Here is a 57,671-nt window from a genome sequence, read left to right as displayed (position 1 = left end):
GGTGCTTTTTATTGATCGGCACGAGGGTGTCGCGAAGTGAGTCGATGGCCGAGTGCAGCGAGATGGCCAGGTTAACATTGAAGGCTTCGCCAAGACGGTTGATCTGGGGAACAAGGCCTGAGGTTGATACTGTGATCCTGCGGCGCGAGAGTTTCAATCCGTCATCCGAGAGTAGCGCTATCAGGCTGTCGTGAAGCCCTGTCTCATTGGCCAGCGGTTCTCCCATGCCCATGTAAACAATATGCGTGACCTCATTGTGCAGGTCCCCGGCCAGTGGTTCATTGTGCAGGTCTGCCTTGATCATCAGCACCTGGGCAACGATTTCACCAGCGGTCAGGTTGGCTTCAAAGCCCTGTGTGCCGGTATGACAGAAGGGGCAGTCGAGTACGCAGCCCACCTGTGATGAGATGCATACGGTGCCTCGGCTCTGTTCAGGGATCAGTACGCTCTCAACCATCTTGCCGGAGAAACGTGGCCGATTCAGCGCAAAAACATACTTGCGTGTTCCGTCAACAGAGCATTCGCGGCGCACAAGACGCAACGGTTCACAGATCAGCTCTGCATTGAGAATATGGCGCAGTTCGCCCGGAATATTTTTCATCGCATCAGGGTTGAGTACCCCCTTATTGCGCCAATCGATCACCTGTTTGGCACGAAAGGCGGGTTGTCCGTGTTTCTTCATCAGATCCTGCAGTTCACTCTGGGAGATGACAGGCAGTTGTGGTTTGTCGTTGTTGTTGGGTGTCGATGATGAGTTTGGCATGCGCCGCATTGTGACAGAGTGCGTGTTTCTGAGATAGTCTTGCGCCATGACAACCTCACTGGCAAGCGAAACCCCTGTATCTATTCCACGGCATGATTTCAGAACCATGCTCGACTTTTCACGTAGTGTCTTTGCATTGAAGGATAATCCGGCTTATCTCAGGTTGCTGGAGGCCTGTCTGCCTGAGACGGCAAAGATAAAGACGCAGTGGCCAAGTGTGTTGATGGGTTTTGATTTCCATCTTACCGCGGATGGCCCGAAGCTGATAGAGATTAATAACAATGCCGGTGGCCTCTATATTGGTGATGAGCGCTGGCTGCCGCAGCCCGCTATGACTGAGCTGTCCGGATCACTGGAAATGCGATTGACTAAAATGTTTCATGGCGACTGGGCGACCATCGCCATTATGGATGAGGATGTAACGAATCAGTTTATGTATCCGGAGATGCAGGCCTACGCCGGACTTTTTGAGCAGGATGGTCGACATGTGGTGGTGGTAAGCCCTGAAGATATTCAGCTGCACAGTGACGGGCTCTATGTTAAAGATGTGAAGATTGATGCGATCTACAATCGCCATACCGATTTCTACCTTGAAACGGCGGATGTCGCACATGTGCGCACGGCTTATGAGAGAGGGCAGGTGGTGCTGAATCCACATCCGCGCAGTTATGCACTGATCGGTGATAAATCGCGTATGGTGGACTGGTGGCGCGAAGGATTGCTGGAGCAGTGTACTGCTGCGGATACTGTTGAGAGGATTCGTGCGGTAACCCCGCAAACCGTGCAGCTGGCCGAGATCGATCCGGAGCAGGTTTGGCGTGATCGCAAACATTGGGTGTTTAAGCCTTCAGCACGCCATGGTGGTAAGGGTGTGGTGCTCGGTAAGGGTATAAGTCGTGTTCGATTTGAAGCGCTGGATCGTGAAGAGACAATCGTACAACAGCTGGTTCCTGCATCCATGGTCGAGGTGGAGGGGAAGCAGATGAAGCTTGATATCCGCCTCTATATGCACGGTGAGAAGCTGATTGCCCTGGCCGGGCGTGTCTGGAACGGCCAGGTGACCAATTTTCGTGAGCCGGGAAGTGGCTGGGTAGCACTGAATATTGAAGGTTGATCTCACTGTCGCGGTCATTGTTCCGCTCTTCAATGAATATCGGATTCTGCCGCAGATGATCAAACAGTTGCAGCAGCTTGGCGCCGATGAGTTGATTGTTGTCGATGGAGGTTCAGACGATGGTACGCTTGAGTTGCTGCAGCAATCAGGGTTGCGCTGGATCTCTTCAGAGGCTGGGCGGGCCCGGCAGATGAATGCCGGTGCCGAACAGTGTGAAAGTGATATTCTCTTTTTTATGCACGCAGATACGATTATCTCTTCAACTCATGTGTTAGCCGTAAAAGAGGTTATGGTTTCTCCAGAATATGTAGGAGGACGTTTTGATGTCAGGCTCTCTGGCACGCATCCCGCCTTTGCCCTGATCGGCTGGATGATCAATCTGCGCTCCCGTTTGAGTCGCATCAGTACAGGTGATCAGTGTCAGTTTGTACGCCGCAAGTCGTTTGAGAAGATCGGCGGTTTTGCTGATCTGCCGTTGATGGAGGATGTCGCGCTCTCCAGGGTACTTAAACGAGAAGGGAAGATCGCCTGTCTGAGGCAGAAGGTGATCACCAGCTCCCGGCGCTGGGAGCGCTCAGGCATTCTCAGGACTGTTCTGCTGATGTGGAAACTCCGGCTGCTCTTCTGGCTGGGTTGGCCAGCTGATCAGCTTGCGCTGATCTACAGGCAGGCACGCTGATGAAAATTTCAAACATGACAGTTATCATTATGTGTAAGGCACCTGTGGTGGGGCGGGTTAAGACTCGGCTGATGCCTGAATTCTCTGCCGACCGGGCTGCAGCATTGCATGCGGCTATGGCAACAACGGTGATTAAGCGGGCAAAGCGGTTGTTTGCATCTGTCGTGATCGCAGCAGATGACCCGAAGCACCCGTTTTTCACTCCATTCGCATTGCCTGTAATTGCTCAGGGAGAGGGAAGTCTCGGAGATCGTATGCAGCGGCAGGTGAATCGTCTCTTTGACGATGGCGCTGGCAGTGTGATGCTGTTGGGGACGGACTCACCACACATGAGTGAGCAGCGACTGCTTGAAGCTGCCAGAGCAGTACTTGATCACGATGTGGTGATTGGCCCTGTTGAAGATGGCGGATATGACCTTCTGGCGATAAATGCTGCCTATCCACTGTTTGATGAGATATCGTGGTCAACAGCGCAGGTGCTGGCTCAATCGCTGCAGAAGGCTGAAGCATTGCACTGTTCAATAAGGCTGTTAGATGTCAGTTTTGATGTTGATCTTGCAGCTGATCTTGTGCGCGCTGAAGCATCGGGCTGGCATAGGGTTTCATGATAGAGTAATTTAGGCAGAGAACTTGCTCCAGGGGAGTGATATGACCGATAGCGATAATACAGTGGCTCTTTATGATCGCCTGACGGGGCTGGCTAACCGCACGCTTCTGGAAGAGCGCATCGCGCATGAAATCGATCTGGCAAAGCGCCATACCACCTCCCTTGCTCTGATCCATATCGATCCGTTTCCATTCTCTGAAATTAATTCGGCGCTCGGTTTTGCCGTGGGTGATGCCCTGCTGGTGCAGTTTGCCGAGCGCTTAAAATCGGTGGTGCGTAAGGTGGATACCCCTGCACGCCTGACGGGTGACGAGTTTGCACTGCTGCTTCCCGAGGCGGAGCATGAGGGTGTGCTCAACGTCTGCCACAAGCTCAGCAGGTGGTTTGAAGAGCCGTTTGATATTGGCGGTGAGTCGCTGTTTCTGGGGCTGAATATGGGCATATCGATCTTTCCTATGCACTGTGCATCTGCCAGTGATCTGATGCGGGGCGCGATGGTGGCCGCCAATGAGGCAAAAAAGAGAAAAGAGACCACCTTTATCTTTCAGGGCAGCATGGCCAGGCAGGCAGGTGAGAATCTGAAACTTTTCGGTGAACTGCGCCGGGCTATTCGAAAGGGAACATTGAATCTCAATTATCAGCCGCAGGTAAATATTGAGAGTGGTAAACTGGTGGGGCTGGAGGTGCTCTCACGCTGGCAAGAGATGCATATCTCGCCAGGCCGCTTTATCCCTGTTGCTGAAGCGACCGGCTTGATCCGTGATCTTACCCGCTGGATGTTGGAGAAGAGCCTGGCTCAGGCGGCTGAGTGGAAGGCGGCAGGGCATATTTTTCCGCTCTCGATGAATGTCTCGGTCAGGGATCTGTTGAGTCCGAATCTGATCAGCGATATTGAGCGGTGGGTGGATGCCTATGAACTAGAGGGTTATCCACTGGTGATTGAGGTGACTGAAAGCTCTGTAATGGAACATGCCCGGCTGGCTATTAAAGCGCTGGGTCGATTACGCCAGCGAGGTTTTGGTATCTCGATTGATGATTTCGGCACAGGTTATTCATCCCTGGCCTATCTGAAGGATCTGCCTGCCAGTGAGTTAAAGATCGATCAGAGCTTTGTTACCGGCCTGGCAGGGCAACCTGGCAACCAGAAGCTGGTCAAGGCTGTGGTTGCGCTTGCCCATGAATTCGGCATGAAAGTAGTGGCCGAAGGCGTTGAAAGGGTTGAGGAACTTGAGCTGCTGCATCAATTCGGCTGCGATATTGCACAGGGTTATTATATCTGTGAGCCGCTGGCTGGTGATGAGCTGCTTGGCTGGCATCAGACAACAGTGTCTGATTAGCAGGCGCAAAGCCGAGCCATTGCCACGGGCAATCATCTGAAATAATTCACCTTGCACCTTTTCCCGATAGCCCAGTCACGCTAGGGTTGGCGAATTGGCGGGTGAGTCATGAACTTGCCCGTTTTCTGTGTCTGGAACTCAAGGTTCCGATCAAGGAGAAGCCACGCCGATGCCACGCTGTAAAGATATTCAATCCATTATGATTCTGGGAGCAGGTCCGATTGTTATCGGTCAGGCCTGTGAGTTCGACTATTCAGGTGTTCAGGCCTGTAAGGCGCTGAAAGAGGAGGGGTTCCGGGTTATTCTGGTTAACTCCAATCCCGCCACGATTATGACCGACCCCGAGTTTGCCGACGCTACCTATATTGAGCCGGTAACCTGGGAGGTTGTTGCCAAGATTATTGAGAAGGAGCGCCCTGACGCAATTCTGCCCACGATGGGCGGTCAGACGGCGCTCAACTGTGCACTCTCGCTGAACAAGCACGGCATCCTTGAAAAATTCAATGTGAAACTGATCGGTGCCCAGCCCGATGCGATCGATAAAGCTGAGGATCGCGAACGCTTTAAGCATGCGATGGACCATATCGGTCTGGAGATGGCACGTGGCGGTTTTGCCCACTCGATGGAAGAGACGCGAGTTCTGGCCGCCGAGATCGGTTACCCGATCATTATCCGTCCATCTTTTACCCTCGGTGGTTCCGGCGGTGGTATCGCTTATAACCCGGAAGAGCTGGAACAGATTGCAGCCTCCGGTCTTGATGCTTCACCAACCGATGAGATTCTTGTTGAAGAGTCGATTATCGGCTGGAAAGAGTATGAGATGGAGGTGATGCGCGATCATGCTGATAACTGCGTGATTATCTGCTCAATCGAGAATTTCGATGCTATGGGTGTGCATACCGGTGACTCGATTACCGTGGCACCTGCCCAGACACTGACCGATAAAGAGTATCAGAAGATGCGTGACGCTTCGATCGCCATTCTGCGCGAGATCGGTGTGGAGACAGGCGGTTCCAATGTTCAGTTCGCCGTCAATCCGAAAGATGGCCGTCTGATTGTTATCGAGATGAATCCGCGTGTATCGCGCTCCTCAGCGCTGGCTTCAAAAGCGACGGGCTTCCCGATCGCCAAGATCGCAGCCAAGCTCGCTGTCGGTTACACCCTTGATGAGATCCGCAATGATATTACCGGCGAAACCTGGGCTGCCTTTGAACCGACCATCGATTATGTGGTCACCAAGCTGCCTCGCTTTGCCTTTGAGAAATTTCAGGGTGCCGATACGCGTCTGACCACACAGATGAAGTCTGTGGGTGAGGTGATGGCCATTGGTCGCAGCTTTACTGAGAGTCTTGGTAAAGCGATGCGTGGCCTTGAGACCGGCTCCTGTGGTTTTGATTTCACCATCCCCGATGATGTTGATGAGGATCGTTTCCTGCAGGATAAACTGGCTGTACCAAGGGCAGAGCGTCTCTGGTGGATCGGCGAAGCACTGCGCGCCGGCTGGAGTGAAGCGCGGGTGTTTGATGTCACCCATATCGATCCGTGGTTTATCCGTGAGATTGCGGCAGTGATTCAGCTTGAGATTAGCCTTGCAGGCCGCGATGTGGCCTCACTGAGTCTGGATGAGTGGCGTCAGGCCAAACGCGAAGGTATCTCTGATATGCGTCTGGCTCAGCTGTTTGGCAGTGATGAGTTGACTGTACGCAAAACACGTCAGGCAGCAGGTATGAATCCGGTGTTTAAACGTGTGGATACCTGTGCTGCAGAGTTTGAAGCGCATACGCCATACCTCTACTCAGCCTATGAAGATGAGTGTGAAGCACGCCCGACCGACGCCAGAAAGATCATGGTGCTTGGTGGTGGCCCCAACCGTATCGGTCAGGGTATTGAGTTTGACTACTGCTGCGTACATGCCGCCTTTGCACTCTCGGAAGATGGTTATGAGACGATCATGGTCAACTGTAACCCCGAAACCGTATCGACCGATTATGACACCTCTGATCGCCTTTACTTTGAGCCGCTGACCTATGAAGATGTGATGGCTATTGTTGATGTGGAGAAGCCGTATGGCGTGATCGTGCAGTTCGGTGGTCAGACACCACTGAAGCTGGCCGAATCACTGGAGGCAGCCGGTGTGCCGATTATCGGCACCTCGCCTGATATGATCGATCTGGCAGAGGATCGTGAACGTTTCCAGCAGTTGCTGCATGAACTGAAGCTGAAGCAGCCAGAGAATGGTACTGCCCGCTCCACTGAAGAGGCGGTTGCTGTGGCCAATGAGATCGGTTATCCGGTTGTGGTGCGTCCATCCTATGTGCTTGGTGGCCGCGCGATGCAGATCGTACATAATGAGAAGGGTCTGCTGCGTTATATGCGTGAGGCTGTACAGGCATCACCTGATCATCCGGTTCTGCTCGATCGCTTCCTGAATCAGGCAATTGAGCTTGATGTCGATGCGCTGGCTGATGGCAAGCGGGTTGTGATCGGTGGCATTATGGAGCATATCGAAGAGGCCGGAGTACACTCGGGCGATTCAGCCTGCTGCCTGCCGCCGCACTCGATCTCTGACGAGATTATCAGTGAGGTGATTCGTCAGACTGAGGCGCTGGGGCTGGCACTCAACGTCAAGGGTCTGCTCAATATCCAGTTCGCCATTCAGGGCGAGACGATCTATGTGCTGGAGGTTAATCCTCGTGCCTCACGTACGGTTCCGTTTGTCTCCAAGGCAACCGGCAAACCGCTGGCCAAGATTGCCGCGCGAATTATGGCCGGTCAGTCACTTGATGAGCAGGGTATTACTGAGATTCCGCAGCCGAAAGATTTCAAGGCAGTGAAAGAGGCGGTCTTCCCGTTTGTGAAGTTCCGTGGTGTTGATCCGCTGCTCTCGCCAGAGATGAAGTCGACAGGTGAGGTGATGGGTATTGCCACCACCTTTACTGCTGCCTTCTCCAAGGCACAGCTTGGCGGTGGTGTGCGACTGCCTGAATCCGGACGTGCATTTATCTCGGTACGTGAGTGTGATAAGGCGCATGCCGTTGAGATTGGCAGGGTATTAACCGGTGCCGGATTTGAGCTGCTGGCTACCAGCGGTACCCATCAGGCACTGGCTGCTGCCGGTGTGGCTTCCGAGATGGTTGCCAAGGTGACCGATGGTGTGCGTCCGCATGTTGTTGACCGCCTGCTTAACGATGAGGTGAATCTGATTATCAATACCACTGAGGGTGAACAGGCGATCAGGGACTCCAAATCAATTCGTGAGGCAACACTGGATCGTGGCATCGCCTACTACACAACCATGGCTGGCGGCCTTGCAGCTGCCCAGGCCATTGCCGGTCACTCGGATGTAACCGTAGTAAAAAGTATTCAGGAATATCATCGTCAGTAAGGCGTAAATCGTTAGGGATCAGGAGAAGTATTTGGAACGTGTACCGATGACCAAACAGGGTGCTGAAGCACTGCGTGAAACCCTCGCATATCTGAAGGGGGAGAATCGCCACAGGATCGTGAGAACGATTGAAGAGGCGCGAGCGCACGGTGATCTCTCCGAGAATGCCGAATACCATGCTGCCAAAGAGGAGCAGGGTATGAATGAGGGACGCATCTCTCAGATTGAGGATACGCTGGCCCGCGCCCACGTTATTGACCCGGCCACCATCACAGCCGAGAAGATTGTTTTCGGAGCTACTGTAGAGTTGATCGATCTTGATGAGGGCACAGAGGTGACCTATCAGGTGGTTGGTGTTGATGAGGCCAATATCGAGGCGGGTAAAGTTTCCATCACCTCTCCGATTGCACGCGCCATGATCGGTAAAGAGCAGGGCGATGTGATTGTCGTGCAGGCGCCAAGTGGTGAGCGCGAGTATGAGGTTCAGGAGATCAGCTACGTGTAGTTTGATTGATTCGCAAAACTCGTCCATGAGTTTTGCTTGGCCACTCAGCAAAAACGTGGTTTTGCTGAGCTTACGGGCTTCGCCCGCCGCACATCCATGTGCGGGTAGATGCAGGTTGATCGTTACAGGAGTCCATGTTGAGAGTTGAGTGTATTCGCATCGGTTCGGTTCGACTCACTCTGGCACTGATGCTGGGGCTGCTTGTGGTGCCCGGCTTTGTTGTGGCTCCGGTTCTCTTTGATAAAGCCGGTTCACTATCTCTGGCCGGAGCACTGGCCGGAGAGATCTTCCATATTGCCAATTTGGGACTGATGCTGCTCTCTGCTGCGGTGATTGTCTTCTGGCTGCGCATGCGCAGTGCTGGCATGCAGATCGGCCGCCTGCGTTGGGGTTTTCTGGCACTGCTTGTGCTGCTGATAGTGACCAATGAGTATACTATTTCACCGATTCTGGCGGAGTTGAAAGTGCAGATCGGTTCGATGGATGTTGTGGCTGCTGAGCATCCGCTTCGCAAGCAGTTTGGCATGTGGCACGGGGTAAGCGCCACAGTTCACCTGATTGCAGCCATCGCGGCTGCTGCACTGGTGGCTTTAGGGCCGACCAAACCCGGAGCGGCATGTTCGTCCTGACTGACTGGCTGAAGAAGCGTATGGCAGACACCGAACTGGTGATGCTGCTCTCCTCGCTGCTGGTTATATTCCTTCTGCTCTTCCTGCTGGGGCCGATTCTGGCACCGGTTCTTCTGGCTATTGCCCTGGCCTATGTGCTTGATGGTGTCATTGATCTTCTGCAACACTGCAAGGTGCCGCGCCTTTTGGCTATCGCGGTTGCCGGTGGTGGTGCGCTGCTGTTGATCATGTTTGCGCTGCTGGCAGTGCTGCCACTGTTAACCGAGCAGGTGGGACGGTTGGTGATGAATGCACCGCAATATGTGCAGTCGATCAGGGAGATGCTGCTACAGCTGCAGGCCAACCATGCCGAGTGGATGAATCCGGCCTTCCTGCAGAAGGTGGTTGCCGCGATCGCCCTGAAATTGCAGGAGTGGGGCGGAGCACTGCTCACCTTCTCGATCGCCTCAATTCCGGGCATGATCACGCTACTGGTCTATGCCGTACTGGTGCCGGTGATGGTCTTCTTCTTCCTCAAGGATAAAAACCTGATTATCAGCTGGACACAGCAGTTTCTGCCTACCGAACGCTCACTGCTGCAGCGCGTATGGGCTGAGCTGGATATTCAGATTGGCAACTATATCCGGGGTAAATTCTGGGAGGCATTTATTGTCGGCTTGGCGATGTGGCTGGTGTTCTGGTGGATGGGGCATGAATATGCACTGCTGCTGGGTGTGCTTACCGGTATCTCGGTGTGGATTCCCTTTGTTGGTGCTGCCGTGGTTACTGTGCCGGTGATCCTGCTCTCCTTCTTCCAGTGGGGCTGGACCGATACCATGGCCTACAGTGTCCTTGCATATGCGGTGGTACAGGCGATCGATGCCAATGTGATTGTGCCCTGGCTCTTCTCTGAGATTGTTAATCTGCATCCTATTGCGATTATTGTGGCCATACTGGTGTTTGGCAGCTTGTGGGGTATTGTCGGTGTGGTCATTGCCATACCGATGGCAGCGCTGGTGAAAAGTGTGGTATCCATTGTGCTGGAGCGTCGCCATGAATTCGCTGCGGATGAAAACTGACATTGACACTGGATGGGTGCCTTTTAGGGTGCAGCAGCTTTATATAATCGGTTTTTTACCTGCAATGCCGGTTGTTCATGAATATGAACGAGGATGAATGAGATGAGTGACGATATACCAGTAAAAGATTCCGACATTGAGGAACTTAAACGCGAAATGCGTTCTGCCCAATGGACGAATTGGGTAGAGGCCAATCAGAAGCTGCTGATGGGTGCGGCTGCCGCGCTGCTGGTTGTACTGCTGGCGGCCGGATTCTGGATTGAACAGGATCGTGCTCACAGTGCTACCGCTGCAACTGTTTACCAGCAGGCTGTTAGTGAAGCCGATGTCAGCAAGAAGCAGTTGCTGCTGCAGAATGTCAGCAGGGATTTCTCATCCAGCAGTTATGGTGCACTGGCGCTGATGCAGCTGGCAGGCGTTGATACGGCCAATGCTGAGGTGCATCTGAATGCTCTGATTGCGCATGCGAAAGCGATGCCGGAGTGGGTATGGCAGGCCAGAATTGATCTGGCTGAGATGAAGATTGCTGCCGGAGATCATGCCGCAGCGCAGGCACTGCTTGATCAGAAGGTGGGCAACCAGTACCAGCAGATTCGCTACTTCCTGCTGGCTCAGATCGCTACAGATGAGACGCAGAAGCAGGCGTATCTGCAGAAGGCTCTTGATGCAGCCGGTGTTGATGCCGGGCTTAAAGAGAAGATTGAGTCTCAGATGAACAAGAAAACCTCATGATGAGACCTGTAATGATAGCGCAGTTGAGACTACCGCTGTTTGCCGCTTTGCTGGCACTGTTGTGTGGCTGTTCGATGAACCCTTTCGCTTCTCAGGAGGGCGAGCAGAAGCCGGTGGTTGAGACTACTTCAGATATATCAATTGTCTGGCGCAGTGATCTCGATCAGCGCCAGCCAGCCTCCAGTGCAGGCATGAGTAATCCGGCTATTGCCACGAGTGAAGCGGGTGAAGTGATTGTTGCCGGTGCCCAGGACAAACGTGTCAGGATACTCAACAGTTCAGGTCGTGAAATTCATCGCGTAGCACTGAGTGCTGCCGGTGAGTCCGGTGGCCTGCAGCTGGCCAATGGTCTTGTCGTTGTTGGTGATGTGGGCGGTAAAGTGTTCGGCATTGATATCAACGAAGGTCGTGTGGCCTGGTCCATTCAACTCTCTTCGTCACTGTTAAGCAGACCTGTTCTTATTGGTAGTGATTTTATTATTCAAACTGAAACCAATCAGGTGTTCCGTTTCTCCCAGCGTGGCGAAAAGGTCTGGAGTTACTCCGGCCCACCGGCTGGTCTGGGTATGCAGCTGTTGCCTTCTCCTGTGGTCTTCCGGGATCAGGTTTATGTCGCCATGCGCAATGGTGATGTTGTGGCGTTGAAAGCTGAAAGTGGCAGCTTTTTGTGGCAGCGCCAGCTGTTGATTAACAGTGATGCTGCTGTGTTGAGAGATCTGAAGGTGCCTGTGGCAACGCCGCTGCTTATCCCGGCTGAGCAGTCTGGTAAACATGAGGATATGCTGGCTGTGCCGGTATTTCAGGGCGAGCTGTTTTTCCTCTCACTACAGGATGGCAGTACATTGATGAGTCGTGCGATCTCCTCAAAAGGGTCACCTCTGCTGATCGGTAATAGGGTCTATGTGGCCGATGCTCAGGGAGCGCTGAGTATGCTTGATGCAGCCGGTGGAGAGACGCTCTGGAAACAGAAACTCTCCGATGTTGAGCTGACCGGACCGATATTCTGGAATCAGATGCTATGGCTGGCAGATGAGTCCGGTAAAGTTTTCCGCCTCAATCTTGATGGAAAGCTACTTGCAACGGTGGAACTGGGTGGACGTATTGACCTGACTCCTGTTGCCTCTTCTGACGGGGTGCTGGTTAGAAATAACCTTGGAACTCTGTTTAAACTGCGCTGAGTGCGCCAAAACAGGTTACCCCTTTGAATCAGAAACCCCATTATCAGAAGTTATCCGCTCGCTTGCCGGTTATCGCTATTGTTGGCCGCCCCAACGTCGGTAAATCTACCCTGTTCAACCGGCTGCTTGGTAAGCGCAAGGCCATTGTTGGCGACCGACCGGGTGTAACCGTAGATCGCCTTGAGAGTGAATGCCTGATCGGCGCACGTGAATGTGTTCTGGTTGATACCGGTGGCATTGGTGAGGGCACACATGATGTGATGCAGCCTGCTATTGATGCGCAGGTTGAGGCGGCGCTGGAAATTGCCGATGTTGTTCTGTTTATCGGTGATGGTCAGGTTGGTGTGACACCTGTAGATGCTGCTATTGCCCATAAGCTGCGTCGCCATCACATTCCTGTGGCGATTGTGGTGAACAAAGCCGAAAAGCCCAATAGTGAACTGGAATTTTTCAAGCTCGGCATGGGTGACCCTATTGCTGTTTCTGCGGCGCATGGTGACGGTATCCGTGATTTTGTCGTTCATCTGGAAAAGATGCTGCCGGAACTGGTTGCCTCAACAGAGGATGAGCAGCCGCCGCTGGCCAGTATTGCTGTCATTGGCCGTCCCAATGTCGGCAAATCAACCCTGATCAACGCCTGGCTTGGCAAGCAGCGGATGGTGGTCAGTGATGTGGCCGGCACCACCAGAGATGCGATTGATAGTGATCTTCCATATCGCGATGGTGTTGTGCGTCTGGTGGATACGGCAGGCCAGCGTAAGCATGGTAGAATCAGTGATATCATCGAGTTTGTGGCGCGTGTGAAGGCTGTACAGGCATTTGCGCGTGCTGATACGGCTGTCATGGTACTTGATGGCTCAGAAGGTGTTGTAGAGCAGGATATGCGGCTGATGCAGCTGGCTCAGGATGAAGGGTGTGCGCTGCTGGTGGCAGTGAACAAGCTTGACCTGCTGAGTGAGGATGAGTGGAACTATTTCGCTGAGCGCCTCAACTTCCGCATGCGTGGTCTGGCGGACATTCAGATTTTCCGCATTACTGCCAAGAGCAGCAAAGGTGTGAAAAAGCTTCTTGATGAGGCGGTCAGGGCAGCCAAGCGTAACCGCTTTGAGATCGGAACCGGTGAGCTGAATCGCTGGATGCAGGCGGCTCAGGAGGCGCAGCATCCACCCAGTGATCGCGGTGCCGCTGTAAAGCTGAAATATGCATCGCAGATCGGTACCTCTCCGCCAAGTATCAAAGTATTCTGTAATCGTCCGCAGGCGCTGAAGACCAGTTATCGCCGCTATCTGGAGCAGTCATTCCGTAAGACATTTAATCTTACCGGTGTCACTGTCCGCTTTACCTTCACAGGGGGCGGTGACAACCCCTATGCCCCGGAGAAAAGACGCTGATCCATGCGTAGTTTCGAAGAGACCAGGGTGATCGCCAGTTCTGCAGGCAGAATGTTTGATGTTGTGATGGATATTGAAGCCTACCCGCAGTTTCTGCCCTGGGTTGCTGATGCAACGATATTAACAGAGCAGCAGGGAGAGCTGACTGCAGAGCTTGTTGCCGATCTGGCTGGCTCCAGGCACAGCTTTAAAACTATTGATCGCTATGTTTCAGACAAGTTGATCGAGATCAGGCTGCTCGACGGGCCGTTCCGCTTTCTCGAGAGTATCTGGACCTTTGAGGCTGTGGATGATGAGACCTGCAGGGTACATTTTTCGATTGAGTTTGAATTTCGCAGCATGATGCTGGACATGGTGGCTTCTCCAATCTTCGCAACAGCATGCAAATCGATGGTCCAGGCCTTTGAACAGCGGGCTCTGACCCTGAAGGGGAGCTGAATGCACGTTACTGTCGTCTATGCACTGGCACATGAACAGTTTATCGAAGAGCTGGATGTGGCTGCGGGGACAACGGCTGAAGAGGCGGTTCGTACCAGCGGTCTGATGGAGAGGTGCCCTGAAATCGACCTTGCTGTGCATCAGCTCGGTATCTATGCGAAACTGATCAAGGGGAGTCAGGAGCTTTGTGAGGGGGATCGTGTGGAGATCTACCGTTCACTGCCGCGCAAGCCGCGCAGTGCTCATGGTGCTGATGACAAAAAAGAGCGTATCCGTGCCAAAAAGGCGCGTGTAGAAGGTGCAGACGCAGAGAGCTGATCGTCCGGCGATTGTCTTGCCCGGTTATGCCTGATCTGTCAGCGGGTAGCTGCTTCTAACCTCTTGCGGGTCTAGACCTGTCTCCTTCGAGTAGCATGAAAGGGTCGTGTTGAGCTCGGATTTATCTCTGAACAGGGTAAGATCCTCTTCCTCTATGGCTTGCAGCAGGCGCTGTTGTATACCTGTCGCGTCAGCAAGCTTCGCAAGGGATATGCCTCTGCTTTTGCGGATACGCTTCAGTTGATCACCGGTAAATTTAATGCCGGTTGCTGCCGGGATCTCAGCCGGCTGTTTAAGATAAAAGACATTTTTTTCACGCTCATCTATAGCGTTTCGGCTTGTTGTACCAGCTTGTTGCTGTGCCAGCATCGTGTCGTAGAGCTTACGCCTTTCAGTATGGCTTAATGTATTATAGGCCTCTTCAATGTCACGGCGAATCTCCACTAGCTGATCCTCATCAAACATGGAGTAGGTGGCCTGAGATCCGTTGACATAGGTTCTGGTTGCCAGTCGATAGGCCTGAATGATATCTGCGGCTGACGCTGATCTGGGGATATCCAGAAGGTCGTAATAATCAGGGAGCCTCATTTTTTCTTGTTTATGATGGTCTTGACCAGATGTTTCAGCTGGATCGCATTGCGAGAGTGCGGATGCTCATGCAGGTAGGGGTGATGCTCACAGAGCGCTTTGATAATTGAGTCATCATGGTTGAGGAAAGAGAGAGAGTCCGGTTTTTTTCCGTAATACTGTTTCCAGATCAGTGCCATGGAATAACCCAGTTGAAAGTCGGCGGGTTCCCTGATCTGGTTAACAATCAGGTGCAGGCCTGCAGAGTCAATTCTCCGCCTGAGAATTTTACCATGTTTCGGTGATTGTTGATGGATCGAGTCGATGATCTTATTCAGCGTGTTTAAGCTGCGGGTCTGTTCAGATGGTGTGCCAAGGATCTCTTTAACCATGCTCTTGGTATCCGCAGGAACATCACGAAGTTTGCGGTACATTGCCGATTTCAGGAAACGGTGGCTGTTTTCAATCGCGGTGGGTTCCGGAATAACAGAGAGGATGCCCTGATCAGCCAGGTTGAAGAAATCGAGGGTGTTGTAGGTGGTTCCGGCTCCCAGATCGAGAATAACGTAATCGGCCGGAAGCTTTAAAAGATGGCGAATGAGTTTCAGTTTCTGGAAATGTTTGAGGTTAGCCACCTCAAGATGGTCCGATGCGCCTGAGATGATGCCCAGTGTTGTACCGGGTAGTGATTCGATCATCTCTTTAAGATCACCATTTTTGCCATTGATGAAATGAGAGAGCGAGTGTTTGGGACGGCTGATGCCGAGATGGGTGTGCAGATTAGCACCGCCAAGATCAAGATCTACGACAATAGTACGTCTGCCACTCTGGGCAAGTGCTAGGCCCAGATTAGAAGCGATAAAGCTTTTTCCAACACCACCCTTGCCGCTGGCTACAGCCCATATCTGTGGTCTGTTTTCAGTGGCTCCTGCGCTGGCGGGAGCGGTGGGGGACGTTACCACTTTTAACATGGTCAAGGCCTCCGTGTCCTGTAAGGGGATACATATCAATAGGTTATGGCAGTTTTGTCAAGTGTTGGTTTAATTTTCGGATGTCTGCGCAGTTGCTTAATTGTGTTCATCTGGCCTGCTCGGTTTATGTTGCTCTCTTTCTTTCCTTCTCGATTTCACAAGCTTGATGTGCAAGACATGCGTATATTAGACTTTACTTATTAGACAAGGTGTGGCAGAACTCGAACATGAATCAGAGACCATTACCAGCCAACCACGAACAGGCGCAACAGGTGCAACGCGCTATCGTGAAGATAGTGGTTGGGATGATTATGGTAGCAGTGGCGCCAGCAATTGTGATGATCAGCATCATTGTCAATAACGGTAAACCCATTGAGCCGGGTAAACCTGTTCCTGAATTTGTGCTGCGGAATCAGGATAATACAAATGTCTCTGTCAGTGATTTCAAGGGTCACTGGTGCCTGGTCTATTTTTATAATGAGTCCCGTGCGGAGGGGTTGATTCAGGCCCGGCGATTGAGAGACAACTATAATGCTTTCCGTTCACTGGATTTGCAGCTGATCGGTATCAGTTACGATTCAGTGTCTTCGCATCATGAATTTGCCGAGAAGCTGGGGATCACACACCCTCTGCTTTCCGATCCTGAGGGCGATGTTATCCAGGAGTATGCAGCTCACACCTCGATGACGCATATGACCAAGAATATGAGTTATCTTGTTGATGAGGCAGGTATTATCAAAAAGGTCTATCTGGATCTCTCGCCGGATGAGCAGGTGCGCGCAATAACCAGTGATGTTCAACAGTTCAAACAGCTGTAAGCCTGAAAAAGCTGGCTGGATACGCCATTAATTCCCTGTTTTATCGGGTCTGGCTCTAACCAGCCCCTTGGCCAGTGCCGCTATAGCTACTTTTGCAATTTTAGGGTCAAACTGGCTGCCTGCGTTCTCTTCCAGCTGCTCCAGACAGAATGAGAGAGGTCTGGCCCGGCGGTAGACCCGGTTTTGGGTCATCGCATCAATCGCTTCTGCGATAGCGATAAAGCGGGCTCCAATAGGAATGGCCTCTTCTTTGAGTCCATCCGGGTAACCTGAACCATCCCAGCGCTCACCATGATGCAGTACCATAAGGCGTTCATCCCTGAGTGATTTGATCGGTTCAAGGATTTTTCCTGCAACGTTAGGGGCTTCACGAATCACGGTGCGTTCAGCCTCTGTAAAACTGCCGGGTTTGAGAAGAATGGCATCAGGAACACTGACCATGCCGATATCGTGTAGCAGACCTGCATTGCCGATCTTTTTCACTGTTTCAGCATCGAGCTTGAATATCTTCGCCAATCGCACGGCAATCTGGCTGACCCGTCTTGAGTGATCATTGGCGAAGCTGTCCCGGGCCTCCAGAGCGCCGACAAGGGCAACCAGTGCTTCCTGTGCATCATTGCCAGCATTACTCACGTGATGGGCTCCCTCTGGCCGGCTGCTGCCGATATAATCATCGATGGCATTGCATAGAGAATGCCGTCATGATTTAACACCTAATCATACCGGGAATTAAGATTACGTCATCCATGCTGATGATGTTTGTAATTAAATCTGAACAGTATGGATAGATAAGTTCACAGTGAGGTCTGTTCATGCGTATTGGTGTTCCTAAAGAGATAAAGAACCGAGAGCATCGTGTGGCCATGACACCGGATGGGGTGAGAGCACTGGTTGCTAGCGGCCATCAGCTCTTTGTTGAGGTCTCAGCCGGTCTGGATAGCTCATTTGCGGATCAGTCCTACCTGGATGCAGGAGCGGAAATCGTTGATTCTGCAGACCGGGCATGGGCCTGTGATCTGGTTGTAAAGGTGAAAGAGCCTCTGGCTTCAGAGTACCACTATTTCAGGCCGGGTTTGATGCTCTTTACCTATCTGCATCTGGCTGCAGTGCCGGCGCTGGCAAAAGCGCTAATGAGTTCCGGCGTGTGTGCAATTGGTTATGAAACAGTGCAGCTGCCATCCGGAAGGCTGCCGCTGTTGTCACCGATGAGTCAGGTGGCTGGCAGGGTCGCTGCGCAACTGGCGGTGCAATACCTGCAGAAGGAGAACGGCACATGCATTCCAGGCATCGGGCGTCTTCCCGGAGCGATGGGCAGTCAGGCTGCAGCACATGTGGTTGTTCTCGGGGCAGGCAATGTTGGCAGTAATGCTGCAGATGCACTTGCCGGGCTGGGCGCTGAAGTCATGTTGCTTGAAGCTGATGCTCAGCGTATCGATGCGCTTAACAAGAGAACGCAAGAGAATATCAGGGTCGTTCACTATACCCATGCCAACCTGCTTCAACTGCTGCCTGCTTGTGACATCCTTATCGGTGCAGCACTAATTCCGGGCAAGCATGCACCGATGCTTCTCAGGCGCGCAGATATCGCTCGCATGAGACAGGGCAGTGTGTTTGTAGATGTGGCGATTGATCAGGGCGGCATGAGTGAAACCAGTCGTCCGACAAGCTTTGCTGAGCCCGTTTATCTGGAGGAGGGGGTGATTCACTGCTGTCTGCCCAATCTGCCATCAGCGGTCCCTCAGAGCAGCACTGCGGCACTTACCCATGCCACGCTGCCCTATGTGCAGAGAATCGCTGATATGGGGCTTGAGATGGCGATGGAGCTAGATCCCTCGTTAAAGCCCGGTATTAATATCAGAGACGGAAAGATTGTTCACAAAGGTGTCAGAGCTGCACTGGCAGATAAATAGGGCGTAAACAGCCCGGCAGGCTGAGTCAGATCGCTTTTTCTACCAGTTTGGTGATCTTGTTGAGCAGTTCCAGAAGACCGGCTGGCACCTTTTTCTGACACAGCAGTGAGGAGTAGATCACTTCACCCTTCACAACATCCTGATGGGTGATGAGGATTCTTCCTTTTTTGAGAATGACTCCGTTGCAGATCGGCTCACCAAAGCCACCAACCTGTGACATGGTGCGGATGGTCTCCATCACCATAGGTGAGTAGAGCGCAAACTCTTCCCCTTCAGGGTGATCGCCAACCTGAGCGATCAGAGCGCCTTCACCATCAATAACGATAACACAGGAGAGATCATGCTCCTGCCGAATCTGTTCAAGTTCCTGTTGAATAGAGATAAGCCATCCCTCCAACCTGCATCATATTTTCCTGTGTCAGCCACAAGAGGAAGCAGTATCACTATTCCTGCCCATAAGTTCAAGCGCCTCATTTTTCTGTGCGCTCATATTTGCCGCACCAAGCGCATCAATACCTGTGGACTTGTCATGCCATACATCCTGTATGGCACCCTTTGGGCGCTAGTGCGTGCAAAATGACAATCCTGCCATTTTGTCCCCCATTTGGGGGGCATACAGCCGTTTCAGTAAAGCATATGATGATCGAGTACGATCGCATGCATAATTTTAGGTGAAGGTCTCTAGCCCTTTAGGTCGGGGCCTGTGAGGTTTTTGATGAGCAGGCGGCCGTACAGGGCCAGGTGAATGGCGATGGCGCTGAGGGCTGCTGTGGCAATGACGGCAAGTTTTACGCCTGCGCTCCACTCCAGGGCTGAGATGCCCATAAATTGCTCGGAGAGCTCACCTGCGGCCACCGGCAAAGCAATCACCGCACAGAGTGCTACAAGGTAGAAGGCTGGCGCTGTTTTGCGTGTTGGTACGATCTCGTAACGCTGAATCGGTTCGCTGTTCCTGCTGAGTTGGAAATAGTAGTTGCAGCTACGGTCTTCGGGGCGGTCGTGAATCAGCGAATATCTGTTGCCATTGAAATCAAGATTGTAGCTAAAGCCAATGCTGGCAATGCGCTCTTCGGAAATTTTCACGGTATTGAATGTGACTGTCTCTCTACCTGAGAGCGGGTGATAACAGAGCTCAAGATCAAACCCTTCATCTTGAAAATGAAAGCTGTTACTGCCTGTTAATGAGAGCCTGCGATATTCGCTCATCTTCATGCGCCTCCGTGTATTGGAGGTTAGTTCGCTATTGATATTTAAACTACGATCCCGGTCACAAATCTGTGGCTGCTGAAGCCCGGATCAGGGAGCGACAGAGGTGACGCTGTACTTCTGCAGTTCCTGCGGAACATACCAGTGTTCACTATTGTAGCCGATGCCGGCAGGGGCGGGTTTGATGCCGTGAAAGCGTTTGTGCATCACCGGCAGCGAGTAGGGGGCAAAGAGGAATACCATCGGCACATCATGATGAATCTCCTCCTGCATAAGATCGTACTGCGCTTTGCGTTCATCTCTATCAAAGACTCTGCGTGCGTTATCCAGCGCCGCATCCACATTGGCGTTATTATAGGAGAGGAAATTGAATTGGCGCGGGCCGGTCTGGGATGAGTGCCAGATGGTGTACTGATCGGGATCAGGCGAGAGGGACCAGCCGAGAATCACCGCATCAAAGTTTCGTTTGTTGATGAAGTTCTGAATAAAAGCTGACCACTCAACCAGCCGCACCTTGATCTCAATGCCAACCTTCTTCAGCCGTTGCTGCATGATGGTGGCGGCATCGGCACGCTGTTTGTTGCCGTTATTGGTGAGTACGATGAATGAGAGCGGTTTGCCATCCTTGTCGACTATGCCGTCACCATCGGAATCCTTCCAGCCGGCCTGAGCTAGCAGTGCTTTCGCTTTTTCTGGATCATAGGGGCGTGGTTTAAGCTTCTCATTAACCCAGAAGGTGCCGGGTTTGTAGGGGCTGGCGATGGTTTCACCCAATCCAAGCTGTACACCATCGAGAATCTCCTGTCGGTCGATGGCATAAGCGATCGCGCTGCGAACAAGAATATCATCAAACGGTTTACGTTTGAGATTGAAGCCGAGATAGGTGTAGACGAAATCAAGATATTTATAGCGATTAAAATTGCGTTTCAACTCATCACGGGTTTCAAACAGGCGTGAGTACTGCATCGGGCTCAAGCCGACCGAATCGAGCCTGCCGGCTGAGAGCTCGAGGAACTGGGTGGCGCGATCCGGGATAATGCGGGTAAGGCGCTCCTTAATCCAGACAGGGCCATCAAAGTAATCCTCATTGGCGCTCATCAGAATCGATTGCTGGGATTGCCACTGCGTCAGCTTGTAGGGGCCTATGCTCGCTTTGGGTTCACGCGACAGACGTGTGTCCATGATATTCTCTTTTTCAAACACATGTTTAGGAAGGATGGCTAAAGAGGACCAGGAGGAGAGTGCCGGTGAAAACGGCTCATCATAATGCACCACAAAGGTGAGTGGGTCGGGTGCTTCCGCATGTTTGACGATGATGTAATCAGCTTTATAAGCGCTCTGGGTGCCCTCATCCTGCATCAGTCTGAGGGTGAACAGACAGTCGGCTGAGGTGAGAGGTTTACCATCACTCCAGCGCAGATCCGGGCGCAGATGAAAGGTGATGGTCAGATTGTCAGCTGAGATCTCCCACGATTTTGCCAGCTGGCCGGTCAGATCGAGATTTTTGTCATACTTGAGCAGCGAGAGGTAGAGCTGACCTGCGACAGCGTGACTCGATGCATCACCGGCAATCATCGGAATCAGATTGGTGGCATCACCAATGGATGCTTCAACCAGCCGGTCACCACGGGCAGGGATATCTTCATAAGCAGTGTTAACAGCCGTCTCATGCGTCTCTGCAGGCGCATTGGCGTTGCTGCATCCGATAAGCAGCAGCAGACAGACAAGAGGTAGAGCTCTGATGGAGATCAGCTTGGACGAACGCGGGCCAGAACCCATAAAATATCACCGGCACGAATAACTGATTTTTTCGAAAGACTGTTCACCCTGGATAGCGCTTTGACTGTAGTGCCAAAGCGGTTGGCGATCCTCCATAGTGAATCACCAGAACGAACCTTGTAGCGAACCCGATTTTTCGATGGTAGCAGGGGATTGATGTTGGCACTTGCCTTGGCCAGCTGATTGGCAGGCACCTTCAATTTCTGGCCAATTCGTAGCACATTGCTGATGCCGGGATTAAGCTGCTTCACTGTCTTTACATCGGTGCCATTGGCTCTGGCAATACTCCACATCGAGTTGCCTTCTCTGACCGTGACTGAAACAAATTTCGGGCCTGAGTGGATAATATTTTCCTCTACCCTGGGATGCGCAGCTTCAGGCACGTGGATGGTCACAGGCCGGGTCAGATACTGCGCCTGATTCAGTGAGGGATTAAACAGGAAAATTTCATCCTTCTCCATGCCGCTGAGCTGAGCGAGCAGCTGGATATCGACTGGCGGGTTCAGCTGAACTGTCCGGGTTTTGATAGGAGAGGGGAATTGAAGAGTACCCTCATCAAGGAGGGCAACAAGACCGATAATGTGTTTAACATAATTTCTGGTCTCAAGCGGTACTGGCATGGCATCCAGACCATCGGCCATATCCCAGGGTGAATTTTTCAGGCGTTTTGAAACGGCATAGGGGCCGAGATTGTAGGCGGCAATAGCCAGTGGCCAGTTGTCGAAGCGATCATGCTGTTGCATAAGATAGGTAGCTGCAGCCTGTGTCGACCTTTCGATGTCACGTCTGCCATCAATCTTTTTATCCGGCTGAATGCCAAGAACTTTGGCTGTGCCGGGCATCAGTTGCCAGAGGCCTGCGGCACCGGCATGGGATAGGGCATAGGGGCTGTAGGTCGACTCCACCACCGGGATAACCTGCAGAGAGAGCGGGGCAGATATTTTTTCAAGATTGCCAACAAGACGATGGCGAACAAAACGGGATCGCTCTGAAACCAGATCCCAGCGTTTGCTGAAACGTTTTCTGGCGATCTCTTTTACCGTGATAATGTCGCTTTCATTGATGCCTGCCAGCAGCGGTTCCGCTTTACGGTGTTGTGGCTCCACCAGTGTGTGCGAGAGTTTAAGCTGGTGAGATGCCGTGTTAGCGGCGTGCTGCAGGCGACTGCCATGGTAGTTCACCAGCCTCGGGTCAGGATCAGCGCTTTGCAGCTGCTCCTCGGCAGAGGAGGGAGCTGAGAACAGTAGTGCACCCGCCGTGATGACAAGGCAGTGAAAGAGAACCCTCTGTTTACACCTGCTGTGCATGAACTGTTTAGCGAAAATAGCGGCAATCACCAGCTGGCATGGAGGCTAAAAGAGATCATCATAATCGCCATCATCAAAGTCATCTTCTCCAGCTTCAGCGCTGGCCTGTACCAGCGCATTGCCAAGCAGGGTGAGGGCGAGCATTTTGCTGCCCTCTTTCTCACGGGCATCAACGGGTACTACCATGACATCGCCAAGATTCAGGATGGCTGCGATCTCATCGACATCCTTGGCACCGGGCAGATCCTGCTTGGTTGCACCAACAAGTACCGGAAGACCGACATGCTCTTCATAGTAGTCATACATCTTTCTCATCTCGATCAGTGACTCTTCACTGGTACTGTCGACAAGGAAAATCGCACCGATGGCGCCCTTGGAGAGGATGTTCCACATGAAGTTGAACCGTGACTGACCCGGTGTGCCGAACAGGTGCAGTTCAAGGTGTTCATCGATTTTAAGAATGCCGAAGTCCAGTCCGACTGTGGTCATGCTTTTGAGCTGAGCAACCTGATCGGAGGGGGCAACATCGGTGGCTGCGATTTGCGAGTCACTGAGGTTCTGAACCATCGTGGTTTTGCCGGCATTGACCGGGCCGGTGATGACAAGTTTTACAACCTGTTTTTCTTCCATTATAGACCCCTGATTCTGTTGATGATTCGGCTTAAAATAGAGACTTTTTTGCCGCGTCTGGCATCAGGATTATGGGCACGCATCTCTCTGGTTGCAGTGTGGCTGTTGCCTCCTGTTGAGTTAAGCGGTGCGATCAGACCGAGAATATAGGTCGCCATCAACACCCGCAGACGAACCATCTCATCGCGTGTGTTTTCAGCCTGAGAGATAAAGCTCTGCATTCGGAGTGAACCATTATGCTGATACATCATATGCATCTTCATATAGGTGGAGTTATCCTGAAAGGCGTAGCGCTGCATAGGGTAGAGCCGAACAATCAGTGGTGGCAGGCGCATGGCAAAACTGAGCAGGGAGGCGCGCATCTCTGCATTAAATGTATAACCGGCCAGAGCTGAGGCGATTGCCTGCGGGGCAAATACGCGTTTGTTGCTCATGGGGTTAAAGTCGCTGCTGGTGATGACCTCAACTGAGCGGGATTCAAAAATCTCTCTGAGTTTCCTGGATACTTCATCATGGGTGCCCTCAAAACCGGCGCGCTCATAATAGATGCTTTTCGTGGTTGATCCGACCGTATAATCAACCCTGGCTGGCTTTTGGCTGACTATCATACGGCGGAGGTAAACGAGTGAATTCATTATTGTATCCTCTTCAGGCTGATAATTTTTGAAATATACAGACTGATCCGCCTGCCGCAAACGGAAAGTTAAATTGATGGTCAGTAAGCGCGCACAACTTTCACCATAGTTTCGGGTTGCAGTAGAGGCTCGATGATCAGTTGAGATAAAAAAGAGCCCCCGAAACGGGGGCTCTGATGAGTTGTTAGAGAATATCTCCCAGCTGGCGCTGTGCCTGTCTTGCTTCAAGGAAGACCAGGCCAAGGTTTGCTCCCTGTGTCACAGTCACAATCAGTGATGCACGATGTTCAATATCGAACAGCAGAATGCCTGCATTGGAGCCGCGAATGTTGACCTCCTGAAAGTCGCCAACCTTGAGTGTGTCGGTTACGCGTTTGGCAAGGCTGGCAAGGGCTGCACCCATGGCGGCAGCTGCATCGCCCTGAGTACCACCAAGTTTATCCGCAATCATCATGCCATCCGGACTGAGTACACCTGCACCCTGAATATCCGATGTGGCCATTTTCAGTTCATCAAGAACGCTGTTGATTCTATCCTGTTTTGTTGCCATCTCTCTCTCCTCTCAATAATTTATAGTTATGGGTTTACGCAGGTAATTTGTAGATATCTTTCATGGTCTCAGCACCCACTTCAAGGCCGTCAATCCAGTCGATAAACTGATTGCAGAGCTCTTTGCCTACAAACATGGCACCGTGCTGTGGTGCAATAATCTCAATGTCCAGGTCGCGAACCATGGCTGCCCACGCTTTGCATGCGGTACTGGTAGGCATATAACGTTTATGGAAGCCCTCCATATGGCTTACATGGGTATTGAAATCTTCAACAAAACGGTAGTCGACAATGGCTGCGCCCAGGTCGCCGGAGTAGAGGATTTTTGATACCGGGTCGTAAACATGGAAATTTCCCGATGAGTGCAGGAAGTGAGCGGGCAGGATCATCAGCTCGCACCCTTCCAGATCAAGTTTCATGCCCTGATCGGGTATCTCTTTCATACGATCCATGACGCTGCCATCAACACCGAAGTGGGCGACAAAACGACGCCAGATCGCTGACATGTAGGCATCAGCATCGGTGATCATCAGCCAGCCGTTAACGGATGCGACGATGTCGGGATCCTGATGGGAGAGAAAAAGGTATTTCAGCATCGATGGTGGCAGATGCTCAGGCATGGCAGAGAAGATTTTTGAATAAACCTTGTGACCACCGGGATCAAGCAGCATGCCTTTACCTTTGTGGATTATCAGATGCTGATTGGACGATACCATCTCGCCCTCAGTGAAGTCCTCGAAAAAGACACATCTGTGCTCTTCATTTTCGAATAATATATCAGCCATTCGGTTCCTCCGTATTTTAGTTATATCCTTATGTTAGCGTGAGATTGTCCTACTCCATATGCATGGCAAAGGCTAAGCGGTCTCTCAACTCTTTGATTACTTTGCGAATACCTCTGGGGACGGTTGCTGTGTCCATCACCAGTACAAACGGGCTGTTGTTGATCTCGATATCCTTGATTACCATCAGATGGCTGTCTTCAAGCACAAGCGCCACACATGTGATGCTGTTGTATTCCCCGAGACGAACAGCATGATCGCCAACCCTGATCAACTCCGGTGCAATAGCCGCCATGCCTGCATGGGCAATTTTTCCGGCATGGCTAATTGGCAGGCCGTTCTGATCGGCAAGCAGAAGAGAGTGCAGGTTGTACATCTGGCGAGTCTCCTCGAGAATAGCCTGTAACCGCACATCCAGTTTCAGTTCCGATGTGTTTTCCACCTATACCCCCTCCCATATTCAGCAGCGACATTTAACCTTAATTTCGTTAAGGATTCCATAAAAAAACATGGAACTTCTTCCTCAGGAGTGCAACGGTACATGGAATACAATGGTATATCATCATTGATTATCGGCATATATTCATGGTGAGTATTGATCTATAGTCCGGTTTAAGGGGAGGAATATGACAGTATCTATCATTGGTGCGCTCAGCGGCCATGCCCGTGTTACTGCTGAGGAGATATCCTCCCTGCTTAAGGTGCCGCCGCTGAATATGTCTCATGGCGGTGATTTTACCGGTAAACCTTCGACACAACTCCATGTCGATTCATCATGGGTATTAAAAATTGATGCGCGCCGTAACTTCTCTACTGAAGAGGTGGCTCACAAGTGGTGTGCCCTGCAGATTGATAAAGAGAGCTCTTACGCAATTTATCACCCTCAGCGCTGCTGGTTTGTGATTCAGGAGCGGGGATGGGTAGTGGGTAATGTCACTCCCCGTATGCAGCCGCTGCACGCACTCGATTTTTCATCCTTGCCCGAGCAGCAGCGGTTAGGCTTGTTAAGCGAGCTGCTGGCTATCTACTGCCGCTTTGCGGCTCAGAGCGAGAAGCGACTGGATGAAGGGCTCTCCAATTTTGCGCTGGCTGATGATCAGCTCTACTACCTGGATGATGATATCTACCCCTGGGACAGTTTTTCATCTTTCTCTGCGATGCTGGCAAACTGGTTAAGGAAGTCATCGGCAATGGGTATGGATGAGAGGCAGTGGCAACTGCTTGGTCAAATGCTTAAACCGATGTTGCGGACCTATTCATCTTCGGCTGACGATATGGTCTATGAGGGGCTCACTGATCAGTTTGTCGGTCATTTTGAGCCACATAAAAAAGCATTGATCTCTGAGCTTCGATCCGTTGAGTCCTGTGCCATGGTTAAAAGTGCTGCGGTGGTGCTGAAGCATAGTGATGAGCCTATTGGTTTGATTGCCGATATTCACGCTAATCTGCCGGCCTTTGAGCGTGTTCTGAGGTTGTTTGACGAGAGGGGCATTCATCAGATTATGCACCTGGGAGATATCGTAGGTTACGGGCCTCAACCTGCTGAATGTATTCGTCTGGCCAGAGAGAGGGGACTGTTCTGTATTCGTGGCAACCATGATCACTATGTGGCCCATCATGGTGATGTCAAAGTGGCAGCCAGTCGCAGCGCGCAGTGGACGCTGGACTGGACCATTGAGCAGCTGGATGATGAGGAGAAGGGGTGGCTGGCAGCACTGCCGGTGCGTCACCTTATGAGTGACTGGTTAGCCGTGCATGGTTCACCCATCGACAAGAGTTTTTTTAATGGTTACGTCTATAATATGACGGCTGAGAAAAACCTCGAGTTTCTCAGGGAGAAATCCATTTCGATCTGCCTGCACGGCCACTCTCATATTCAGGGTGTCTATGCCATGCAGGGGCGGGTGGTGATGCCGTTTATCTGCGCAGCAGAGATCAATCTCAAGCCGTTTTCGGCATCCCTGATCTGTCCCGGATCTGTGGGGCAGCCAAGGGATGGTCAGGTGGGGGCTGAAGCCGCAATCTTTTACCCTGACAGTAAGAGGATTGAGCTATTTACCGTTGCCTATGATATCGAAAAGGTGGCCTCAGACATGCAGAAGAGCAACTTCCCTGAGCGTATTGTGCAGCGCCTCAGGGCAGGACGCTAACCGGGTACAGGTCGGTTATAGTGTAGCAATAATCAGTGTTTGCTTAAGGACATTTGGGGGCAACTTCAGCAAGTGCTGCGCGTGTTGCCATCCAGCCGGAGCCGAGATTGATCGTGGTGCGGGTCACCAGAATGAGAAGGTAGTCCGGTTTCTCCGGTACGACCGCCATAAAATGGTAGGTGCCGTCAGTCGTCGTTTGAATCTCTTTGATATGGTATTTAAGCTCTTCGCCGCGCTGGGCTGCCATCATCGCTTCAACGGCAGTGATGGTTTTGCCTCTGAACATATCCACAGCGGCAGCGCCAACAGCATCAACATAGGACTGTGTAAAGTAGGGGACGTTGTGATGGGCACCAAGTAACAGCCCGTTATTGAGGTCGACTACAGCTGCAGCAAGCGCACCATCAAGTTCACCTACCAGTTTTTCAAGGGTCTGATTCATATCCATCGTAACTTCCTGTTATCTGTTTTGTGCTTCTTGCATCACGCGTTTGACCAGCTCTTCCAGCATCGCCGGTTTTCTCTCTTCAGGGGCTTTCTGCTGCTCCTGAACCTTCTCTTCGTGCTGCTGCTTGTTGATCAGTTCAAGAATGATATCAACCTCTTTGCGGGCATGTCCGAGCAGCATGCCGAGTTTAAGGTCTCGGGCACCGATGAGGGCCAGCAGCATATCACTGCCGGCATGAATCAGTGCCACAGTCTGATTCTTGGACTGGGTAACCACCTGAATGCAGCCATCATCATCGCCTTGAATGGCAAGCGCATCACCGAGCGAGAGCATGGATGAGCACATTGCAGAGAGTGCATCTGCCTCAATGTCGCGTGATGCTGCATATGCAACAGGAAGGCCGTCAGAGCTGCAGAGCAGTGCTGCATCAAGGTGATATTCCCGCTCAACCAGTTGTTCAAGCTCACGACGGCAGGCTTCTTTATAATTACTCAACGGTTAGGCTCCTGATAACGATTCCCCAACAGGGTTTTGGCAACGCAGTTAACAATATCCTTAATCAGACTCTGCATGCCAGCGGGAACTCTGCTACACAAAATCGATAAGTAAATGGAGTGATCATCGATGATGGCTTCATGCATGACCAGCATGCGGCCGCTTTTCAGTACCAGCGCGCTACAGATCTGCTCGCCAAGGTTGCCTGATTGCGCAACCTTCTGTGCCAGTTCCATCATGGCTGATGAGTAGGCGGCAAACTCCTCTTCCGGGCAGTCACCGCTTTCAGCCATGACCAACCCTTCATCATTGGCTACTGTGATGAAAATAAGTTTCTTGCTCTGGCGAAGCTGTTCAAGCTCAGTATGAAGAGAAATGATCTATACCCCTGTAAAATAATGCAATTTGACCTGAATTTACGCGCAGCTATATGACGTGTCAATAAAACTGCAAAAAGTTATATGTGACGATGTGGCAGGATAGAGCAGTTTAATATGCCCAATAAATAAGTTCGCACAGAGCGCCGGAATGATTGAGAGGCCGGGTAGACCCTCAGTTCAAACGGTCATGCGTTACTCCTCGTTTTCAAACCCGAATCGATGAATCGTTTTGACGCGCAGTGCATCGTCATAGGTGATTTCAACGCCTCGTTTAATCATGTCGCCACTCTCTTCATCTTCATACTGTTCAAAATAGACAACGCGATTGGCCTGCAAAACATGGTCCAGTGCAGGTGTTCCCAGTGCCTGTTCAACACTGAATTTGGTATCACCCTCCTGAATCTGCATGATTTTACCGATTTTCAGGCGATTGCCCTGATGGATCGGTTCATACACACAGCCGCCAAGCAGCATGGCGATCATGGAAAAGGGTAAAATGAGGTGTTTAATCATGCTGTCTCCGCAGGGCCGCGATGGCCATTTTCAAGAAGTGAAATATAGTCTTTCATACCTTTTTCCAGCGTCCACTCCGGCTTCCAGTTGAGCAGAAGTTCTGACTCACTGAGATCTGCTTCGGTATGTTCCTGGTAGAATGAAAATGGATTATCAAAATATTCGACTTCCAGATTTTTGTTGAGCAGTTCAGAGAGATTAGAGACAATATCATTAAAGCTGCGCGCCTCTCCGGATCCAACATTGCATACACCCGAACGCGGTGCATCAAGGGCTGCAAGGTTGGCCGAAACCACATCACGGATATAAACAAAATCGCGTTTCTGTTCACCGAATTTGAACAGGCGAACCTGTTTGTTGGCTTTTACCTGCTCATAAAGCTGTAGAATCATCGAGGCGGTTTTGTTGCCATCACGCTCATTCTTATGGGTCTCTCCCGGACCGAAGACGTTGAAATAACGCAAGCCGATAATGGGGGCCGGATGGCGGTCATGCCAGCGGTAGGCAATGCGATCCATCGCCAGTTTGGAGAAGCCGTAAATATTTTCAGGATCTTCACCGAAACCTATGCGGTTGGGAGCTGGTGAGTTGCCGTAGGTTCCGGCTGAAGAGGCGTAGGTGACACGTGTGCCGGAGATGCTGCTGGCTTCAAGAATAGAGGCGAAGGCATTGGTGTTGACCTCGACCATCAGTCTCTGATCCATCACGGTTGTGTCGGTAATCGCAGCCTGATGATAGATGGCGGAAAAGCCACCATCGGCAATCTCTTCAAGCAGAAACGGATCATCACAGTCGGTAGCGCGCACTTCACAGTCGACATGGATCAGATTGCGCCAGTCACCGGATGAGAAGTCATCAACAACAACGACATCGGTGGCAGGTCGCTTCAACAGTGCTGCGGTAATGTTTGATCCAATATAACCGGCTCCACCGGTGACCAGAATTCGTTCACTCATGCTATTCGTCCGTTATCCATTGGCTTCTGCGCCTTTCCATTGCAGCTGCAGCAGTGCTAGGGCGCGTGTGGTGGCCTCATTGCAGATTCTGTATCCGGCTTTGGCATTGACGCGATCGGTGATCTCCTCAGCCGGTAGCTCTCTGATGTCGGAATCATTCAGCCCCGCTTCAGCAAAAATACGGGAGATCCATGAGCCGATGCCGGCTAGCTGGTTGATGCGAACAATGCGGATCAACTCGTCACAACGGGTAGGGGTTACCTGATTACCTGTAGCAACAGAGAGTGCTTCAGGATCATCCTCTGCAAAAGAGTCGACAGGCCTGCAGAGCAGCTTGAAAATAACCCATTCGCTTTCAGCCAGAAAGTTGCGATCTTCGTGCAGTGGAAATGTGCCGGGAAATGCTTTTACATTGCTCATATCGTTTCTCTACATCCTTCATGCCGTGCATCACTATGTTGTCACATCAGCAAATTTCTTCAGGCGCTGGATGTTACGTTACCTGTCATGCAGTGCAAGCCATGCTTTATCAGGGCTTTATAACAGTGGACTTCCTTTTCACTGTCATGAAGATATCTGTTTGCTAGAGTCGGAAGCGGCAACAGATCGTAACAGGGAGGCAGGTTTATGCGCTGGTCAGAAATCAACAGTTCAGGATCATCTGTTTTTAATCCAAAAAAGATTACGGTGGTAGGGGCTGGCCATGTCGGAGCCACGGCTGCATTTCTTGCCGCTCAGAAGGAGTTGGCCGACATCGTTCTGATTGATGTGGTGGAGGGCGTGCCGCAGGGCAAAGCGCTTGATATGCATGAATCATCGCCCATTCAGCGTTTTGACAGCTCAGTGATCGGAACCAATGACTATAAAGATACAGCCAATTCAGACCTGGTCATTATTACCGCAGGTGTCGCCAGAAAACCCGGCATGAGCCGTGATGATCTGCTCTCGATCAATGCCGGTATCGTTGCCGATGTGACACGTAACATCGTCACCTACTCGCCCGACTGCATCATTCTGGTGGTTACCAATCCGCTCGATGCGATGGTCTATACCGCACTGAAGGTATCCGGATTTCCCAAGCATCGTGTTATCGGTATGGCCGGTGTGCTTGATTCTGCGCGCATGCGGGCATTTATTGCTGATGAGCTGCAGGTTTCGATCAACAATGTTACCGCCTTTGTACTCGGCGGTCATGGCGACACGATGGTGCCGCTGCCACGTTACTCGACCGTTGCGGGTATCCCGATTACAGAGCTTATGAGTCCGGAGCGGGTAGAGGCGATTTGTCAGCGTACGGCTGATGGTGGTGCAGAAATTGTCAGGCTGCTGAAAACAGGCTCGGCCTTCTATGCTCCCGGATCATCGGTAGTGCAGATGGCAGAGGCGATTATCCGGGATAACAAACGGGTGCTGCCATGTTGTGCCTATCTTGAGGGTGAATATGGGGTGAACGGCTATTATCTCGGCGTGCCGTGTAAACTCGGTGCCGGTGGCCTTGAGGCGATAATAGAACTTGATCTGACCAGTGATGAGGCTGCCGGGTTAAAGAAATCGATGCAGGCAGTCGCCGAGCTTGTGGAGCGCGTGGATGGTTTCGGTCTCTATTGAAGATTTGTTGATTGCCCATCATCATTTGCCTCTGTAGCTGATTTGCGACCTATCAGCTGCTGTTTACGCTAGTCAGGGAGACTCCTTTGAATATTCATGAATATCAGGCCAAAGCCATGCTCAGTGAATTTGCGCTACCGGTTCCGCGTGGAAGGCTGGCGCTCACTGTTGATGAGGCCGTGGCAGCTACCGATGAGCTGGGTGGAGCTATCTGGGTCGTAAAAGCTCAGATCCATGCCGGTGGGCGTGGCAAAGCCGGTGGTGTTCGTCTCTGCTGGTCAAAGGGTGAGGTGAGGAGTGCGGCGGAAGCGCTGCTGGGTTCTGTGCTGGTGACCAAGCAGACTGGTGAAGCGGGTAAAGAGGTGAAGCGTTTGTATGTGGAGGAGGGGTTGAACATCGCCTCTGAATTTTATCTGAGCCTGCTGGTTGATCGTGAAACAGAGAAGGTTGCCTTTGTGGTCAGTCCTGCCGGTGGCATGGAGATCGAAGAGGTGGCTGCATCATCACCTGAAAAGATTCTCACCTTGTCGGTTGCAGGGGATCAGCCCTCTGCGTATGAATGCACTACCATAGCTGCATTCCTCGGACTGCAGGGGTCGCAGATTTCAGCCTGTGCCGATCTGCTCACAAAACTGCACCGTGCCTTCTGCCAGAAAGATGGCTCCATGCTGGAACTCAACCCTCTGATCCTGACTGCTGATGGTAATCTGGTGGCACTCGATGCCAAGTTTGTTGCCGATAGCAATGCGCTCTACCGCCATCCTGAGCTGGTAGCGCTGCGTGATCTGGATGAAGAGGATCCACGTGAAGTTGAGGCGTCGCAATTCGGACTGAACTATATCGCACTGGACGGTCGTATCGGCTGCATGGTCAACGGAGCAGGGCTGGCAATGGCGACGATGGATATCATCCAGCTTAAGGGAGACAAGCCTGCCAACTTCCTTGATGTCGGTGGTGGTGTGACGGTTGATTCGGTATGCGAGGCATTCAAGCTCCTGTTCAGTGATGACCATGTTAAAGCGGTTCTGGTGAATATTTTCGGTGGCATCGTGCGCTGTGATGTGATTGCCAACGGCTTGCTTGAAGCGATTAAAACCCATCCGATGCGTGTGCCGGTGGTGATGCGACTGGTGGGAACCAATGAAGAAGAGGGGCGCAGACTGGTCAAAGATGCCGGGCTGGATGTGCGTTGGGCAGCAGATCTTGATCAGGCCGCTGAATATGCAGTTGCTGCTGCAAGGGGAGAATAATGTCGGTACTGCTAGATAAAAACACACGTGTAATCTGTCAGGGTTATACCGGCAAACAGGGCACATTCCACTCCAGTGCCATGATTGCGTACGGCACCTGCTTTGTCGGAGGAGTGACTCCGGGTAAAGGTGGTCAGACGCATCTTGAGCGTCCGGTATTTAATACAGTAGCCGATGCGGTCGTGCAGGAGGGGGCAGAGGCCTCTGTCATTTTTGTGCCGCCCCGTTTTGCTGCCGATGCAATTCTCGAGGCTGCTGATGCTGGTATAAAGTTGATTGCCTGCATTACAGAAGGAATTCCCGTGCTCGATATGCTGAAGGTGAAAGAGGGCCTTAGCGATAAAAGTTGTGTGCTGATTGGTCCTAACTGTCCGGGCATCATCACGCCGGGTGAGGCGAAAATCGGTATTATGCCGGGACATATCCACCTGCCGGGTCGCGTAGGTGTAATCTCCCGCTCCGGCACGCTGACCTATGAGGCGGTTGATCAGTTAACCCAGACAGGCTTAGGTCAGTCCACCTGTATCGGCATGGGTGGTGATCCCATTCACGGCATGGATTTCATCGATGCCTTAAAGCTTTTTGAAGCCGATGCGCAGACTGAAGGCATTGTGCTGATTGGCGAGATTGGTGGCGCCGACGAGGAGCATGCTGCTGAATATATTCGTCAGGCTGTTACAAAACCGGTCGTCGCATTTATTGCCGGTGCAACAGCACCAAAGGGAAAACGCATGGGCCATGCCGGTGCCATTATCTCCGGTGGCAAGGGGACAGCGGAGGCGAAATTCGCAGCGCTTGAAGCTGCAGGAGTTACCGTAGAACGAAATCCGACACTATTAGGCAAGCGTATGCTGGAGCTGCTCTCTTAAAAGCCAGGCGTTGATGGTTTGCTACGCTTATCCGGTTTGGCGGATGTGCGGGCGATGATCTCCTTTTTGATCCACTCCGGCACCTCTTCTGATCTGGCTGATTCGGCCAGACGACCGACCAGAGCACGCTCCTTGCAGCGGGTGCGTACCTCGTCGGTCAGGCTGATGCCCTGATTTAACAATTTTATATATGCTTCGTTGGTGAGTGTGGCATTGGCAATCATATTGGTGCGGATCCAGTAGTCTGCCGCAGCGTCCCGGCACACCTGAGACGGGTTGAGCGGGTCATCAGTGATCTCTTCTGGTTCGGTTTTCTCATCAACGCTTGCAGCAGCAGGCGCGCTGGTTTGCGGTTGCTCTGTTTCGCTTCCGGCAGGAGGGGTTTGAGGCGCTGCTGCAGAGTCTGGTTTCTCCTGTCTGTCGAACGGGTCGAACGGCTTGATGTCTGATTCGGGTTCTGCTCGGGGTTGTTCTGCCAAACGTTCAAAAAGCTCATGATTATAGAAGTAGAGGTAAACGCCTGATGCTCCTGCGATGAGCAGGGTTCCCAGAATCACCAGAATCACCATCTGGATATTCATTGGTTTCCTGGCACTTTTTTTTGTCACTCGGCGCTTTTTTTTGCCGCCTGTTGCTGGTTTTTTCTGTTCGCTCTCGGGCTCTTTTTGAGGCTCTGCCGATTTTTCTATGATCTCCGGTTCAACGTGCTGCTTTTGCTGTGTCTCTTTGGCGTGCTGCTGCTCATCGATCTTATGCTGAAGAGCCTGACTTATCTTCTCCTGAATAAAGATGATAAAGGTCTTCTGACAGTGTTTGCAGTTGATCCGTTTGCCCGTCGCGCGCCTCAGCTTGTCGCTGACGCCATACTTCTTCTGACAATACGGGCACTGGATAAATTCCAAACGTCTCTCCTGAAGGTTTTATACTGTTTCAACTTATAAGGGTAATCAAGATTGATGCCACTTTTAGTGCTTGTATGGTCCTGCTGTTATGACGTTGAAATGTTATCCATTTTTGTTGATCAGTTTGTTCACGAGTTTACTGAGTTCATCAGTCTTGAACGGTTTATTCAGCAGCATGGAGGTTTCATTATCAAGAACCTTCCGGGTCTTCTCTTTGGGAGCGTCGTAGCCTGTCATGAAGATTACCGGCAGTTCGGGATAGCTTTTACGCATCTCAAGCACACTGTCCACGCCATCCATGCGGGGCATAACGATATCACTGATGACCAGTGATATCTCATGCTGGTGGGCATAGAACTTCTCAATGGCATCAATGCCATCGTTGGCCTGGATGACATTGTGGCCAAAGCTCGCCAGTACCGATGCAACAGTTTTACGCACCTCCATAGCATCGTCAGCAACAAGAATGGTGCCTGAATGTCGAAGTGGGACAGGTTTGATTGGGGGGGGTGATTGCTCTGTCTTGTTGCTCTCTACCAGTGGCAGGCAAATCTTAAAAGAGGTTCCCCTTGAGAAGGTGCTACTGACATGAATGGAGCCGTTGTGCGAGGTGATGATACCGTGTGCGGTAGAGAGGCCCAGGCCTGTTCCCTGACCCACCTCCTTGGTGGTGAAGAAGGGTTCAAAGATTTTATCGAGATCGGAGGAGTTGATGCCTGTGCCAGTATCCTTGATTTCCAGTGTTGCGACATTTTTACAATGGATGTGACAGGCATTGCTATTTCCACAATTTTCTGAAGCTGTTGGATAGAGACGGACATGAATGGCTTTGGTCGGGCAATTTTTTACTGCATCACGTGCATTGTTGATGAGATTGATGATGGCCTGTTTGATGTGGGTCTGATCGGCCCAAATGGTCATCGGTTCGCTGGAGAGGTCAAGTTTGACCTCGACATCCTCCGGGATGCCGATCTGCGCGGTGGTGACAGCTTCGCGAACTGCCCTTGTCAGAGAGACCTTTTCTTTGTCGTGTTGTGATTCGCGAGCAAAAGCGAGAAGCTGTTTAACCAGATGTGAGGCATCAAATGAGAGGGTTTGAATATCGTCAAGGTTCTCAATCACAGCCTCAGGAGCACTGGCTTTTTTTGCCTTGACCTGAGCCACGTAGGCTTTCCCGGAAATGGCTGCCAGCAGGTTGTTAAAGTTGTGGGCAACGCCACCTACGAGCGTGCCTACCGCCTCCAGTTTCTGGGTCTGTAAAAGAGCATTTTCCACCCGTTTCTGTTCAGTCAGATCAGAGAAAACACCAACAAGGAACTTGGTGCTGCCATCTTCTCCGGGGATCGAGCGGACGTCGAGAGCTTCGGGATAGAGTTCACCATTTTTGCGCCTGTTCCAGAGTTCGCCCTTCCACTGCCCTTTGTTGTTGATCGATGCCCACATACGTTCATAGAAGTGGCGATCCTGTTTGCCCGATTGCAGCATATTGGGATTGTTGCCGATCGCCTCTTGTTGTGAATAACCGGTGACATCTGAAAAGGCCTGATTGACATAGATGATCTCTCCATTCGGGCGGGTGATGATCACGCTCTCACCAGCTCCCTGCAGAGCCTCGGCAAGCATCTCGATCTGCTGCTGATCTCTCTTGAAGCTTTTCAGGATAGGTTTATATACAAACAGGTAGAGAGGGTAGGCAGATAGTACAACAAGAAGAACGCCATCAAGCACCGCCTCGGCCAGTTGCGATAGCGATGCTGTGATGCCTGTAATATCAAACAACAGCATGGCCAATATCTCAGCAACAAGAATGATGATGGCCAGACGCAGGACACAATGAAGGTAAAAGAAATTTTTCTGATCCATGAAACTCCGTCCCTTCATTGCAAGATAGTAACTTAACCAACTATTTATCGGCTCAAATGATGTGAACTTTAGGAGCAATCTTCTGCTATACTCTCCCTATCGTTATCTCATAAACAGGAGGTTGGTATGAAAAAGGTGCTTATTGGTGTTGCCGCACTGGCTGTTATTGTTGTTGGAGCGGTCTTCTTTCTGCTCTCAAATCTTGATGGCATTGTAAAAGATGCGATCCAGGTTTATGGGTCGGAAGCAACCAAAACGCAGGTGGTTGTAGGTGATGTGAAAATTAAACTCGAAGCGGGTGAGGCCTCCATCACTGGCCTGAATATCGGTAATCCGACCGGTTTTTCTGACCCGAATATCTTTGAGCTGGGCAATATCAGTACAAAAATTGATATATCCACGATTCGCCAGAATCCTATTGTCATTGATGAGATTATCATCAGTGCGCCCAAGGTGGTCTATGAGATTAATAAATCAGGTGTTTCTAATGCGGATGTGCTGAAAAAGAATCTTGGTGCAGGTGGTGAGAGCAACGCATCCTCTGCCGCTGATGGCGATGGCGAAGCGGTGAAGATGATTATCCGGCGTCTGGTTGTTGAAGGTACCTCTGCCAAGGTACGCATTGCTGCACTGGGCGATCAGCAACAGAGCGTATCGCTGCCTAAAATAGTGATGCGTGATATCGGCCAAAAGAGTGGTGGTGCGACTGCTGCAGAGGTGGCACAACAACTCTCATCCAAACTGCTGGGCAATGTGAAAGGCTCGGTTGCCAAGCTTGGTGTTGATAAATACATCGGAAAATCGGCGGATGCTTTCAAAGCTCAGGCTCTGGAAAAAATCGGTGGTGCCGGTGGTGCGGCTGGTGGTGCAGCCGGAGGCGCAGGGGAGGCGATTAAAGGGCTGTTTGGTAAATAATCAGTGTAGGCGGGTAAAAGGGTTGGATGCCTCTATGTATCCAGCCCTTTTTTTAGGTTCATCGCGCAATTACGGGAATGATCCTCATAGGAACTGCGTTGCTTCATTCAAACCAAAGGCAATGTAAGTGAATATATATTCACTTGTCCTTTCTTTGATGGCACCAATCGACAGGAGTGTCGATTGGGACGTGCAAAGCACGCCCGCAGGGTGAGGGCCATGGATGGCCTGAATCAAAAAAGAACCACCCCATTATTTCAGATAAAATCCTATCGCGCGGCGGGACAGCGCCGCTTGCTCCTGTCGGGTTCCCGATCCTGCATATTAAAAATCGGCCACGGCTCCGCCGCTCTTCTCCGATTTTGAATATTTGTCTCGGCAGCCTGCTAACGGGGGATCAAACGACACTGTTCCAGCCGCAAGATTGAGTTGCCTTTTAATCCCGCTCCAAGATGCGCCGGAGTATTTATTGTTCAATGGAAAGAGGCGAAAATAGTTTCGCCCCATTGAACGATAAATACGCAGGGAGAAGCAGATTGCCGGGCAGCTTTCTTTGGTTCGTTTCTTTTCTGGAAAAGAAATGAACAGATAAATCTACCATTATAGCAGGAGAGGATACGCCTCCAGTTTTGATTTACTAAGACTGTTTTCCCGGACTTCCGCGAAGAACCTTTTTTTATCCTTTCCAGTTTTTCTGTTTGAACCAGGCAGGCTCTAACTGATCTAGTATGGAGTAGGGTGACTTCTGCTGCAGTAGCCATGCAGCAAGACCGCCAAGCTCATCCTGCTCAACAGGCAGATCGCGATGCAGGATCTCCATCATAAGTTGCGCGGATGTAATGTCAGGAATGGGAAGAGGGATTGCATCAAGTTGAGTGCCATCAGCCTGCAGCTGATCGTGTTGATCAGCATGTTCGGTGACGCAGAGCAGGGTGATCTCCCGCTCTCTTAATCGGTTGAGATCTTCAAGGAATGAGCCGCTATAGCCATCTTTCAGGGTACTTCCGTTCCAGAGCTGATCAAAATTATGCAGAATGAGCAGCACTTTCTGATTCTCTTTCTCCAGTTGATCGAATAACCCGCCAAGGCTATTTACATTCGTTTCCGGATGGTTGAAGTAGCTGGCGATGGCCTTTAAAAAGCCTTTAAGATCATGGCAATAGAGAAGCATGTTAAGCTGGATGATCATGGTTGAGCCCGGAATAAATTGGTGTAAATCTTCCAGTGTTCGCCTGCGCCCCTGACCATGTGGACTGATGAGGTTTACCGATTCGCCTGATAATATAAATCCTGCCAGAGCGGCTGTGAACTCAGGCCGTAAACAGGCTGCTCTTTTGGAGTCCATCAGGTTAGTGGTGGCTGCGTGATGCGCACAGGATGTGGGCGCGACAGCTCTTTAGCGAGCTCCTCTTCGCTAAAGATCCCTTTTTTGATCAGCAGGCGCGTGATGGTATCCAGCTGCTGTTGGGTTGCGGGATGAGGCGCTGGCGTCTGAGCGGACTTGGCTTTGCTTTTCTTACGCTCTGTCGGAGTAGTAAAATTCTGCCGCATAAGATCAAGCAGCGCTTCATCGACAATACCTGTACTTTTCAGCCCTTTTTTTGCCTGAAAATCTTTAACTGCTGCACGTGTTGCCACCCCGAACAGGCCGGGTTGATCCTGCATCGGATATCCCATGCGCTGCAGTAGCTCCTGCAGCATTGAGACCCCTTTGCCGCGCATAAATATTTTCAGATGTCTGTTCATTTTGGCCCTTTTTTATGCTGTCTTTTCAATTATAGCATTAAACGTGGCGCTTGGCCGCATGGCACGCGCAACTTTTTCAGGATCAGCATGGAAATAGCCACCCATATCAACGGCTGAACCCTGAACACCGTTCAACTCAGCTATGATGATGCTCTCATCTTTTATAAGCTGTTCAGCAATGGGCGCGAACTGTGCCTGCAGCTCTGTATCGCGGTGTTGTGCAGCCAGAGCCTGAGCCCAGTACATCGCCAGATAGAAGTGGCTGCCACGGTTATCCAGCTCTTTTACCTTACGAGAAGGTGACTTGTTCTCTTTGAGGAATTTACCATTGGCCGCATTCAGGGCCTCTGCAAGTACGGCTGCTTTGCTGTTGCCGGTTTTTGCAGCCAGATCCTCCAGTGAGACAGCCAGGGCGAGAAATTCACCGAGAGAGTCCCAGCGCAGATGATTCTCTTTCACGAACTGCTGCACATGTTTGGGGGCAGAGCCTCCGGCACCGGTTTCAAACAGACCACCACCAGCCAGTAGCGGTACGATGGAGAGCATCTTGGCACTGGTTCCCAGCTCCAAAATCGGGAAGAGATCGGTCAGGTAGTCACGCAGTACGTTGCCGGTCACCGAAATCGTGTCCAGACCATCTTTGACGCGTGCCAGCGCATGACCTGACGCATCCACCGGTGCCATGATCTGAATATCGAGTCCGGCTGTATCGTGATCTGCCAGATAGCTGTTTACCTTGTTGATCAGGTTGGCATCGTGAGCACGATTTTTATCCAGCCAGAAGATGGCCGGATTGCCTGTCGCACGGGCACGCGTGACGGCCAGTTTTACCCAGTCACGAATCGGCGCATCCTTGGTCTGACACATGCGCCAGATATCCCCCTTCTCAACAGCATGCTCAAGCAGGGTGTTGCCGGCATCATCAAGCACACGAACCGTGCCATCTGCAGGGATATTGAAGGTTTTGTCGTGGGATCCGTACTCCTCAGCCTTCTGCGCCATCAGGCCGACATTGGCCACGTTACCCATGGTCGTCGGATCAAAGGCGCCATGCTCTCTGCAGAAGTTGATGGTCTCCTGATAGACACCGGCATAACAGCGGTCAGGGATCATGAATTTGGCATCGTGTAGCTTGCCGTCAGCACCCCACATTTTGCCCGAAGAGCGGATCGCTGCAGGCATCGATGCATCAATGATCACATCGCTGGGCACATGCAGGTTGGTGATGCCTCTGTCTGAATCGACCATGGCCAGATCCGGGTGCGTTTCATACACCGCTTGAATATCCGCTTCGATCTCGGAACGCTGCGCATCAGGCAGGGTGGCAATTTTCGCATAGAGATCACCAAGGCCGTTGCTGGCATCCACGCCAAGTTCAGTAAACAGCGCTGCATGTTTATCGAAAACATCAGCAAAATAGACGGTTACAGCATGGCCGAACATAATCGGGTCGGAAACCTTCATCATCGTCGCTTTCAGGTGCAGGGATAGCAGGATGCCACTGTTGTTCGCATCCTCAATCTGGGCTGCATAAAAGGCGCGTAGTGCTTTGCGACTCATCACTGCCGCGTCAATCACTTCACCGGCCTGTAGCGGGGCAGAGGCTTTCAGGGTGCGGTTGTTGCCATCACTGTCGGTAAGTTCAATGGTGTAGCTGCACGCTTTTTCAATAGTGACTGACTGCTCACTGCCATAGAAATCACCATCAGACATATGTGCCACATGCGATTTGGAGTCGCTGCTCCAGGCTCCCATGGCGTGTGGATTATCTTTGGCATACTGTTTAACCGCGTCAGCGACGCGGCGGTCGGAGTTGCCCTCACGCAGCACCGGGTTGACCGCACTGCCGAGTACCTTGGCGTAGCGGGCTTTGATGCTTTGATCCGCATCGCTAGCAGCCTCTTCAGGGTAGTCGGGGATATCAAACCCGTGCGCCTGCAGCTCTTTGATTGCAGCAATCAGCTGAGGAATCGATGCACTGATATTAGGCAGTTTGATGATGTTGGCATCCGGTGTTTTTGCCAGTTCACCCAGCTCACTCAGCGCATCACCGATCTTTTGATCATCACGCAGTTTATCAGGAAAGTTGGCAATGATTCGGCCTGCCAGGGAGATGTCGCGAGTCTCTACATTGACGTTTGCAGCCTTGCTGAAGGCCTGTACAACAGGAAGAAGCGAGTAGGTGGCCAGAGCCGGAGCCTCATCGGTGATGGTGTAGATGATGGTGGGTGTATTGGTTGTCATTGTCTATCCTGTCGTTGCAGCAGGCCGGAATTTTGGTCTGGCAAATATTTTGATGTGCGCGAGTTTAGCAGCATAGACTATATTAAAAAGGTCGGTCTGTTTAAATTGCTGTGAAAGTGAAGATACTGCATCATGCAATGGTTGAAAAACGCGATGGAGGAGATAGCGGTGAACAACGATGCGCAGAGAGATGATGAGAAACGCTGGTTTGAGGCAGCTGTTGCCGGTGATCAGAAAGCAATAGAGCAGATGCTGAAGCTGGGCATTGATGTCAATGCAGTCGATGCTACAACATCGACCGCTCTGCATTATGCCACCAAGCATGGGCATCTCACTATTATGCGTCTTCTTATTGAGCATGGGGCTGATCTGCATGCGCTCAATCAGAGGCTCTCCACGCCGCTGCACCTGACAGAGAAAAACATCGACGCTATCCGTATCCTACTTGAAGCCGGAGCCGATCCGAACCTGAAGGATGCTGACTACGACTACCCCTACTATTATGCCTTTTACGGCTCCATGCCTCGCGAGATTGCCGAGTTATATATCAAGCATGGTGCGAATTTGATGCTGTTTGATAAGTAGTGTCAGGATTAAAGAGAAGAGGGGTGAGATATGATCCCACCCCTCTTCTTTAGTTTGCCTGCTTGCTGTTGGCGAAAGCCGCGCCGAAATTGACCGGCTCCAGCAGTAGCGGCATAAAACCACCGTCGACGGTCATGGTGCTGATCATCTGACGTGCATACGGGAAGATGACAGTAGGGCAATCGATACCGAGAATCATCTCCAGATGCTCTGCCGGGATATTCTTCAGATAGAAGAGTCCTGCATGTTCAACTTCAACATCAAAGAGCACCTTCGCACTCTCGCTGTCGCGTGCCACTGCCGAGATTTTCAGGGATACCTCCCAGTGTTCATCATCAATCTGTCTGTTCTCCAGACCCAGATTCATCTCGATCTTCGGTTGTGAGGCAGGAGCGGCAAACATCTCCGGTGCATTGGGATTCTCAAAGGAGAGGTCCTTCACATAGATCTTCTGTACGCTGAAAATCGGAGTGCTCTCTTCGCTGGCTGCAGTGTTGTCATGCTCTGACATAAATTGCTCCTTGTTATCTCTTTAATAAGTTTATCTAAGGATACTCTGAAAAAGTCAGAGTATCCGAGCAGGCAATGGATGGCCTGCCAACATCATGCACGCTAAGTGCTTGATGTTGTAAGCAAAGGAACAATGACACTTTTTCCTTTGCGTGCTGAGTAGCTACACGGATGCAGTAATTCAGAGCATCCCTAATTAGTAGCCGAGGTTTGGCGCCAGCCACTTCTCGGCCTCATCCATACTTAAACCTTTGCGCCTGGCATAATCAGCGACCTGATCCTTGTTGATCTTGCCAACAGTGAAGTAGTGGGCTTCAGGGTTGGCAAAGTAGAGGCCGGAAACAGCAGCGGCAGGCATCATAGCGAATGATTCGGTGAGCTGCATGCCGATGCAGTTTTCAACATCGAGAAGACGCCACAGCGTACCTTTTTCAGTGTGTTCAGGGCAGGCGGGGTAACCGGCAGCAGGGCGGATACCCTGATATTTCTCTCTGGCCAGTTCCTCTGTGCTGAGCGACTCATCTGCAGCATAGGCCCAATGTTTGCAGCGGACATCCCTGTGCAGCATCTCAGCCAGCGCTTCAGCCAGACGATCAGCCAGCACCTTGATCATAATAGCGGCATAATCATCGTTTTGCGATTCATGGATTTTGGCCTGCTCATCGGCACCGAAGATACCGACTGCAAAGGCGCCAAGGTGGTCGTTCTCTCTGGCAATGTAATCTGAGAGGCAGAGGTTGGCGCGGGCATCCTTCTTATCCAGCTGCTGGCGCAGGAAATGGAAGCGGGCAGCCTCAGCAGAGCGTGAGGCATCTGCATAGACAATGACACTGTCATCCTCAGTGGAGGCTGCAGGGAAGAGGCCGAACACCGCTTTGGCAGTGAACCAGTTCTCAGCAATGATGCGATCGAGCCACACCTGTGCCTCATTGAAGAGCTTCTGCGCCTCTTTGCCTTTGTGCGGATCATTGAGGATGCGCGGGTAGGCACCATTGAGCTCCCATGCCGAGAAGAACGGTGTCCAGTCGATATAATCACGAATCTCAGCAATAGAGATGTTCTCCAGCACCTGCACGCCAAGGCTGGCCGGGGCAGCTGCAACAGTGGCTGCAGTCAGCGCTGCAGGATTGGCGCGGGCATCAGCAAGCGAGAGCCAGTCGGTCTGGCTCTGACGACCCAGATAACGATCTCGAACCGCTTCATACTCTGTGCGCAGCTTGCTGACAAAGTCGGCGCGATAGGCATCAGAGATAAGGTTCTGGGCCACGCCAACGGCGCGTGAAGCGTCTTTTACCCAGACAACCGGCTCATCGTACTCAGGCATGATCTTCACAGCTGTATGGGCCTTGGAGGTGGTGGCGCCACCGAGCATGATCGGTTTATTGAAGCCGAGACGTTTCATCTCTTTGGCCAGATGCACCATCTCATCAAGAGAGGGGGTAATCAGGCCGGAGAGGCCGATGATATCAACATCATGCTTCTTGGCCTCTTCAAGGATTTTGGCAGCAGGTACCATCACACCGATATCGATCACTTCGAAGTTATTGCACTGCAGTACCACACCAACAATGTTTTTACCGATATCGTGCACATCACCCTTCACGGTGGCCATGAGTATTTTACCGTTGGAGGAGGAGACACCCTCAGCCTTTTCCGCCTCAATATGCGGCATCAGCCAGGCCACAGCCTTTTTCATCACACGGGCTGATTTCACCACCTGCGGCAGGAACATTTTACCGTCACCAAAGAGGTCGCCAACCACATTCATGCCATCCATCAATGGCCCCTCAATCACCTCAATCGGGCGATCAAAGGCAAGGCGCGCCTCTTCGGTATCTTCATCCACATAGGCATCAATGCCTTTAACCAGTGCATGTTCAAGGCGCTTGGCCACCGGCAGCTTGCGCCACTCCTCATCAGCCTTTTTGGCAATGGTGCCATCGCCGCGATAGTTATCGGCAATTGAGAGCAGGTGATCGGTGGCATCAGGATTACGGTTGAGTACCACATCCTCTACGGCATCTCTGAGCTCTTTGGGCAGCTCCTCATAGACCTCCAACATACCGGCATTGACGATGCCCATATCCATGCCCTGTTTGATGGCGTGATAGAGGAACACCGAGTGAATCGCTTCACGAACCGGATTGTTGCCACGGAAGGAGAAGGATACGTTGGAGACACCGCCGGAGATCATCGCATACGGTAGATTCTGTTTGATCCAGCCGGTCGCTTCGATGAAATCAACGGCGTAGTTGTTGTGCTCTTCGATGCCGGTAGCGATAGCGAAGATGTTGGGGTCAAAGATAATGTCTTCTGGCGGGAAGCCGCACTCATCCACCAGAATACGGTAGGAGTTCTCACAGATCTCAATCTTGCGGGCGAAGGTGTCGGCCTGACCCTCTTCATCAAAGGCCATCACCACCACTGCAGCACCATACTTGGCCAGCAGTTTGGCATGATGTACAAACGCCGATTTACCCTCTTTCATCGAGATGGAGTTAACAATGCCTTTACCCTGAATGCATTTCAGACCCGCTTCGATAATCTCCCATTTGGAGGAGTCGATCATTACAGGTACACGTGAGATATCCGGTTCAGAGGCGATCAGATTGAGGAAGGTGACCATCGCCGCCTTACCATCGAGCATCGCCTCATCCATATTGATATCGATGATCTGGGCACCGTTCTCCACCTGATCTCTGCACACATCCAGCGCCTTCTCAAACTGACCTTCAAGAATCAGCCGTTTGAAGATGGCCGAGCCGGTGACATTGGCGCGCTCACCGACATTCACAAACAGGGAGTTCCTGTCGATATGCAGCGGCTCAAGGCCGGAGAGGCGGCAGAACGTTTCACGCTCAGGGGCAGGGCGGGGGTCAATGCCTGCCACAGCTTTGGCCATCTCGCGGATATGCTCAGGGCCAGTGCCACAGCAGCCACCGATGACATTGAGGAAACCGGACTCGGCCCACTCCCTGATCTCGGCAGCCATCTCTTGCGGTGTCTCGTCATAACCGCCCATCGCATTGGGCAGGCCGGCGTTGGGGTGGGCATTAATGCCACAGGAGACAGTATTGGAAAGTTCTTCAATATACTGGCGTAACTCACCGGCACCCAAGGCGCAATTCAGACCGATGGAGATTGGGTTGGCGTGCGCCAGCGAGTTGTAGAAGGCGGTGGCAGTCTGGCCGGAGAGGGTGCGTCCTGAGGCGTCGGTGATGGTGCCTGAGATCATAATCGGCAGCTCAACACCGGCATCTTCGAAATACTTTTTCACGGCGAACACGGCCGCTTTGGCATTGAGTGTGTCAAACACCGTCTCAATCAGCAGGATATCCGCACCGCCATCAATCAGGCCGCGCGTGGCATCGGTGTAGGTTTCAACAAGCTCATCAAAGGTGACATTGCGGTAGCCCGGATCATTGACATCAGGCGAGATTGAGCAGGTACGCGATGTCGGGCCTAAGACTCCGGCAACAAAGCGTGGCTTCTCATCCGTAGCCATGGCATCACACGCCTCACGTGCCACCTTGGCACCGGCAACATTCAGCTCATAAACCAGTGACTCCATACCGTAATCGGCCATCGATGCCGCATTGGCATTAAAGGTGTTGGTCTCCAGAATATCTGAACCGGCTTCAAGGTATTTCGTATGAATCTCGCGAATGATATGCGGTTGCGTCAGTGAGAGCAGGTCGTTATTGCCTTTGAGTTCACTTGGCCAGTCGGCAAAGCGTTCGCCGCGATAGTCGGCTTCGGCTAACCCATAGGACTGGATCATGGTGCCCATGGCACCGTCCAGGATAAGGATCTGTTTTTTCATCTGCTGTTGTAGGAGAAGGGTTCGATTCATGGTGGCGCACACTAGCAGCTACTTATCGGGGTAGAAACGGTGAAATTTATTGCCTTGTTCTCTTCGCTTGTCAGGAGAAACCCATGTGCGCTCAGTATGCATATTCGTTGTTCCTGATTGGATTGATGAAAATATGGTTGTATCTGGCTTTATGTTAAAACAAAGGTTGCATGGCTTGTTAACCTGCAGATGGCGATTGCCGGATAAATCGTTACAGTTCGCTTGCAGGTATCTATCAGAAGGTGAGTCCAATGCGTTCGCAGAGTGAGAAGAAGAGTAGCAATGTGGTCTGGCATCAGGCGGCAGTAACCAGAGAGAAGCGTGAAATAGCCAACGGCCATAAAAGTGCCCTGTTATGGTTTACCGGGCTCTCCGGTTCTGGGAAATCTACGCTGGCTCATGCTGTAGAAGAGCGTTTGTATGAGATGGGTGTGAAAACTTTTGTGATTGATGGCGATAATGTGCGCCATGGCCTCTGTGGAGATCTCACTTTTTCAGATGAAGACCGTGTTGAGAATATTCGCCGCGTCGGCGAGGTGGCCAAGCTGTTTGTCGAGTCGGGCATGGTCGTGCTGACAGCCTTTATCTCACCATTCAGATCTGACCGTGCCAAAGTGCGTTCGCTGCTTGCAGAGGGTGACTTCATTGAGGTCTACTGCAATACGCCTCTGGAAGTGTGTGAATCACGCGATGTGAAGGGGCTGTATGTCAAGGCGCGGGCGGGGGAGATTGCTGCCTTTACCGGAATTTCATCACCCTATGAGGAACCTGAATCACCAGAGGTGGTCGCTGAGACCGGCAGCCTTGATCTGGAAGCCAGTGTGGATCAGGTGATCGCCGAACTGGTGAGCAGGAAAATCATAGCATGATAAAGGAGTAAGCGTGGCCAAAATTCTTGTTACAGGTGCTGCCGGATTCATTGGGTCATATCTGACTGTTCGCCTGCTTGAAAGAGGCGATGAGGTGGTTGGGCTGGATAACCTCAACGACTATTATGAGGTTAGCCTGAAAGATGCGCGACTGGCCCGTTTTTCTGATCACGTGAATTTCCGTTTTGTGAAGATGGACCTCTCCGATCGTGAAGGCATGGAAACACTATTTGTCGAAGAGAAGTTCGACAAAGTAGTGAATCTTGCTGCGCAGGCTGGTGTTCGTTATTCGCTTGAGAATCCCCATGCTTATATCGACAGCAATATTGTCGGCTTCACCAATGTTCTCGAAGGCTGTCGCCACAATAAGGTGAAACATCTGGTTTATGCATCATCATCATCAGTCTATGGTGCTAACGAAACGATGCCGTTCTCGGTACATGACAATGTCGATCATCCGCTCTCCCTCTATGCCGCCAGTAAAAAAGCGAACGAGCTGATGGCACATACCTATTCACATCTCTACAGGGTCCCTACCACCGGGCTGCGCTTCTTTACTGTGTATGGCCCATGGGGCAGGCCTGATATGGCCCCCATCCTGTTCACTAAGGCGATACTGGAAGGCAACCCGATCAATGTCTTCAATCATGGTGAGATGAAGCGGGATTTTACATATATTGATGATATTGTTGAAGGTGTTGTACGCACCCTTGACTGTGTTGCTGAAGAGAATCCCGGTTGGGATGGTATGAAGCCAGATCCGGCAACGAGTAGGGCTCCATGGCGTGTTTATAATATAGGCAACTCTACACCTGTTGCATTGATGGATTTTATAGGGGCTATTGAAAATGCGCTCGGTGTGGAGGCAAAGAAAAACTTCCTGCCCATGCAGCCTGGTGACGTTCCAGCGACAGCTGCAAACGTCGATGATCTGATGCGCGATGTGGGCTTCAAGCCCGACACCTCTATTGAACAAGGCGTAAAAAACTTTGTCGACTGGTACTTGGAGTACTATAAATGATGAAAGGTATAATTCTGGCCGGAGGTTCCGGCACCCGTTTGCATCCGCTAACCCTGTCAGTGAGTAAACAGCTGATGCCTGTATATGACAAACCAATGATCTATTATCCTCTATCCACCCTGATGTTGGCTGGTGTGCGCGAAATTCTTATTATCTCTACACCTGCTGATTTGCCAAATTTTGAGCGCTTGCTTGGTGATGGCAGGCAGTGGGGGTTGGAATTTTCCTATGCTGAGCAGCCTTCACCCGATGGTCTGGCTCAAGCTTTTACGATTGGTAGAGAGTTTATTGGTGATGATTCGGTCGCCCTCATTCTTGGCGATAACATTTTTTATGGTCAGGGAATGGTGCAGCAGTTGCGCGTTGCTGCAGATCAGGCATGCGGGGCAACGGTCTTCGCTTATCGCGTTCAAGACCCGAAACATTATGGCGTTGTTGAATTCGACCCGCAGGGCAAAGCGGTTTCAATTGAGGAGAAACCGGAAAACCCTAAAAGTAACTGGGCGATTACCGGACTATATTTTTATGATAACTGCGTTGTCGATATAGCCGCAGATCTCAAGCCGTCAGCACGCGGCGAATTGGAGATTACTGATGTGAATCGAGCTTACCTGAAAAGGGGTGATCTGGAAGTGGTTCAGATTGGTCGAGGTGTTGCCTGGCTCGACACCGGTACCCATGAGTCGTTAATGGATGCCGCCCGTTATGTTGAGGTGGTTGAACGCAGGCAGGGTTTGAAGATAGGAAGTCCCGAAGAGATTGCCTGGCGTTTGGGCTATATTGATAATAATCAATTGAAATTACTTGCAACTGCACTGGGTAAAAGTGGCTATGGCGACTATCTGCACTCTCTGATGAGGGAATATGGATGATGTTTGCACCCCGTAATATGCTAATCACAGGTGGTGCAGGCTTTATCGGCTGCAACTTTGTTCGTTATATGCTGGCCAGTGATCCGGATGTGAAGATTGTCAATCTGGATATGCTGACCTATGCGGGTTCTTTGGAAAATCTCACAGATTTACCTGACGAGTCGCGGCATCACTTTGTGCAGGGTGATATCTGTGACCGGGAGCTGGTTGGTCGACTGCTGCGTGAATATGAGGTTGATACAGTCGTCCATTTTGCGGCTGAATCACATGTGGATAATTCGATTGCAGGACCGGAAGTCTTTGTGAAGACAAATGTTCTTGGTACCTTCACGCTGCTGGAAGCGGTGCGTCATTACTGGTTGCAGGAGAGGCAATGGGACTCGGCAGCTTGTCGATTCCACCATATCTCCACTGATGAGGTATATGGGACGTTGCAGTCATCAGATCCGGCATTTAGTGAGTCAACAGCCTATGCTCCTAACTCGCCATATTCAGCCTCCAAGGCCGGATCAGACCACCTGGTACGCGCCTATTTTCATACCTATGGGCTGCCTGTGACAACCAGCAACTGTTCCAACAATTACGGGCCTTATCAGCATAGTGAGAAGTTGATTCCAACCATTATTCGCAATTGCCTGAATAGCACCCCGATTCCTGTCTATGGTGATGGCTCCAATATCCGTGACTGGCTTTATGTTGAGGATCACTGCGCCGGTATCGATGCGGTTGTTCGTAACGGTGTTGCAGGTGAGGTGTACAATATCGGAGGCGTTAATGAGTGGAGTAATATCAATATTGTGCGCACGATCTGTAGTCTGATGGATGAGTCGGCTTCGGAGAACGGGCCACATGATGATTTGATTTCGTTTGTAAAAGATCGTCCCGGACATGACTGGCGTTATGCTATTGATGCGACAAAGATGATGCAGGCCCTGAACTGGGCGCCTGCAGAGACGTTTGAGACAGGGATCAGAAAAACTCTGAACTGGTATCTGGACAGATAGCTTTTCCGCGAGTTGTTGCTAAGTAACTGTTATATTTAGGCCTCCATTGTAATGTATGCTGAGATCATTATAACATAAGTTATATTGCAGGTTTTTATTCTATATATCATTATGTTATGTCGCTTAAGTCATGTTGTTTCAAATTTTATTGGCATTTTCTATCATTGCGGTAGCGTGCAAGCCTGCAGGATAATGTTTCAGGAAAACATCATTAAGAGAGGGTTTATCAAGTTAATGAAAATTGCCATTGCCGGAACAGGGTATGTCGGTCTCTCCAACGCCATGTTGCTGGCCCAGCACAATGATGTCGTTGCACTCGATATCTCCGCTGAGAAGGTTGATATGCTTAACAGCAGGAAGTCACCGATTGCCGATGATGAGATTGAAGATTTCCTGAGTAATAGAGTACTTCAATTTCGGGCGACTCTAGATAAACAGGTTGCCTACGCTGATGCCGATTATGTCATTATTGCAACACCTACAGATTATGATCCTGAGACCAACTGCTTCAATACCAGCTCCGTGGAGTCGGTGATTAAAGATGTGCTGTCTATCAATCCGGATGCTGTGATGATTATTAAATCCACCATTCCTGTTGGTTTCACAGCCAAGGCAAGCGCCAGATTCAATTGTAACAATATTATTTTTTCGCCCGAATTTCTTCGCGAAGGCAGGGCTCTTCATGACAATTTGTACCCTTCACGTATTGTGGTGGGCGAGCGCTCTGATCGCGCCGAGAAATTTGCCTCTCTTCTTAAGCAGGGTGCAGAAAAACAGGATGTTGAGATAGTCCTTACTGATTCCAGTGAGGCTGAAGCGATTAAATTGTTTGCCAACACCTATCTGGCCATGCGCGTAGCCTACTTCAATGAACTCGATAGTTATGCCGCTTCACATGGCATGGACTCTAGGCAGATTATTCAGGGCGTTTGTCTCGATCCGCGCATCGGTGACTTTTACAATAACCCCTCATTTGGTTATGGCGGTTACTGCTTGCCCAAGGATACCAAGCAGCTGCTGGCCAACTACCAGGATGTGCCACAGAATCTGATCAACGCCATTGTGGATGCCAACACCACCCGCAAGGATTTTATTGCCGACTCCATTCTCAAGCTTAAGCCGAAAGTGGTAGGTGTTTATCGCCTGATTATGAAAAGCGGTTCCGATAATTTTCGTGCTTCCAGCATTCAGGGTATTATGAAACGCATCAAGGCCAAGGGCGTTGAAGTTATTATTTATGAGCCAGCCCTGTTAGAGAAACACTTTTTCAACTCCGAAGTTATTGAGAATTTGGAGCTTTTCAAACAGAGGTCGGATGTTATTGTCGCTAACAGAATCTCCGAGAATCTCAGAGATGTTGAGAACAAGGTCTATACGCGCGACTTGTTTGGCAGCGATTAAGATCAATGCGCTGCAAAATAATATGGAGAGATCAAACATGAATCGTTATGGTAAATTGTTGGTGTGCCTTCTGGCTGGAGTCTTATCAGTCCCTGCCTTGATCAGTGCAGCATCCATGCAGGATGAGCAGCTGAAAATGGCGACTTCGCTTTCTAAGAAGGATCAGAGAGCTTTGGCGAAAGAGGCTGGATTCAGTGCTGAAAGCACGCGGGTAAGGGGGGCAGAGCTTCAGAAACCTGACAGTTCAGTTGAGCCATTTGATGTGGAGCTATTGTCTGACCCTAGCTCGATAGAATTATCAATCCATAAAAGACTAATGAAATTCTCTGCTATGAGCAATGATGCTCTACAGTATCAGGAGGCTGATAGCAGAAAGCCTAAAGATAGCAGAAAGCCTGAAGATAGCAGAAAGCCTGAAGATAGCAGAAAGCCTGAAGATAGCAGAAAGCCTGAAGATAGCAGAAAGCCTGAAGATAGCAGAAAGCCTGAAGATAGCAGAAAGCCTGAAGATAGCAGAAAGCCTCAGGGTACTGGTGAGTATATCAATGATGATCGTCGCTTACAGTCAGCTTGGGTAGGGCATCTAAATGCTGACAGCAAGCGAAAAATTAATTTAGCTGATAGAAAACGATTACAGTCAGTTTGGAACGATGAACGTAATGAGGTGATGACGAAGGTTCAGGTGAGCAATGAACTGCTCCAATATGGGTATAATCTGTTTGCAGGAACACCAACAACCTTTGAGCCCGCTTCAGAGATTCCCATTCCTCCTGAGTATGTGCTTGGACCGGGTGATGAGCTTGCTATCCAACTGTATGGGAGCAGGGATGATTCACTTGAACTGGTCGTTGACCGTGAAGGGGTGATCGAGCTTCCATCTGCGGGGCCTTTGAATGTGGCGGGGCAGAATTATATGCAGGTCAAAGCATTAATTTCGGAAAAGATACGTCAGAATATTATAGGTGCTACAGTGTCGGTTTCCATGGGGCGCCTTCGCTCGATGCGCGTATTTGTGCTCGGTGATGTGAACAACCCCGGCTCCTATCTGGTCAGTGGTCTTTCAACAATTTCAAATGCATTGTTTGTGTCTGGCGGCGTAAGTAAGAAAGGTAGTTTACGTCATGTGATTCTGAAGCGCAGCGGAAGAAATATAGCCGAACTCGACCTCTATGACTTCCTGCTAAAAGGCGACAGCAGGCATGATGTTCGTCTGCAGCCTGGTGATGTCGTCTTTGTTCCACCAATTGGACAAGTTGTCGCTGTGGCAGGTGAGGTCGTACGTCCTGCCATCTATGAGTTGAAGAAAGGGCGTTCGTACCCTACCAGTGATATTTTGAAATTGGCAGGAGGCACCCTGGCTACAGCTGATATCCAGCATATTCAAATTGATCGCATCAAGAAAACGGGCGATAACACTCTTCTTGATCTGGACCTCACCGTGAAGAAATCTGAACTGGCAACTGACGGTGACCTGTTGCTTATATATCCAGTACCCGGCATCAAACAGCAATTGGTGCACTTAAGTGGTCATGTGAAGCGCCCAGGATCATTCGGTTTGAAAGAGGACATGCACCTCTCAGATCTTATCGGTTCTGAAGCAGACCTTCTGCCATCGACATTTCTCGATTATCTGATTATTCAACGTGCAGACCCTTTGAGTGGTGAGATAACAATACTACAACCATCTTTGGGTGAGATGTTGCGTAGTGATTTCCAATCAGAGAACCCTCTATTGCACGCCAGCGACAAGGTGTTTGTACTGTCGAACAAAGCGATGCGACCCATGGCCAGTGTAAATATTCAGGGAGCAATTCAATATGAGGGAGAATATCCGTTAGGAAAAAAAATGAGGGTGTCGGATCTTCTTCTTGCAGCAGGCGGGCCAAAAGAGGAGGCCTATCTTAAAGAGGCAGAACTAACCAGATATGAGATCAATCAAAATGATGTCAGAACAACAAAACATATCGTGGTGAATCTAGAGCAGGCGCTGGCAGGTGATCCCGATGCAAATGTATCTTTGAAAGCTGATGATGTGTTGATGGTTCGCTCCATCAGTAACTGGCGTCCATCTGAGCAGGTGGAATTGAAAGGTGAGGTTAAATTTCCTGGTGTTTATACCATTGAAAATGGAGAAACCATTGAGCAGCTGTTGCAGCGAGCAGGTGGGTTAACTGATTATGCTTATGTACAGGCCGCCATTTTTACCAGAGAATCAATTAGAGTAGAGCAGGAAAAGCAGATGAAGGAGGCTGCGACAAGATTGCAGCGTGAAATAGCTCAGATGGAGACTGCGTACAGTTCAATCAATGACCCCAAAATCCTGGCAAATAAGATGCAAGGCTTAACATCTGCACAAAATGTGCTCGATACGCTTCTTGAGCTAGAGCCGCAGGGGCGCCTTCTTATTGATATGGATGCTACCGGGAAGCTAAGGGCGGGGTCATCACTCAAACTTACAGATGGTGATGCGCTGTATATCCCTAAACGCCCGGATCAGGTGATGGTGATGGGCGAGGTGTTTAACCAGACTGCTCTTCTGTATCGACAGGATTTGAATAGAGACGATGTTCTTGAGTTGGCTGGTGGTATGACTGCAATGGCTGATGCAGATAGAGTATATATTATCAGAGCAAACGGATACGTCGATTCAGGCAGAGGTTGGAGTAGAAATCTGGATATTTATCCGGGAGATACGGTTGTTGTTCCACAAAAGCTTGAAACTTTCAATATGCTTGATACAGCCCTCGACTGGACAAAGGTCATGATGCAAATCGCACTGTTCTCAGCTGCGATGGTTACCGTAGGGGTTTTCTAATGGAGCCTTCTACAAAAGATCAGCCTCAGCTTCAGTCGCAATTTGGTGGCCTTCCTCAAGAGAGTGAGATTGATTTTGAGAAGTATGCGAAGCTCCTCTGGAGCCACAAATGGCTTATTCTTACCGTGATGGTAGTGGTTGGTATCATCTCGGCTCTATATGCTAAAAGCATGCCCAATATCTATCGGGCAGAGGTGCTGTTGGCTCAGGTCGATGATCAGTCTGGCGGTGGTGGAGGTCGCATGTCCTCGTTTCTGGGGAAATTTGGTGGTTTGGCATCTATGGCGGGGATCAGTATTCCTCAGGGTGATATGAATCAAAGCCTTGCCATGTTGGAGTCGCGCGAGTTTCTATGGAAGTTTTATCAAGATGAGAAACTTCGTGATAATCTGTTCACCAAGCTGGACAAGGAAGGTAATCCGCGACCTGATCCTACTGTTTGGCAGGTCTATCGTAGGCTTTCAGCCATCATCGATGTTAACGAAGATAAAATGACAGGTCTGATTGCCCTCTCAGTGACTCATCAAGATCCTGAGTTTGCGGCCAGGTTAGCCAATGCACTGGCCTCCAGATTGAATGATTATGTTCGCCTTCAGGAGGTCACGAACACTAGTGCTAATTTGACCTATCTAAATAAAGAGCTGCGGAATACAAAGGTGGATGAGATGCGCTTGGTGTTGTTTGATCTCATTAGAAAAGAGCAGCAGAAGCTTATGCTGCTTAATACGCGGAAGCAGTACGTCTTCAAGGTGATTGATGCAGCCATCACTCCTGACGTGAAGGTTGCGCCCAAAAGGTTAAAGATTGTGCTGGGAGCTATTCTAATTTCAGGCCTGTTGATTTCGTTACTGCTATTGGGGCGGGAGAAGTTGCGTGAGACTAGGGAAGTTGCCAAGGCGAACATATGAGCGGGCGGATAGCTATAAATGATGTCTTCTGGATGGGAGTGGGGGTGTAATGGCTGTTTTTTCGAAGGACCATGTGCAGGAACAGATCTGCACTCAGGGCTATGTGCCGCTTTTCTTTTACAGCGCCGTTGATGCAAATGCACAGGTGGCAAAAGCCTGCTTGGAGGGTGGAAGTCGATTGATTGAGTTTACCAACCGTGGTGAGGGAGCACTTGAGCTGTTTGCTAGCCTAGTCGATTCCTGCCGGTTGTTATCCCCGCACCTCGCTGTAGGAGCCGGCTCAATTATCGATGCCGACACTGCGGCATCATTTATCGCTGCTGGCGCTGATTTTATCGTTGGTCCAGCTATGTGTGAGGAGACATTACGATGCTGTGAGGCTGCAGGTGTGCTCTATGTGCCAGGCTGTTCGACCCTGAATGAAATTCTGCAGGCAGAGCGATTAGGTGTGGAGCTGATCAAGGTATTCCCGGCATCGTGTCTTGGTGGAGTTGACTATATCAAGGCACTACTGGCCCCATGTCCATGGTTGAAACTGATGGCGACAGGTGGCGTATCTTCGGAACCGGAAGAGCTCGCCCGCTGGTTCGATGCGGGCGTAAAGGCGGTTGGGTTGGGCTCAAACGTGATTTCCGGGGTGAAGATTAAAGCCGGTGATTTTGATGGCATTGCAGATTCCATTCGACGTGTGGAAAAGACCATTCGCAATACGCACACTGATTGAGATACGGTTTGTCAGGAACGCTTTATATCTGGGACTTCGATGGTGTGATCAGTGATTCGCTGCACGAGTGCCTGACAGTTGTGAGTGTGGCTACTTATAGATACCTTCATCCTGCTGTTGAACTAACAGCTGCTGATCTGGTTGATATCTGCAGTGCAGAAAAGATAAATGAGCTGGAGCGTTGGATGCGGCCGTTACGGCCATTTATTGTGCGTGGGCAGGACTATCTCTGGCAGTATTTCAATCGTTCGCTGTTTGACCGTCATTTTTCATCAATTCAGGAATATATGGAAGTGTTCGAGGCGGAGTTTGAAGCGGAGCGTGATGCCGAATATCGTGAGCTTTTCTACAGCAGTCGCAAACTGTTGATTGAGCTGCTGGGTAGCAAATATATTGGACTATTTACTACCTATCAGGGGGCTATTCATGCTTTGCGCGCATCGCTTGGAAGGTATGAAACCTTTATCTGCTCGGCTCGTGACAGACAGGCATTGGATTTGATTTTGGGACGTCATCGGATCGAACTGCCGGCTGATCGGATATACACCCAGGACTACTGTGCAGGACGTGTCAATCCCGGACTGGACAAGTCTGAGCAAATACTTGAAATTCTTAATCTTCACGGCGGCCTCACTCAGCCGTTTGTGGTGATTGAGGATCAGGTCAAGGCACCTGCAGCACTGCAGCCATTGTGCCCAGAAATGCGAGTGATACATGCTGGCTACGGTTACGGGTTGGATGAGGACTGGGCATCTGCTGGTTTCAGACGTGTTAGTCGGGTCGAACAGGCTGTAGATTTGATCTATGAGATTTTCTGACGGGAGGAATTTGTGAATATTGCATTGTTAACGGGGCGAGGCGGGAGCGTTTCCCTGCCCGATAAAAATGTGTTGCCGGTACTCGGTCGGCCGATGATGGCTTACCCTGCATTGATGGCGAAAGAGGCGAAGCTGATCGATGATGTATACCTCTCTACCGATGGTGAAGCGCTCAAACGGGTCGGTAGAGAGCTGGATCTGAAAATCATCGATCGTCCCGAAGAGCTGGCATTGCCGACTTCGCAACATCGCGATGCCATCGAGCATGCGCTGAAGGTGATGACCGAGGGTGGCGTGTATCCTGAGATTCTGGTTGTGCTGCTCTGCAACGTTGGTACGCATCGTCCAGGGCTGATCGATCACTGCGTCAAGCTGCTGATGGATAACCCTGAACTCGATTCGGTGGTGACCGTCGATGAGCGCAACGAGTATCACCCCTTGCGCGCCAAGCGTATGGACGATAGCGGCCTTATGCAGCCGTTTATGGAGACCGAGGGTGAGATCTCGACCAATCGCCAGGATCTGGAGCCCTGCTATTTTCTTGACCACACCTTCTGGGCGCTGCGCGTTTCCACCTGTTTTGGTAAGTATATGAAAGGGCAGCAGCCTTGGAATTTCATGGGTAACCGGATCCTCGGTGTGCCCAACAAGGGAGCTATCGATA

The 57,671-nt window shown here is 51.0% G+C and carries 57 protein-coding genes (2 of these 57 running past the window's edge); 31 read left to right on the top strand and 26 right to left on the bottom strand.

Annotated features, from left to right (window positions below):
- On the bottom strand, positions 1–763 hold the 5' portion of the coding sequence (rlmN, locus tag F3F93_RS02505) for a 23S rRNA (adenine(2503)-C(2))-methyltransferase RlmN (RefSeq protein WP_176957577.1). The gene continues 332 nt to the left of window position 1, outside the view; 763 of the gene's 1,095 nt are visible here — the first part of the coding sequence; it begins with the start codon at positions 761–763; the stop codon falls past the left edge of the window.
- Between the two features lie 46 nt (positions 764–809).
- On the opposite strand from rlmN, the gene F3F93_RS02500 reads away from it, so the two are divergent.
- The 13 genes from F3F93_RS02500 to F3F93_RS02440 all read left to right on the top strand — a co-directional run bounded on the left by F3F93_RS02500 (position 810) and on the right by F3F93_RS02440 (position 14,134).
- On the top strand, positions 810–1,877 hold the full coding sequence (locus F3F93_RS02500) for a hypothetical protein (RefSeq protein ID WP_176957576.1): 1,068 nt from the start codon (positions 810–812) through the stop codon (positions 1,875–1,877).
- The gene (locus F3F93_RS02495; protein ID WP_194334947.1) at positions 1,867–2,556 is read left to right on the top strand and encodes a TIGR04283 family arsenosugar biosynthesis glycosyltransferase; all 690 of its coding nucleotides are present in this window, start codon (positions 1,867–1,869) and stop codon (positions 2,554–2,556) included. Before F3F93_RS02500 ends, F3F93_RS02495 begins: the two co-directional genes overlap by 11 nt.
- Before the next feature lie 14 nt (positions 2,557–2,570).
- A complete protein-coding gene (locus F3F93_RS02490) occupies positions 2,571–3,164 on the top strand; it encodes a TIGR04282 family arsenosugar biosynthesis glycosyltransferase (RefSeq protein ID WP_241696902.1) in 594 nt (197 codons plus the stop codon).
- A gap of 40 nt (positions 3,165–3,204) precedes the next feature.
- The gene (locus F3F93_RS02485; protein ID WP_176957575.1) at positions 3,205–4,500 is read left to right on the top strand and encodes a bifunctional diguanylate cyclase/phosphodiesterase; all 1,296 of its coding nucleotides are present in this window, start codon (positions 3,205–3,207) and stop codon (positions 4,498–4,500) included.
- A 169-nt stretch (positions 4,501–4,669) separates the two neighbouring features.
- On the top strand, positions 4,670–7,885 hold the full coding sequence (gene carB, locus F3F93_RS02480; protein WP_176957574.1) for a carbamoyl-phosphate synthase large subunit: 3,216 nt from the start codon (positions 4,670–4,672) through the stop codon (positions 7,883–7,885).
- 31 nt (positions 7,886–7,916) lie between these two features.
- Entirely contained in the window at positions 7,917–8,390 is a 474-nt protein-coding gene (gene greA, locus F3F93_RS02475; RefSeq protein WP_176957573.1) for a transcription elongation factor GreA, read from the top strand.
- A gap of 137 nt (positions 8,391–8,527) precedes the next feature.
- Positions 8,528–9,019: a DUF4149 domain-containing protein gene (locus F3F93_RS02470; protein ID WP_176957572.1), complete on the top strand. Its 492-nt coding sequence runs from the start codon at positions 8,528–8,530 to the stop codon at positions 9,017–9,019.
- Positions 9,007–10,077, top strand: coding sequence for an AI-2E family transporter (locus F3F93_RS02465; RefSeq protein ID WP_176957571.1), 1,071 nt, complete (start codon positions 9,007–9,009; stop codon positions 10,075–10,077). Before F3F93_RS02470 ends, F3F93_RS02465 begins: the two co-directional genes overlap by 13 nt.
- Positions 10,078–10,179: 102 nt before the next feature.
- Entirely contained in the window at positions 10,180–10,809 is a 630-nt protein-coding gene (locus F3F93_RS02460; RefSeq protein WP_176957570.1) for a tetratricopeptide repeat protein, read from the top strand.
- 11 nt (positions 10,810–10,820) lie between these two features.
- Positions 10,821–11,987, top strand: coding sequence for a PQQ-binding-like beta-propeller repeat protein (locus F3F93_RS02455; RefSeq protein WP_176957569.1), 1,167 nt, complete (start codon positions 10,821–10,823; stop codon positions 11,985–11,987).
- Positions 11,988–12,010: 23 nt separating this feature from the next.
- Positions 12,011–13,378, top strand: coding sequence for a ribosome biogenesis GTPase Der (gene der, locus F3F93_RS02450; RefSeq protein ID WP_176957568.1), 1,368 nt, complete (start codon positions 12,011–12,013; stop codon positions 13,376–13,378).
- A 3-nt stretch (positions 13,379–13,381) separates the two neighbouring features.
- On the top strand, positions 13,382–13,816 hold the full coding sequence (locus F3F93_RS02445; protein ID WP_176957567.1) for a type II toxin-antitoxin system RatA family toxin: 435 nt from the start codon (positions 13,382–13,384) through the stop codon (positions 13,814–13,816).
- On the top strand, positions 13,817–14,134 hold the full coding sequence (locus F3F93_RS02440; RefSeq protein WP_176957566.1) for an RnfH family protein: 318 nt from the start codon (positions 13,817–13,819) through the stop codon (positions 14,132–14,134).
- 24 nt (positions 14,135–14,158) lie between these two features.
- Here the strand turns inward: F3F93_RS02440 and F3F93_RS02435 are convergent, their stop codons facing one another.
- Together F3F93_RS02435 and F3F93_RS02430 are read right to left on the bottom strand one after the other, a co-directional pair.
- Positions 14,159–14,722: a helix-turn-helix domain-containing protein gene (locus F3F93_RS02435; RefSeq protein WP_176957565.1), complete on the bottom strand. Its 564-nt coding sequence runs from the start codon at positions 14,720–14,722 to the stop codon at positions 14,159–14,161.
- Positions 14,719–15,672 carry a P-loop NTPase gene (locus F3F93_RS02430; RefSeq protein WP_176957564.1) on the bottom strand — a complete coding sequence of 318 codons (954 nt, stop codon included), beginning with the start codon at positions 15,670–15,672 and terminating at the stop codon, positions 14,719–14,721. Before F3F93_RS02430 ends, F3F93_RS02435 begins: the two co-directional genes overlap by 4 nt.
- 227 nt (positions 15,673–15,899) lie before the next feature.
- Between F3F93_RS02430 and F3F93_RS02425 the strand changes: the two genes are divergently transcribed.
- Positions 15,900–16,490: a peroxiredoxin gene (locus F3F93_RS02425; protein WP_176957563.1), complete on the top strand. Its 591-nt coding sequence runs from the start codon at positions 15,900–15,902 to the stop codon at positions 16,488–16,490.
- 27 nt (positions 16,491–16,517) lie between these two features.
- On the opposite strand, the gene F3F93_RS02420 is transcribed toward F3F93_RS02425, so the two are convergent.
- Positions 16,518–17,123 carry an HD domain-containing phosphohydrolase gene (locus F3F93_RS02420; RefSeq protein ID WP_176957562.1) on the bottom strand — a complete coding sequence of 202 codons (606 nt, stop codon included), beginning with the start codon at positions 17,121–17,123 and terminating at the stop codon, positions 16,518–16,520.
- A 179-nt stretch (positions 17,124–17,302) separates the two neighbouring features.
- Between F3F93_RS02420 and ald the strand changes: the two genes are divergently transcribed.
- Positions 17,303–18,400, top strand: a complete 1,098-nt coding sequence (gene ald, locus F3F93_RS02415; protein WP_176957561.1) for an alanine dehydrogenase — start codon at positions 17,303–17,305, stop codon at positions 18,398–18,400.
- 25 nt (positions 18,401–18,425) lie between these two features.
- Here ald and F3F93_RS02410 read toward each other — a convergent pair whose 3' ends face one another.
- The 9 genes from F3F93_RS02410 to F3F93_RS02370 all read right to left on the bottom strand — a co-directional run bounded on the left by F3F93_RS02410 (position 18,426) and on the right by F3F93_RS02370 (position 25,730).
- Positions 18,426–18,797, bottom strand: coding sequence for a hypothetical protein (locus F3F93_RS02410; protein WP_194334946.1), 372 nt, complete (start codon positions 18,795–18,797; stop codon positions 18,426–18,428).
- Positions 18,798–19,081: 284 nt separating this feature from the next.
- A complete protein-coding gene (locus F3F93_RS02405) occupies positions 19,082–19,612 on the bottom strand; it encodes a hypothetical protein (RefSeq protein WP_176957560.1) in 531 nt (176 codons plus the stop codon).
- Positions 19,613–19,696: 84 nt separating this feature from the next.
- Positions 19,697–21,385 carry a peptide-binding protein gene (locus F3F93_RS02400; protein WP_176957559.1) on the bottom strand — a complete coding sequence of 563 codons (1,689 nt, stop codon included), beginning with the start codon at positions 21,383–21,385 and terminating at the stop codon, positions 19,697–19,699.
- On the bottom strand, positions 21,355–22,722 hold the full coding sequence (locus tag F3F93_RS02395; protein ID WP_347239170.1) for a LysM peptidoglycan-binding domain-containing protein: 1,368 nt from the start codon (positions 22,720–22,722) through the stop codon (positions 21,355–21,357). Before F3F93_RS02395 ends, F3F93_RS02400 begins: the two co-directional genes overlap by 31 nt.
- Before the next feature lie 15 nt (positions 22,723–22,737).
- Positions 22,738–23,322: an ATP/GTP-binding protein gene (locus tag F3F93_RS02390; protein WP_194334945.1), complete on the bottom strand. Its 585-nt coding sequence runs from the start codon at positions 23,320–23,322 to the stop codon at positions 22,738–22,740.
- Complete coding sequence (locus F3F93_RS02385) at positions 23,322–23,957, bottom strand: hypothetical protein (RefSeq protein WP_176957558.1); 636 nt, start codon at positions 23,955–23,957, stop codon at positions 23,322–23,324. The genes F3F93_RS02390 and F3F93_RS02385 overlap by 1 nt, the downstream gene beginning before the upstream one ends.
- Positions 23,958–24,141: 184 nt before the next feature.
- Positions 24,142–24,507: a roadblock/LC7 domain-containing protein gene (locus F3F93_RS02380; protein ID WP_176957557.1), complete on the bottom strand. Its 366-nt coding sequence runs from the start codon at positions 24,505–24,507 to the stop codon at positions 24,142–24,144.
- A gap of 34 nt (positions 24,508–24,541) precedes the next feature.
- Positions 24,542–25,291: an MBL fold metallo-hydrolase gene (locus F3F93_RS02375; protein WP_176957556.1), complete on the bottom strand. Its 750-nt coding sequence runs from the start codon at positions 25,289–25,291 to the stop codon at positions 24,542–24,544.
- 49 nt (positions 25,292–25,340) lie between these two features.
- Entirely contained in the window at positions 25,341–25,730 is a 390-nt protein-coding gene (locus F3F93_RS02370) for a hypothetical protein (protein ID WP_176957555.1), read from the bottom strand.
- A 184-nt stretch (positions 25,731–25,914) separates the two neighbouring features.
- Here F3F93_RS02370 and F3F93_RS02365 point away from each other — a divergent pair, with 184 nt between their 5' ends.
- Entirely contained in the window at positions 25,915–27,438 is a 1,524-nt protein-coding gene (locus F3F93_RS02365; RefSeq protein WP_176957554.1) for a metallophosphoesterase family protein, read from the top strand.
- A gap of 43 nt (positions 27,439–27,481) precedes the next feature.
- Here the strand turns inward: F3F93_RS02365 and F3F93_RS02360 are convergent, their stop codons facing one another.
- The 6 genes from F3F93_RS02360 to F3F93_RS02335 all read right to left on the bottom strand — a co-directional run bounded on the left by F3F93_RS02360 (position 27,482) and on the right by F3F93_RS02335 (position 30,650).
- The gene (locus tag F3F93_RS02360) at positions 27,482–27,880 is read right to left on the bottom strand and encodes a hypothetical protein (protein WP_176957648.1); all 399 of its coding nucleotides are present in this window, start codon (positions 27,878–27,880) and stop codon (positions 27,482–27,484) included.
- An 18-nt stretch (positions 27,881–27,898) separates the two neighbouring features.
- Positions 27,899–28,381, bottom strand: a complete 483-nt coding sequence (locus tag F3F93_RS02355) for a roadblock/LC7 domain-containing protein (protein WP_176957553.1) — start codon at positions 28,379–28,381, stop codon at positions 27,899–27,901.
- On the bottom strand, positions 28,378–28,674 hold the full coding sequence (locus tag F3F93_RS02350; protein ID WP_176957552.1) for a hypothetical protein: 297 nt from the start codon (positions 28,672–28,674) through the stop codon (positions 28,378–28,380). The genes F3F93_RS02355 and F3F93_RS02350 overlap by 4 nt, the downstream gene beginning before the upstream one ends.
- A gap of 279 nt (positions 28,675–28,953) precedes the next feature.
- A complete protein-coding gene (bamE, locus tag F3F93_RS02345) occupies positions 28,954–29,274 on the bottom strand; it encodes an outer membrane protein assembly factor BamE (RefSeq protein WP_241696900.1) in 321 nt (106 codons plus the stop codon).
- Positions 29,271–30,230 (bottom strand): ADP-glyceromanno-heptose 6-epimerase, encoded by a 960-nt coding sequence (gene rfaD / locus F3F93_RS02340; RefSeq protein WP_176957551.1) that lies wholly within the window; start codon positions 30,228–30,230, stop codon positions 29,271–29,273. The genes bamE and rfaD overlap by 4 nt, the downstream gene beginning before the upstream one ends.
- Positions 30,231–30,242: 12 nt before the next feature.
- On the bottom strand, positions 30,243–30,650 hold the full coding sequence (locus F3F93_RS02335) for a hypothetical protein (RefSeq protein ID WP_176957550.1): 408 nt from the start codon (positions 30,648–30,650) through the stop codon (positions 30,243–30,245).
- 207 nt (positions 30,651–30,857) lie between these two features.
- On the opposite strand from F3F93_RS02335, the gene mdh reads away from it, so the two are divergent.
- From mdh to sucD, 3 genes are all read left to right on the top strand, one after another.
- Entirely contained in the window at positions 30,858–31,838 is a 981-nt protein-coding gene (gene mdh, locus F3F93_RS02330) for a malate dehydrogenase (protein ID WP_176957549.1), read from the top strand.
- Positions 31,839–31,924: 86 nt separating this feature from the next.
- Positions 31,925–33,088, top strand: coding sequence for an ADP-forming succinate--CoA ligase subunit beta (gene sucC / locus F3F93_RS02325; protein WP_176957548.1), 1,164 nt, complete (start codon positions 31,925–31,927; stop codon positions 33,086–33,088).
- Complete coding sequence (sucD, locus tag F3F93_RS02320) at positions 33,088–33,957, top strand: succinate--CoA ligase subunit alpha (protein WP_176957547.1); 870 nt, start codon at positions 33,088–33,090, stop codon at positions 33,955–33,957. The genes sucC and sucD overlap by 1 nt, the downstream gene beginning before the upstream one ends.
- Here the strand turns inward: sucD and F3F93_RS02315 are convergent.
- Both F3F93_RS02315 and F3F93_RS02310 read right to left on the bottom strand, forming a co-directional pair.
- Positions 33,954–34,859: a zinc-ribbon domain-containing protein gene (locus tag F3F93_RS02315; RefSeq protein ID WP_176957546.1), complete on the bottom strand. Its 906-nt coding sequence runs from the start codon at positions 34,857–34,859 to the stop codon at positions 33,954–33,956. The genes sucD and F3F93_RS02315 overlap by 4 nt on opposite strands.
- 102 nt (positions 34,860–34,961) lie before the next feature.
- Positions 34,962–36,722, bottom strand: a complete 1,761-nt coding sequence (locus F3F93_RS02310) for an ATP-binding protein (protein ID WP_176957545.1) — start codon at positions 36,720–36,722, stop codon at positions 34,962–34,964.
- Between the two features lie 126 nt (positions 36,723–36,848).
- On the opposite strand from F3F93_RS02310, the gene F3F93_RS02305 reads away from it, so the two are divergent.
- Positions 36,849–37,637 (top strand): hypothetical protein, encoded by a 789-nt coding sequence (locus tag F3F93_RS02305; RefSeq protein ID WP_176957544.1) that lies wholly within the window; start codon positions 36,849–36,851, stop codon positions 37,635–37,637.
- A gap of 676 nt (positions 37,638–38,313) precedes the next feature.
- Here the strand turns inward: F3F93_RS02305 and F3F93_RS02300 are convergent.
- From F3F93_RS02300 to F3F93_RS02290, 3 genes are read right to left on the bottom strand one after another with little or no spacing between them, the layout of a single operon-like run.
- Complete coding sequence (locus F3F93_RS02300; RefSeq protein ID WP_176957543.1) at positions 38,314–38,982, bottom strand: hypothetical protein; 669 nt, start codon at positions 38,980–38,982, stop codon at positions 38,314–38,316.
- Positions 38,982–39,383: a peptidoglycan-binding protein gene (locus tag F3F93_RS02295; RefSeq protein ID WP_194334944.1), complete on the bottom strand. Its 402-nt coding sequence runs from the start codon at positions 39,381–39,383 to the stop codon at positions 38,982–38,984. Before F3F93_RS02295 ends, F3F93_RS02300 begins: the two co-directional genes overlap by 1 nt.
- A gap of 12 nt (positions 39,384–39,395) precedes the next feature.
- Positions 39,396–41,627, bottom strand: coding sequence for an NADP-dependent isocitrate dehydrogenase (locus F3F93_RS02290; RefSeq protein WP_176957542.1), 2,232 nt, complete (start codon positions 41,625–41,627; stop codon positions 39,396–39,398).
- Between the two features lie 132 nt (positions 41,628–41,759).
- Here F3F93_RS02290 and F3F93_RS02285 point away from each other — a divergent pair, with 132 nt between their 5' ends.
- Entirely contained in the window at positions 41,760–42,212 is a 453-nt protein-coding gene (locus F3F93_RS02285) for an ankyrin repeat domain-containing protein (protein WP_241696899.1), read from the top strand.
- 49 nt (positions 42,213–42,261) lie between these two features.
- On the opposite strand, the gene secB is transcribed toward F3F93_RS02285, so the two are convergent.
- Positions 42,262–42,723: a protein-export chaperone SecB gene (secB, locus tag F3F93_RS02280; protein WP_176957541.1), complete on the bottom strand. Its 462-nt coding sequence runs from the start codon at positions 42,721–42,723 to the stop codon at positions 42,262–42,264.
- Positions 42,724–42,918: 195 nt separating this feature from the next.
- On the bottom strand, positions 42,919–46,575 hold the full coding sequence (gene metH, locus F3F93_RS02275) for a methionine synthase (RefSeq protein WP_176957540.1): 3,657 nt from the start codon (positions 46,573–46,575) through the stop codon (positions 42,919–42,921).
- 251 nt (positions 46,576–46,826) lie between these two features.
- On the opposite strand from metH, the gene cysC reads away from it, so the two are divergent.
- From cysC to F3F93_RS02225, 10 genes are all read left to right on the top strand, one after another.
- Positions 46,827–47,444, top strand: coding sequence for an adenylyl-sulfate kinase (gene cysC / locus F3F93_RS02270; protein WP_176957539.1), 618 nt, complete (start codon positions 46,827–46,829; stop codon positions 47,442–47,444).
- Between the two features lie 13 nt (positions 47,445–47,457).
- A complete protein-coding gene (locus F3F93_RS02265; RefSeq protein WP_176957538.1) occupies positions 47,458–48,465 on the top strand; it encodes an SDR family NAD(P)-dependent oxidoreductase in 1,008 nt (335 codons plus the stop codon).
- A complete protein-coding gene (gene rfbA / locus F3F93_RS02260; protein ID WP_176957644.1) occupies positions 48,465–49,337 on the top strand; it encodes a glucose-1-phosphate thymidylyltransferase RfbA in 873 nt (290 codons plus the stop codon). The genes F3F93_RS02265 and rfbA overlap by 1 nt, the downstream gene beginning before the upstream one ends.
- Positions 49,334–50,341: a dTDP-glucose 4,6-dehydratase gene (gene rfbB / locus F3F93_RS02255; protein WP_176957537.1), complete on the top strand. Its 1,008-nt coding sequence runs from the start codon at positions 49,334–49,336 to the stop codon at positions 50,339–50,341. Before rfbA ends, rfbB begins: the two co-directional genes overlap by 4 nt.
- A 234-nt stretch (positions 50,342–50,575) precedes the next feature.
- Positions 50,576–51,742: a nucleotide sugar dehydrogenase gene (locus tag F3F93_RS02250; RefSeq protein ID WP_176957536.1), complete on the top strand. Its 1,167-nt coding sequence runs from the start codon at positions 50,576–50,578 to the stop codon at positions 51,740–51,742.
- 37 nt (positions 51,743–51,779) lie between these two features.
- Complete coding sequence (locus tag F3F93_RS02245) at positions 51,780–54,557, top strand: SLBB domain-containing protein (RefSeq protein ID WP_176957535.1); 2,778 nt, start codon at positions 51,780–51,782, stop codon at positions 54,555–54,557.
- Positions 54,557–55,465 carry a Wzz/FepE/Etk N-terminal domain-containing protein gene (locus F3F93_RS02240; RefSeq protein ID WP_176957534.1) on the top strand — a complete coding sequence of 303 codons (909 nt, stop codon included), beginning with the start codon at positions 54,557–54,559 and terminating at the stop codon, positions 55,463–55,465. Before F3F93_RS02245 ends, F3F93_RS02240 begins: the two co-directional genes overlap by 1 nt.
- Before the next feature lie 49 nt (positions 55,466–55,514).
- A complete protein-coding gene (locus tag F3F93_RS02235) occupies positions 55,515–56,189 on the top strand; it encodes a bifunctional 4-hydroxy-2-oxoglutarate aldolase/2-dehydro-3-deoxy-phosphogluconate aldolase (RefSeq protein WP_176957533.1) in 675 nt (224 codons plus the stop codon).
- Between the two features lie 8 nt (positions 56,190–56,197).
- The gene (locus tag F3F93_RS02230) at positions 56,198–57,007 is read left to right on the top strand and encodes a hypothetical protein (protein ID WP_176957532.1); all 810 of its coding nucleotides are present in this window, start codon (positions 56,198–56,200) and stop codon (positions 57,005–57,007) included.
- Between the two features lie 12 nt (positions 57,008–57,019).
- On the top strand, positions 57,020–57,671 hold the 5' portion of the coding sequence (locus tag F3F93_RS02225) for a CMP-N-acetylneuraminic acid synthetase (protein WP_176957531.1). The gene runs 77 nt beyond the window's last position; only the first 652 of its 729 coding nucleotides appear in the window; it begins with the start codon at positions 57,020–57,022; its stop codon lies off the right edge, out of view.

Source organism: Mariprofundus sp. KV (assembly GCF_013387475.1).
Classification (GTDB): Bacteria; Pseudomonadota; Zetaproteobacteria; order Mariprofundales; family Mariprofundaceae; genus Mariprofundus.
The sequence above is the reverse complement of the archived record's forward strand: the minus strand, read 5'-3'. Positions and strand labels throughout refer to the sequence as shown.

What these genes read in the sequence shown, in the direction of transcription:
- F3F93_RS02485 (WP_176957575.1), top strand. Translation starts at nt 3,205, where the DNA reads ATGACCGATAGCGATAATACAGTGGCTCTTTATGATCGCCTGACGGGG.
- rfbA (WP_176957644.1), top strand. Translation starts at nt 48,465, where the DNA reads ATGAAAGGTATAATTCTGGCCGGAGGTTCCGGCACCCGTTTGCATCCG.
- F3F93_RS02290 (WP_176957542.1), bottom strand. Translation starts at nt 41,627, where the DNA reads ATGACAACCAATACACCCACCATCATCTACACCATCACCGATGAGGCT.
- F3F93_RS02305 (WP_176957544.1), top strand. Translation starts at nt 36,849, where the DNA reads ATGAAAAAGGTGCTTATTGGTGTTGCCGCACTGGCTGTTATTGTTGTT.
- F3F93_RS02285 (WP_241696899.1), top strand. Translation starts at nt 41,760, where the DNA reads ATGCAATGGTTGAAAAACGCGATGGAGGAGATAGCGGTGAACAACGAT.
- F3F93_RS02430 (WP_176957564.1), bottom strand. Translation starts at nt 15,672, where the DNA reads ATGTTAAAAGTGGTAACGTCCCCCACCGCTCCCGCCAGCGCAGGAGCC.
- F3F93_RS02400 (WP_176957559.1), bottom strand. Translation starts at nt 21,385, where the DNA reads ATGGGTTCTGGCCCGCGTTCGTCCAAGCTGATCTCCATCAGAGCTCTA.
- F3F93_RS02425 (WP_176957563.1), top strand. Translation starts at nt 15,900, where the DNA reads ATGAATCAGAGACCATTACCAGCCAACCACGAACAGGCGCAACAGGTG.
- F3F93_RS02385 (WP_176957558.1), bottom strand. Translation starts at nt 23,957, where the DNA reads ATGAATTCACTCGTTTACCTCCGCCGTATGATAGTCAGCCAAAAGCCA.
- F3F93_RS02350 (WP_176957552.1), bottom strand. Translation starts at nt 28,674, where the DNA reads ATGGCTGAAAGCGGTGACTGCCCGGAAGAGGAGTTTGCCGCCTACTCA.
- F3F93_RS02445 (WP_176957567.1), top strand. Translation starts at nt 13,382, where the DNA reads ATGCGTAGTTTCGAAGAGACCAGGGTGATCGCCAGTTCTGCAGGCAGA.
- rfbB (WP_176957537.1), top strand. Translation starts at nt 49,334, where the DNA reads ATGATGTTTGCACCCCGTAATATGCTAATCACAGGTGGTGCAGGCTTT.
- F3F93_RS02245 (WP_176957535.1), top strand. Translation starts at nt 51,780, where the DNA reads ATGAATCGTTATGGTAAATTGTTGGTGTGCCTTCTGGCTGGAGTCTTA.
- F3F93_RS02380 (WP_176957557.1), bottom strand. Translation starts at nt 24,507, where the DNA reads ATGGCAACAAAACAGGATAGAATCAACAGCGTTCTTGATGAACTGAAA.
- F3F93_RS02390 (WP_194334945.1), bottom strand. Translation starts at nt 23,322, where the DNA reads ATGGAAGAAAAACAGGTTGTAAAACTTGTCATCACCGGCCCGGTCAAT.
- F3F93_RS02250 (WP_176957536.1), top strand. Translation starts at nt 50,576, where the DNA reads ATGAAAATTGCCATTGCCGGAACAGGGTATGTCGGTCTCTCCAACGCC.
- F3F93_RS02375 (WP_176957556.1), bottom strand. Translation starts at nt 25,291, where the DNA reads ATGGCTGATATATTATTCGAAAATGAAGAGCACAGATGTGTCTTTTTC.
- secB (WP_176957541.1), bottom strand. Translation starts at nt 42,723, where the DNA reads ATGTCAGAGCATGACAACACTGCAGCCAGCGAAGAGAGCACTCCGATT.
- bamE (WP_241696900.1), bottom strand. Translation starts at nt 29,274, where the DNA reads ATGATTAAACACCTCATTTTACCCTTTTCCATGATCGCCATGCTGCTT.
- F3F93_RS02310 (WP_176957545.1), bottom strand. Translation starts at nt 36,722, where the DNA reads ATGGATCAGAAAAATTTCTTTTACCTTCATTGTGTCCTGCGTCTGGCC.
- F3F93_RS02440 (WP_176957566.1), top strand. Translation starts at nt 13,817, where the DNA reads ATGCACGTTACTGTCGTCTATGCACTGGCACATGAACAGTTTATCGAA.
- F3F93_RS02405 (WP_176957560.1), bottom strand. Translation starts at nt 19,612, where the DNA reads ATGAAGATGAGCGAATATCGCAGGCTCTCATTAACAGGCAGTAACAGC.
- metH (WP_176957540.1), bottom strand. Translation starts at nt 46,575, where the DNA reads ATGAATCGAACCCTTCTCCTACAACAGCAGATGAAAAAACAGATCCTT.
- F3F93_RS02500 (WP_176957576.1), top strand. Translation starts at nt 810, where the DNA reads ATGACAACCTCACTGGCAAGCGAAACCCCTGTATCTATTCCACGGCAT.
- F3F93_RS02335 (WP_176957550.1), bottom strand. Translation starts at nt 30,650, where the DNA reads ATGAGCAATGTAAAAGCATTTCCCGGCACATTTCCACTGCACGAAGAT.
- F3F93_RS02365 (WP_176957554.1), top strand. Translation starts at nt 25,915, where the DNA reads ATGACAGTATCTATCATTGGTGCGCTCAGCGGCCATGCCCGTGTTACT.
- F3F93_RS02455 (WP_176957569.1), top strand. Translation starts at nt 10,821, where the DNA reads ATGATAGCGCAGTTGAGACTACCGCTGTTTGCCGCTTTGCTGGCACTG.
- cysC (WP_176957539.1), top strand. Translation starts at nt 46,827, where the DNA reads ATGCGTTCGCAGAGTGAGAAGAAGAGTAGCAATGTGGTCTGGCATCAG.
- F3F93_RS02490 (WP_241696902.1), top strand. Translation starts at nt 2,571, where the DNA reads ATGACAGTTATCATTATGTGTAAGGCACCTGTGGTGGGGCGGGTTAAG.
- F3F93_RS02360 (WP_176957648.1), bottom strand. Translation starts at nt 27,880, where the DNA reads ATGAATCAGACCCTTGAAAAACTGGTAGGTGAACTTGATGGTGCGCTT.
- sucD (WP_176957547.1), top strand. Translation starts at nt 33,088, where the DNA reads ATGTCGGTACTGCTAGATAAAAACACACGTGTAATCTGTCAGGGTTAT.
- F3F93_RS02235 (WP_176957533.1), top strand. Translation starts at nt 55,515, where the DNA reads ATGGCTGTTTTTTCGAAGGACCATGTGCAGGAACAGATCTGCACTCAG.
- mdh (WP_176957549.1), top strand. Translation starts at nt 30,858, where the DNA reads ATGCGCTGGTCAGAAATCAACAGTTCAGGATCATCTGTTTTTAATCCA.
- carB (WP_176957574.1), top strand. Translation starts at nt 4,670, where the DNA reads ATGCCACGCTGTAAAGATATTCAATCCATTATGATTCTGGGAGCAGGT.
- F3F93_RS02240 (WP_176957534.1), top strand. Translation starts at nt 54,557, where the DNA reads ATGGAGCCTTCTACAAAAGATCAGCCTCAGCTTCAGTCGCAATTTGGT.
- F3F93_RS02465 (WP_176957571.1), top strand. Translation starts at nt 9,007, where the DNA reads ATGTTCGTCCTGACTGACTGGCTGAAGAAGCGTATGGCAGACACCGAA.
- F3F93_RS02295 (WP_194334944.1), bottom strand. Translation starts at nt 39,383, where the DNA reads ATGAACAGACATCTGAAAATATTTATGCGCGGCAAAGGGGTCTCAATG.
- ald (WP_176957561.1), top strand. Translation starts at nt 17,303, where the DNA reads ATGCGTATTGGTGTTCCTAAAGAGATAAAGAACCGAGAGCATCGTGTG.
- F3F93_RS02300 (WP_176957543.1), bottom strand. Translation starts at nt 38,982, where the DNA reads ATGGACTCCAAAAGAGCAGCCTGTTTACGGCCTGAGTTCACAGCCGCT.
- F3F93_RS02460 (WP_176957570.1), top strand. Translation starts at nt 10,180, where the DNA reads ATGAGTGACGATATACCAGTAAAAGATTCCGACATTGAGGAACTTAAA.
- F3F93_RS02435 (WP_176957565.1), bottom strand. Translation starts at nt 14,722, where the DNA reads ATGAGGCTCCCTGATTATTACGACCTTCTGGATATCCCCAGATCAGCG.
- rfaD (WP_176957551.1), bottom strand. Translation starts at nt 30,230, where the DNA reads ATGAGTGAACGAATTCTGGTCACCGGTGGAGCCGGTTATATTGGATCA.